The organism is Variovorax sp. E3 (assembly GCF_016082275.1).
Lineage (GTDB): Bacteria > Pseudomonadota > Gammaproteobacteria > Burkholderiales > Burkholderiaceae_C > Variovorax.
On sequence record NZ_MOWM01000053.1, the window covers coordinates 1 to 45,226 of the forward strand.

General features: G+C 67.4%; 36 protein-coding genes and 13 pseudogenes. 21 read left to right on the top strand and 28 right to left on the bottom strand.

The genetic code is table 11. The annotated features are described in order from the left end of the window. Positions 1-203: pseudogene (locus BMG07_RS19230) on the bottom strand (efflux RND transporter periplasmic adaptor subunit); the annotation flags it as partial. 279 nt (positions 204-482) lie between these two features. Here BMG07_RS19230 and BMG07_RS19235 point away from each other — a divergent pair. The 5 genes and pseudogenes from BMG07_RS19235 to BMG07_RS19255 all read left to right on the top strand — a co-directional run bounded on the left by BMG07_RS19235 (position 483) and on the right by BMG07_RS19255 (position 4,252). Further along, positions 483-1,004: a DUF6622 family protein gene (locus BMG07_RS19235; protein ID WP_198085903.1), complete on the top strand. Its 522-nt coding sequence runs from the start codon at positions 483-485 to the stop codon at positions 1,002-1,004. Between the two features lie 41 nt (positions 1,005-1,045). Beyond that, a pseudogene (locus BMG07_RS19240) lies at positions 1,046-2,004 on the top strand (sterol desaturase family protein). Continuing rightward, entirely contained in the window at positions 2,001-2,312 is a 312-nt protein-coding gene (locus tag BMG07_RS19245; protein ID WP_198085904.1) for a 2TM domain-containing protein, read from the top strand. The pseudogene BMG07_RS19240 and the gene BMG07_RS19245 overlap by 4 nt, the downstream one beginning before the upstream one ends. Positions 2,313-2,368: 56 nt before the next feature. Next, positions 2,369-3,381 (top strand): annotated as a pseudogene (locus tag BMG07_RS19250) (sensor histidine kinase). A gap of 20 nt (positions 3,382-3,401) precedes the next feature. After that, positions 3,402-4,252 (top strand): annotated as a pseudogene (locus tag BMG07_RS19255) (LytR/AlgR family response regulator transcription factor). 81 nt (positions 4,253-4,333) lie between these two features. Here the strand turns inward: BMG07_RS19255 and BMG07_RS19260 are convergent. After that, positions 4,334-4,675, bottom strand: coding sequence for a hypothetical protein (locus BMG07_RS19260; protein ID WP_198085905.1), 342 nt, complete (start codon positions 4,673-4,675; stop codon positions 4,334-4,336). Positions 4,676-4,824: 149 nt separating this feature from the next. Here BMG07_RS19260 and BMG07_RS19265 point away from each other — a divergent pair, with 149 nt between their 5' ends. Further along, positions 4,825-6,639 (top strand): glutamine--tRNA ligase/YqeY domain fusion protein, encoded by a 1,815-nt coding sequence (locus BMG07_RS19265; RefSeq protein ID WP_198085906.1) that lies wholly within the window; start codon positions 4,825-4,827, stop codon positions 6,637-6,639. Between the two features lie 79 nt (positions 6,640-6,718). Here BMG07_RS19265 and BMG07_RS19270 read toward each other — a convergent pair whose 3' ends face one another. Further along, positions 6,719-7,021, bottom strand: coding sequence for a hypothetical protein (locus BMG07_RS19270; protein ID WP_198085907.1), 303 nt, complete (start codon positions 7,019-7,021; stop codon positions 6,719-6,721). Positions 7,022-7,116: 95 nt separating this feature from the next. On the opposite strand from BMG07_RS19270, the gene BMG07_RS19275 reads away from it, so the two are divergent. The 4 genes and pseudogenes from BMG07_RS19275 to BMG07_RS19290 form a co-directional block, all read left to right on the top strand. Further along, positions 7,117-7,671, top strand: a complete 555-nt coding sequence (locus BMG07_RS19275; protein WP_198085908.1) for a pseudouridine synthase — start codon at positions 7,117-7,119, stop codon at positions 7,669-7,671. A gap of 43 nt (positions 7,672-7,714) precedes the next feature. Further along, complete coding sequence (locus tag BMG07_RS19280; protein ID WP_198085909.1) at positions 7,715-8,632, top strand: M23 family metallopeptidase; 918 nt, start codon at positions 7,715-7,717, stop codon at positions 8,630-8,632. A gap of 118 nt (positions 8,633-8,750) precedes the next feature. Beyond that, the gene (locus BMG07_RS19285) at positions 8,751-9,491 is read left to right on the top strand and encodes an FRG domain-containing protein (protein ID WP_198085910.1); all 741 of its coding nucleotides are present in this window, start codon (positions 8,751-8,753) and stop codon (positions 9,489-9,491) included. A gap of 91 nt (positions 9,492-9,582) precedes the next feature. After that, a pseudogene (locus BMG07_RS19290) lies at positions 9,583-10,590 on the top strand (DUF262 domain-containing protein); the annotation flags it as partial. Positions 10,591-10,865: 275 nt separating this feature from the next. Here the strand turns inward: BMG07_RS19290 and BMG07_RS19295 are convergent. After that, positions 10,866-11,800: pseudogene (locus BMG07_RS19295) on the bottom strand (succinylglutamate desuccinylase/aspartoacylase family protein). Positions 11,801-11,950: 150 nt separating this feature from the next. On the opposite strand from BMG07_RS19295, the gene BMG07_RS19300 reads away from it, so the two are divergent. Beyond that, entirely contained in the window at positions 11,951-13,108 is a 1,158-nt protein-coding gene (locus BMG07_RS19300; RefSeq protein ID WP_269759172.1) for a Fic family protein, read from the top strand. A 1-nt stretch (position 13,109) separates the two neighbouring features. Here the strand turns inward: BMG07_RS19300 and BMG07_RS19305 are convergent. Both BMG07_RS19305 and BMG07_RS19310 read right to left on the bottom strand, forming a co-directional pair. Next, positions 13,110-14,311: pseudogene (locus BMG07_RS19305) on the bottom strand (ammonium transporter). A 153-nt stretch (positions 14,312-14,464) separates the two neighbouring features. Then, positions 14,465-15,406, bottom strand: a complete 942-nt coding sequence (locus BMG07_RS19310; protein ID WP_198085913.1) for a LytTR family DNA-binding domain-containing protein — start codon at positions 15,404-15,406, stop codon at positions 14,465-14,467. 155 nt (positions 15,407-15,561) lie between these two features. Between BMG07_RS19310 and BMG07_RS19315 the strand changes: the two genes are divergently transcribed. Beyond that, a complete protein-coding gene (locus BMG07_RS19315) occupies positions 15,562-16,785 on the top strand; it encodes an acyltransferase (RefSeq protein ID WP_198085914.1) in 1,224 nt (407 codons plus the stop codon). Here BMG07_RS19315 and BMG07_RS19320 read toward each other — a convergent pair. Next, on the bottom strand, positions 16,715-17,140 hold the full coding sequence (locus BMG07_RS19320) for a PaaI family thioesterase (RefSeq protein WP_198085915.1): 426 nt from the start codon (positions 17,138-17,140) through the stop codon (positions 16,715-16,717). The genes BMG07_RS19315 and BMG07_RS19320 overlap by 71 nt on opposite strands. Before the next feature lie 197 nt (positions 17,141-17,337). On the opposite strand from BMG07_RS19320, the pseudogene BMG07_RS44190 reads away from it, so the two are divergent. Beyond that, positions 17,338-17,682, top strand: a pseudogene (locus BMG07_RS44190) (DUF4140 domain-containing protein); the annotation flags it as partial. Continuing rightward, positions 17,661-18,989, top strand: a complete 1,329-nt coding sequence (locus BMG07_RS42440) for a DUF4139 domain-containing protein (RefSeq protein ID WP_307867016.1) — start codon at positions 17,661-17,663, stop codon at positions 18,987-18,989. The pseudogene BMG07_RS44190 and the gene BMG07_RS42440, both read left to right, overlap by 22 nt. Before the next feature lie 10 nt (positions 18,990-18,999). On the opposite strand, the gene BMG07_RS19330 is transcribed toward BMG07_RS42440, so the two are convergent. The 6 genes and pseudogenes from BMG07_RS19330 to BMG07_RS19355 all read right to left on the bottom strand — a co-directional run bounded on the left by BMG07_RS19330 (position 19,000) and on the right by BMG07_RS19355 (position 25,744). Next, the gene (locus BMG07_RS19330; protein ID WP_198085916.1) at positions 19,000-21,180 is read right to left on the bottom strand and encodes a TonB-dependent siderophore receptor; all 2,181 of its coding nucleotides are present in this window, start codon (positions 21,178-21,180) and stop codon (positions 19,000-19,002) included. Positions 21,181-21,228: 48 nt separating this feature from the next. After that, complete coding sequence (locus BMG07_RS19335; protein ID WP_198085917.1) at positions 21,229-22,722, bottom strand: ABC transporter permease subunit; 1,494 nt, start codon at positions 22,720-22,722, stop codon at positions 21,229-21,231. Positions 22,723-22,731: 9 nt separating this feature from the next. Beyond that, positions 22,732-24,131: pseudogene (locus tag BMG07_RS19340) on the bottom strand (ABC transporter permease subunit). Positions 24,132-24,192: 61 nt separating this feature from the next. Continuing rightward, complete coding sequence (locus BMG07_RS19345; protein ID WP_198085918.1) at positions 24,193-24,900, bottom strand: ABC transporter ATP-binding protein; 708 nt, start codon at positions 24,898-24,900, stop codon at positions 24,193-24,195. Between the two features lie 159 nt (positions 24,901-25,059). Next, the gene (gene ykgO, locus BMG07_RS19350) at positions 25,060-25,209 is read right to left on the bottom strand and encodes a type B 50S ribosomal protein L36 (protein ID WP_013542562.1); all 150 of its coding nucleotides are present in this window, start codon (positions 25,207-25,209) and stop codon (positions 25,060-25,062) included. An 88-nt stretch (positions 25,210-25,297) separates the two neighbouring features. Next, positions 25,298-25,744: a Fur family transcriptional regulator gene (locus BMG07_RS19355; protein ID WP_198085919.1), complete on the bottom strand. Its 447-nt coding sequence runs from the start codon at positions 25,742-25,744 to the stop codon at positions 25,298-25,300. 101 nt (positions 25,745-25,845) lie between these two features. Between BMG07_RS19355 and BMG07_RS19360 the strand changes: the two genes are divergently transcribed. Beyond that, positions 25,846-26,682 (top strand): hypothetical protein, encoded by an 837-nt coding sequence (locus BMG07_RS19360; protein ID WP_198085920.1) that lies wholly within the window; start codon positions 25,846-25,848, stop codon positions 26,680-26,682. A 36-nt stretch (positions 26,683-26,718) separates the two neighbouring features. On the opposite strand, the gene ylqF is transcribed toward BMG07_RS19360, so the two are convergent. Next, complete coding sequence (gene ylqF, locus BMG07_RS19365; protein WP_198085921.1) at positions 26,719-27,693, bottom strand: ribosome biogenesis GTPase YlqF; 975 nt, start codon at positions 27,691-27,693, stop codon at positions 26,719-26,721. Positions 27,694-27,898: 205 nt separating this feature from the next. Between ylqF and BMG07_RS19370 the strand changes: the two genes are divergently transcribed. The 3 genes and pseudogenes from BMG07_RS19370 to BMG07_RS19380 all read left to right on the top strand — a co-directional run bounded on the left by BMG07_RS19370 (position 27,899) and on the right by BMG07_RS19380 (position 29,559). Beyond that, complete coding sequence (locus BMG07_RS19370; protein WP_198085922.1) at positions 27,899-28,504, top strand: outer membrane protein assembly factor BamE; 606 nt, start codon at positions 27,899-27,901, stop codon at positions 28,502-28,504. A gap of 147 nt (positions 28,505-28,651) precedes the next feature. Further along, positions 28,652-29,080 carry a CBS domain-containing protein gene (locus BMG07_RS19375; protein ID WP_198085923.1) on the top strand — a complete coding sequence of 143 codons (429 nt, stop codon included), beginning with the start codon at positions 28,652-28,654 and terminating at the stop codon, positions 29,078-29,080. Between the two features lie 117 nt (positions 29,081-29,197). Beyond that, positions 29,198-29,559 (top strand): annotated as a pseudogene (locus BMG07_RS19380) (HPF/RaiA family ribosome-associated protein). Positions 29,560-29,597: 38 nt separating this feature from the next. On the opposite strand, the gene BMG07_RS19385 reads toward BMG07_RS19380, so the two are convergent. From BMG07_RS19385 to BMG07_RS19405, 5 genes and pseudogenes are all read right to left on the bottom strand, one after another. After that, positions 29,598-30,524: an SDR family NAD(P)-dependent oxidoreductase gene (locus BMG07_RS19385; protein WP_198085924.1), complete on the bottom strand. Its 927-nt coding sequence runs from the start codon at positions 30,522-30,524 to the stop codon at positions 29,598-29,600. Positions 30,525-30,662: 138 nt separating this feature from the next. After that, complete coding sequence (locus BMG07_RS19390; RefSeq protein ID WP_198085925.1) at positions 30,663-31,043, bottom strand: response regulator transcription factor; 381 nt, start codon at positions 31,041-31,043, stop codon at positions 30,663-30,665. A 186-nt stretch (positions 31,044-31,229) separates the two neighbouring features. After that, positions 31,230-32,792 (bottom strand): glutamate--cysteine ligase, encoded by a 1,563-nt coding sequence (gene gshA / locus BMG07_RS19395; RefSeq protein ID WP_198085926.1) that lies wholly within the window; start codon positions 32,790-32,792, stop codon positions 31,230-31,232. A 165-nt stretch (positions 32,793-32,957) separates the two neighbouring features. After that, positions 32,958-33,275 (bottom strand): putative quinol monooxygenase, encoded by a 318-nt coding sequence (locus BMG07_RS19400; RefSeq protein ID WP_198085927.1) that lies wholly within the window; start codon positions 33,273-33,275, stop codon positions 32,958-32,960. 13 nt (positions 33,276-33,288) lie between these two features. After that, positions 33,289-33,950, bottom strand: a pseudogene (locus BMG07_RS19405) (alpha/beta hydrolase). 145 nt (positions 33,951-34,095) lie between these two features. Between BMG07_RS19405 and BMG07_RS19410 the strand changes: the two are divergent. After that, the gene (locus tag BMG07_RS19410; protein ID WP_198085928.1) at positions 34,096-34,404 is read left to right on the top strand and encodes a hypothetical protein; all 309 of its coding nucleotides are present in this window, start codon (positions 34,096-34,098) and stop codon (positions 34,402-34,404) included. Between the two features lie 14 nt (positions 34,405-34,418). Here the strand turns inward: BMG07_RS19410 and BMG07_RS19415 are convergent, their stop codons facing one another. The 4 genes from BMG07_RS19415 to BMG07_RS19435 all read right to left on the bottom strand — a co-directional run bounded on the left by BMG07_RS19415 (position 34,419) and on the right by BMG07_RS19435 (position 39,887). Beyond that, positions 34,419-35,414, bottom strand: a complete 996-nt coding sequence (locus BMG07_RS19415) for a tripartite tricarboxylate transporter substrate binding protein (RefSeq protein WP_269759174.1) — start codon at positions 35,412-35,414, stop codon at positions 34,419-34,421. Positions 35,415-35,496: 82 nt separating this feature from the next. Beyond that, on the bottom strand, positions 35,497-36,672 hold the full coding sequence (locus BMG07_RS19420) for an FAD-dependent oxidoreductase (RefSeq protein WP_198085929.1): 1,176 nt from the start codon (positions 36,670-36,672) through the stop codon (positions 35,497-35,499). Then, positions 36,669-38,831 (bottom strand): aromatic amino acid transaminase, encoded by a 2,163-nt coding sequence (locus tag BMG07_RS44195; RefSeq protein WP_307867017.1) that lies wholly within the window; start codon positions 38,829-38,831, stop codon positions 36,669-36,671. The genes BMG07_RS19420 and BMG07_RS44195 overlap by 4 nt, the downstream gene beginning before the upstream one ends. Before the next feature lie 87 nt (positions 38,832-38,918). Further along, positions 38,919-39,887 (bottom strand): AraC family transcriptional regulator, encoded by a 969-nt coding sequence (locus BMG07_RS19435; protein WP_198085931.1) that lies wholly within the window; start codon positions 39,885-39,887, stop codon positions 38,919-38,921. A 149-nt stretch (positions 39,888-40,036) separates the two neighbouring features. Here BMG07_RS19435 and BMG07_RS19440 point away from each other — a divergent pair, with 149 nt between their 5' ends. Then, positions 40,037-40,516 carry a Fur family transcriptional regulator gene (locus BMG07_RS19440; RefSeq protein WP_198085932.1) on the top strand — a complete coding sequence of 160 codons (480 nt, stop codon included), beginning with the start codon at positions 40,037-40,039 and terminating at the stop codon, positions 40,514-40,516. A 10-nt stretch (positions 40,517-40,526) separates the two neighbouring features. Here BMG07_RS19440 and zigA read toward each other — a convergent pair. Both zigA and BMG07_RS19450 read right to left on the bottom strand, forming a co-directional pair. Next, positions 40,527-41,719: pseudogene (zigA, locus tag BMG07_RS19445) on the bottom strand (zinc metallochaperone GTPase ZigA). 78 nt (positions 41,720-41,797) lie between these two features. Further along, positions 41,798-42,352 carry a fatty acid desaturase CarF family protein gene (locus BMG07_RS19450; protein WP_198085933.1) on the bottom strand — a complete coding sequence of 185 codons (555 nt, stop codon included), beginning with the start codon at positions 42,350-42,352 and terminating at the stop codon, positions 41,798-41,800. Positions 42,353-42,560: 208 nt separating this feature from the next. Here BMG07_RS19450 and BMG07_RS19455 point away from each other — a divergent pair, with 208 nt between their 5' ends. Next, on the top strand, positions 42,561-43,001 hold the full coding sequence (locus tag BMG07_RS19455) for a hypothetical protein (protein ID WP_198085934.1): 441 nt from the start codon (positions 42,561-42,563) through the stop codon (positions 42,999-43,001). Between the two features lie 19 nt (positions 43,002-43,020). Here the strand turns inward: BMG07_RS19455 and BMG07_RS19460 are convergent, their stop codons facing one another. The 3 genes and pseudogenes from BMG07_RS19460 to BMG07_RS19470 form a co-directional block, all read right to left on the bottom strand. Continuing rightward, the gene (locus tag BMG07_RS19460; RefSeq protein ID WP_198085935.1) at positions 43,021-43,725 is read right to left on the bottom strand and encodes a DUF899 family protein; all 705 of its coding nucleotides are present in this window, start codon (positions 43,723-43,725) and stop codon (positions 43,021-43,023) included. A gap of 164 nt (positions 43,726-43,889) precedes the next feature. After that, positions 43,890-44,777 (bottom strand): annotated as a pseudogene (locus tag BMG07_RS19465) (SDR family oxidoreductase); the annotation flags it as partial. Positions 44,778-44,833: 56 nt separating this feature from the next. Continuing rightward, positions 44,834-45,226: helix-turn-helix transcriptional regulator (locus BMG07_RS19470; protein ID WP_198085936.1), on the bottom strand; the 393-nt coding region annotated here is incomplete at its 5' end.

The following is a 45,226-nucleotide window of genomic DNA, read 5'->3' on the forward strand; positions in this document are numbered from 1 at the left end:
CCACCCGGCCGGCCGGCGCCCGGACCCGCCCCGGGACCGGGCACGGGCGTCTTCGCGCGCTGGATCAGGTACCACGCGCCGCCGCCCAGCGCCGCGAGCAGCAGCAAGGTCAGCAAGGCCCCCAGCCAGCGACGCCTGCGCACCGGTGGATGTGTGGGAGACACGTTGGCGGGCAGAGGCTCGGGCGATTTTTCTTGTTCCATGGGCAGTGCGTGCGAAGGGTGCGAAGTTCGACCTAGAGTACAGCGCCGAATGGTAGTCGCCCTGTTTGCTGCGCCGTAAAGCGACGGTAAAGCTGCCACCGCCGATGGCCGAAAGCCGCGCGGTTCGCGCCCGCCTGCTGCAACTGGCGCCGCCGCGCTGCGTTTCGTCGCACGCCGGTGGCAGGCGCGGTGCCGCCCCGGCACAGTCCGCTCCATCGAATCCCTTCCGAATTTCTTCCGCCTCTTCAGGCTTTCTTCATCTTCGAACGGAGTACCACCATGCTGATGCAAATCGTCCTTCACACGCCCAAGTGGGTGTTCGCCGTTTTCTTCCTGCTGCTCTGGCTCGGCGCCAGGCAGCTGCTCACCAACAGCGTGAGCTTGACCCGCGTCACGCTGATGCCCGTGGCCATGGGCGGCCTGTCGTTCTACGGCGTGGTCTCGGTGTTCGGCGACTCGCTGGGCGCGCTGCTGGGCTGGGCCGCCGCCGCGGTCGTGCTGATGGCGCTGGTGCTGCAGCGCCCGGTGCCCGCCACCACCCGCTACGACGCCGCCGAGCGCCGCTTCCACGTGGCCGGCAGCCCGGTGCCGCTGATGCTCATGATGGGCATCTTCCTGACCAAGTACGTAGTGGGCGCCGCCCTGGCCATGCACCCCGAGCTGCGCCAGGGCGCGGTCTTCGGCCTCGCGGTGCCGGCGCTGTACGGCGCCTTCACCGGTGTCTTCGCGGCCCGCGCGACGCGCCTGTGGAAGCTGGCCATCCGTACTGACGCCATGACGGCGAACGTGCGCGCCGCCTAAGATCGTTGCCCGGCCCCGGCTTTCATCGAGGAACCACCGTCATGAACGTGCTCTTGCTGATTCTCAAGATCTCCGTCACGGTGGTGCTGGTCGCCTCGATCGCCGAGGCCTGGTGCTCTCGCTGCGCAACGGCTGGCGCAGCTACGACTGGAAGGCCTCGGGCATTTCGGTGATCGACTTCCTGGTGCGCGAATACCCGCTGCGCTGGCTGCTGCCGCTGGCCTTCTGGACCGGCGCCATGGACTGGTTCTACGCGCACCGCCTGTTCACCCTGCCGATGGACCACTGGAGCGGCTGGGCCGCCTGCTTCATCGGCCAGGAGTTCTGCTACTACTGGTACCACCGCGCCGCGCACCGGGTGCGCTGGTTCTGGTGCACCCACGCCATTCATCATTCGCCGAACCAGCTGAACCTGTCGGCAGCCTACCGCTTCGGCTGGACCGGCCGCCTCACCGGCACCTTGGCCTTCTTCATGCTGGCGCCGCTGCTGGGCATGCCGCCCCGGGTGGTCCTGCTGATGCTCACGCTGAACCTGCTGTACCAGTTCTGGATCCACGCGACCTGGATTCCCCGCCTCGGGCCGCTCGAATGGGTGCTGAACACGCCCTCGGCCCACCGCGTGCACCATGCCTCGAACCTCGAGTACCTCGACGGCAACTACGGCGGCGTGCTGACCGTGTTCGACCGGCTGTTCGGCACCTACATTCCCGAGCGCGCCGACCTGCCCTGCCGCTACGGGCTGGTCAACCCGGTCACGTCGAACAACCTCTTCGAAATCGAGTTCATGCACTGGCGCGCGCTGTTTCGCGACCTGGCCTCGGCACGGTCGGTGCGCGCGTTCGTCGGCTATCTGGTGAAGCCGCCGGGCTGGAAGCCGGACGGCCCCGGCGACACCACCGAAGAGCTGCGCCAGCGCGCGGCCTCGCAGGCAATGCCTGCGGCCCCCGTGCCCGCGCCCGCACCCGATTTCCTTCCTGTCCAATACAAGGAGCTGTCATGAACCCCTCCACCTCGTCGAACTCCCCTTCGAACCCGCGTTACGCCGATGTCGAACGCCTCGCCCGCCGCCGCGCCGGCGCCAAGATGGGTTGGTACATCCACGCCTTCGTCTACGTCGTGGTCAACCTCGGGCTGGTCACGCTCTCAGCCGCCCGGGGCCACACCTGGGCCATGTACCCGCTCATGGGCTGGGGCCTGGGCCTGCTGATCCACGGCGCGGTGATCTGGTTCGTGGCGCCCGGCGGCGGTTTCTACGACCGGCTGGTGGAACGCGAACGCCGCGCGCTGGGCGCCAGGGACCGCGGGTGAACCTGGCCGGGCAGCCCCCCGCCCTCTCCCGGTTCAGGTCCGAGAACCTGCGGGACATGCTGCGGCATGGCCTGATCACCGCCGTCTTCTGCTGCCTGATTGCCCTCGCGCTGACCATCACCGAGGGCGGCGGCTGGGCCCCCCACCTCGTGTACTCGCTGTCGATCGGCACCGTGAGCTGGCTGGTCATCGACGGCGGCCGGCTGCTGTTCACCGGGCAGCGCGAAGTGCACTGGCCCAAGGGGCCGTGGGGCTATCTGCTGGTGGCGGTGGGCGTGGTCATCGGCTTCTTCACCGGCAACCTCATCGGCGACGCCTGGAGCGGCGCGCCCGCATTCGATTTTCTGGATTTCCGGGGACACAAGCTGGCCACCGCCGTGACCATCACCGTGGTGGCGACGGTCGGCATGTGCTTCTTCTTCTACAGCCTGGGCAGGAGCAAGTACCTGCAAAGCCAGGTCGACCTGGCGCAGCGCAACGCCACCGAGGCCCGGCTCAAGCTGCTCGAAACGCAGCTGGAGCCGCACATGCTGTTCAACACGCTGGCCAACCTGCGCGTGCTGATCACCATCGACCCGCCGCGCGCGGTGGCCATGCTCGACCGGCTCAACAGCTATCTGCGCATGACGCTCAGCGGCTCGCGCGCGCTGTCGCATCCGCTGTCGGCCGAGTTCGAACGGCTGGCCGACTACCTCGAACTGATGTCGGTGCGCATGGGCGATCGGCTGCGCTACACGCTCGAGCTGCCCGAAGCGCTGCGCGACACGCCCGTGCCGCCGCTGCTGCTGCAGCCGCTGATAGAAAACAGCATCCGCCACGGGCTCGAGCCAAGGTGGAAGGCGGCGAAATTGCAGTGCGCGCCCGCCGGGACGCCGGCCGGCTGGTCATCGAGGTGAGCGACACCGGCGTCGGCCTCGATGCCGCCCCGCCTTCGGAGGGCAGCGGCTTCGGGCTCGAGCAGGTGCGTGAACGGCTGGCCACGGTGTACGGCGCGCAGGGCGACCTGCTGCTCGCGCCCGCGCCCGCCGGCGGCACCCGCGCCACGCTGAGCCTTCCGCTGTCCGCCTGAATCAACGCCCCCGCAACCAGATGACGACCCCGACCGCCCTCATTGCCGAGACGAGCCGCTGCTCGCGCAAGCCCTCAAGGCCGAACTGGCCTCCGCCTGGCCCGAACTGCAGGTCGTCGCCACGGCCGGCGACGGCCGCGGCGCCGTGCGCGAGGCGCTGCGCCTGCTGCCGCAGGTGCTGTTCTTCGACATCCGCATGCCCGGCCTGGACGGCCTGGGCGCCGCCGCCGAGCTGGCCGACTGCTGGCCCGCCGACGAGGCGCCGATGCCGCAGCTGGTGTTCGTCACGGCCTACGACGAGTACGCCGCGCGCGCCTTCGAGGCCCAGGCCATCGACTACGTGCTCAAGCCCGTGCAACCCGAGCGGCTGCGCAAGACCGTGGCCCGGCTGCAGCAAGCGCTGGCCGCCCGGCAGCCTTCGTCCACGCCCGCCGTGGCCGACGAGGCGCTCGAACGGACCCTGAGCCAGTGGCGCCAGGTGCTGACCGCTGCCGGCGCGGGTGCTGGTGCAGGCAACGGCGGGCCCGGCGCGGCCCCCGCCCCGCTGCGCATGATCGCCGCGAGCGACGCCGGCGGCAGCACCGTGCGCATGGTGCCCATCGACGAAGTGCTGTATTTCGAGGCGGCCGACAAATACCTGCGCGTGCTGACCGCCACGCACGAATACCTGATCCGCACGCCGCTGAAGCAGTTGCTGCCCCAGCTCGACGCCGACACCTTCTGGCAGGTGCACCGGGCGGTGGTGGTGCGCAGCAGCGCCATCGAGTCGGTGCACCGCGACGAGGCCGGCAAGATGCATCTCATGCTGCGCGGGCGGGCCGAGAAGATTCCGGTCAGCCGGCTCTACGCCCACCTGTTTCGCGCCATGTGAAATCAGAAGGCGCACGCCCAAAGAAAAAGCCGGCCCTTGCGGAGCCGGCTTTTTTCATTCAGTCACGATTACCGTGGCGTTTTAACGCCAGTGGCCATGACCGCGGTAGTAGCCACGACCGTAGTAGCGGGGGCCGTAATAGGCCGGCGGGCCGTAGTAGACCGGGGCCGGACGGTAGTACACGGGCGGCGGGTTGTAGTAGACCGGGGCCGGCGGTGCGTAGTACACGGGTGCCGGCGGCGCGTAGACCGGCGCCGGGTAGTACGCGGGAGCGCCCACGCCCACCGCCACGCCGGGAACCCCGACGCCAATCGACCAGCTCACGTCGCTGCGGGCGCTGGCCGAGGTGGCTGCGAACAATGCACCGGCTGCCACGACACCTGCGGCGGCCCATTTGAAGAAGGTGGAACGTGTGACGTTCATGATGTTGGACTCCTTGTTGCGGTGGGCTGCGTTCGGGTCTGAACCGCCCATGTGTGTATTGAACGCGGCAATTGCAAAGGGGGTGCACCCGGCAATGTGAAGAGCGTTGCCAAAAGTAACACCCAGGGGGTGCCCTCTAGAATGCCGCAATGACCTCCCCGACCGACAAAAACGGCGCCAAAACGACCGCTGCACCGAGCAATTTCCTGCGCCACGTGATCGAGAACGACCTCGAACAGGGCGCCTACGCAGGCCGCAAGTGGGGCGGATCGCCCGGCAGCGCCGCCCATCATGCCCAGGGCATGGCCGACCCGGCCAAGGTGCGCATGCGCTTCCCGCCCGAACCCAACGGCTACCTGCACATCGGCCACGCCAAGAGCATCTGGCTGAACTTCGAGTTGGCCAAGGAATACGGCGGCGTGTGCCACCTGCGCTTCGACGACACCAACCCCGAAAAAGAAGACCAGGAATACGTCGACTCCATCCGCGACGCGGTGAAGTGGCTCGGCTACGAAACCTACTTGGCCGACCGCCCCAGCGCCCCGGGCACGCTGCAGCCGCACGAGTACTTCGCCAGCAACTACTTCGACTTCATGTACGAGGCGGCCGAATACCTCATCGGCGCCGGCCTGGCCTACGTGGACGAGCAGACCGCCGAAGAAGTGCGCGCGAACCGCGGCGACTTCAACACGCCCGGCACCGACAGCCCCTTCCGCACCCGCACGCCCGAAGAAAACCTGGCGCGCTTCCGTGCCATGCGCGACGGCCAGGTGGCCGACGGCGCCGCCATCCTGCGCGCCAAGATCGATATGGCCAGCACCAACATCAACATGCGCGACCCCGCGCTGTACCGCGTGCGCCGTGCCCACCACCACAACACCGGCGACAAGTGGTGCATCTACCCGATGTACACCTACGCGCACCCCATCGAGGACGCGCTGGAGCAGATCACCCACAGCATCTGCACGCTCGAGTTCGAAGACCAGCGCCCGTTCTACGACTGGCTGCTCGACCGCCTCGCCGAAGGCGGCCTCATCGCCAGCCCGCACCCGCGCCAGTACGAGTTCGCGCGCCTGAACGTCACGCACGTCATGACCAGCAAGCGCAAGCTGCGCCAGCTGGTCGAAGAAAAATACGTCGACGGTTGGGACGACCCCCGCATGCCCACCATTGCCGGCCTGCGCCGCCGCGGCTACACGCCCGAAGCGCTGCGCCTGTTCTGCGAACGCAGCGGCACCACCAAGTCGGGCGGTTGGATCGACTACGCCAGCCTCGAGGCCGCGCTGCGCGACACGCTCGACCCCGTGGCCCCGCGCGCCATGGCGGTGCTCGACCCGGTCAAGCTCGTCATCACCAACTGGGGCGAACTGATGGGCGGCGACAGCGTGCTCGACGAATGCTCGGCCCCCGTGCACCCGCACCACCCCGAAATGGGCAAGCGCGAGTTCAAGCTCGGCCGCGAAGTCTGGATCGAGCGCACCGACTACGAAGAGGTGCAGCCCAAGGGCTTCTTCCGCCTGTTCCCCGGCAACAAGGTGCGGCTGAAGTACGGCCACGTCATCGAGTGCACGGGCGCCACCAAGGACGCCGACGGCAAGCTCGTCGAAGTGCAGGCCACGCTGGTGGCCGACACCAAGAGCGGCACGCCGGGCGCGGATGCCATCAAGGTGAAGGGCAACATCACCTGGGTGGCCGCCGCCGACGCGGTGCAGGCCGAGGTACGGTTGTACGAGCGCCTCTTCGCCGAAGCCAACCCGGGCAGCGGCGAGCTGCTGGACGAGCTGAACAAGACGAGCCTGGAAGTGTGCTCGGCGTTCGTCGAGCCTTCGCTGGCGAAGGCCGAGGCCGGAGTCGGCATCCAGTTCGAGCGGCATGGCTACTTCGTGCGCGACACGAAGGGCGCCGCCGATGGCAAGCCGGTGTTCAACCGCGCGGCGGGGATGCGGGACAGCTGGGGCAAGTAGGCCCTACCGGCGCTCCCCTCGCCTCCCAGCCAAGAGCCGGGGCCTCGATGGCCCCGGCTTTTTCTTTTTCAGCCCTTCATCAAGGCCGTTTGTAGACCACGCCCAGCACCGCGCTGTTCTCGTCGGTGGTGCACACGGCAGGGCGCCCCTGCGGCCCGACCTTCAGGTCGATGGTGTAGACCCCGTCGCGCGGCGTGTAGCCGCTGTCCACCACGATGCTCGCCGCCGGAACCCTGAGCTCGCGCGCGGCGACGTTCACGCAGTTCTTGACGCTCGCCTCGGGCGCGCCGCCGACGCGAAGGGATGTGCTGTTGCAAGCGGCCAATGAAAGGCCCGCCGCCGCCACGCACGCGAGAGGGATGAAGGAGCTTCGCATCGTCATTCCGGGTTCTCCTGAGTGATCTGGGGCAATGAACCGATTGGAGTCGGCAAGTCCGCCGAATGTTGCAGGACAGACCCGGGCTATCCTGTCGGCTCATGAGTCTTCCAAGCACTTCTTCGTCCCGCCTGATCCGCTTCAACAAGCCCTACGGCGTCCTCAGCCAGTTCACGCCCGAGGGCCGGTGGCGCGGCCTGAAAGATTTCATCGACATCCCCGGCGTTTATGTCGCCGGCCGGCTCGACGCCGACAGCGAAGGCCTGCTGCTGCTCACCGACGACGGCAAACTACAGGCGCGCATCGCCGATCCGCGCTTCAAGATGGAAAAGATCTACTGGGTGCAGGTCGAGGGCACGCCCACCGAGGCGGCGCTCGCGGCGCTGCGCGATGGCGTGCAGCTCAACGACGGCCCCACACGTCCGGCAAGGGCGCGGCTGCTCGACCCGCCACCCGCGGTGTGGGAGCGCCAGCCGCCCATTCGCGAGCGCAAGAGCATTCCCACCGCGTGGCTGGAGCTGGCGATCCGCGAAGGCCGCAACCGCCAGGTGCGGCGCATGACGGCCGCCGTGGGGCTGCCGACGCTGCGGTTGATTCGCGCGGCCATCGGGCCGCACACGCTCGACGGGCTGGCGCCGGGGAGCTGGCTGGGCTGACGCCGCCGCTCTATCCACACACACATCACACGAACACATGTCCATGCAAACTTTCAATTCGCTCCCTGAATTTCCGCGCGACGCTTCGTTGAATCGCCGCACCGCCCTGCTCGGCGCCGTCGGTTTGTTGGCGACGCTGCCCGCGGCGCAACTCGCCAACGCCGCGTCGCCCAAGAAGCAGAAAGAGAAAGCCGCCCACGCCGACGTCTGGCCCCATGCGTCCCAGGTGCCAGGCGGCGTGGCGCGCTTGTCGCTGGGCCCGGCGGCGACGCGGCCCGCGGCCTTCGCGGGCGACGTGCCCCTGCTCGTGCTGGGCGACACCATCGAGTGGACGGCGCTGGTCGGCATTCCGCTCGCCGCCGAGCCGGGCGAAGCCAGCATCACCGTGCGCCCCGAAGGCCGCGCAGAAAAGCAGATCGCCTACACGATCGCCCCGAAGCAATACCGCGAACAGCGTCTCACGGTGGCGCCGCGCACCGTCGACCTCGCGCCCGAAGACCAGGCCCGCTACGAGCGCGAACGCGCGCACCTGACCACCGTGATGGCCACGCTGACCGACATGCGGCCCGACGCCGCGCTGCAGATGCGCGTGCCCGTGCCGGGCCGCCGCTCCAGCTCGTTCGGGCTGCGCCGCGTGTTCAACGGGCAGTCGCGCAATCCGCACAGCGGCATGGACATCGCGGCCGGCACCGGCACGCCGGTGCTCGCGCCGCTGCCGGGGAAGGTGATCGACACGGGCGACTATTTCTTCAACGGCGGCACGGTGTGGATGGACCACGGCGGCGGGCTGCTGACGATGTATTGCCACCTGAGCCGGGTCGACGTGAAGGTGGGCGATGTGCTGAAGACCGGGGAGAAGCTGGCGGCGGTCGGCGCAACCGGGCGGGTGACGGGGCCGCATCTGCATTGGTCGGTGATGCTGAATCGGGCGATGGTGGATCCGGCGTTGTTCGTCAGCTAACCGATAAACCAAGCAATCTCAGTAATGTTTGCAATTTTGTAACGGATGTGCAAAATCATTTGCCACGAACCGCGCCAATCGCGTTTATTCGACATGAAAAAACAGACCAGAGATTGAAATGAAATTCCAAGACCGTGAAATTGACACAATCTCCAAGCTACTCGAATTTCTAACTATCGATCAGCAGGAAACGAATAATAGACCCATCTGGTTCAGGGGGCAAACCAATTTCGCCTGGGATTTGCAGCCCAAAATACTAAGAGCAGCCAATAGACCAGAATGGGACATCATTGGAAGATTTCAACAAAATGCCACATTGTTGGTAGAAAAGTCACCGAGCCACGAATATGACTGGCTTTTTCTGATCCAGCACTATGGTGGCCCTACACGACTTCTCGACTGGAGCGAATCTCCGCTTGTCGCATTATGGTTTGCAGTCAACGACGACTTGCACGAAGATCAACCTGGAGCGCTATGGTCTTTGCTACCAACAGTACTAAATGAATACGCCAATTTCAGGGCCGAATTTGATGGATCTATTCCATCCTTTACAGATTCAACATTAAACTCTTACAGCCCAACATCACTCTTTCAAGAAAAACGGTCTCACCAAATACCAATGGCCGCGATTGCCTCAAGAAATAGCCGAAGAATACAATCCCAACAGGGCGTTTTCACAATTAGCCACCGCGCAGAAGGAAGCGTCAACAACCTCCCTCCCAACTACCAGTCGGATCATATATGGAGATACATAATCCCCTCACCAGCAAAAACAACCATTAAAAATCAACTTAAGATTTTAGGGTTTTCACGTTTTCAGCTTTTCCCCGAGCTCCCCAATGCGCTAGAGGGCGTTTAAATGACAGTCATTCGAACACACCCCATGTCGAGCAGTGCAATTCTGCGTCTTAATTTCCTTAAAGACAGGATACTAAAAAGACCCTGTTTACCAGCGAAATGGCGAAGTCTGGAATTTGGAAAAAAAGCAACTCTTGATGGATTCAATCCTCAATGACTACGACATTCCAAAGCTCTATTTTCATGATATATCGGAAATCCATGCGACCGCAGGCAGCGTCAAACATGAATATGCAATTATAGATGGACGTCAACGCCTTGAAGCAATTTGGGGGTTTATGAATGACGAATGGAGCCTGGCTTCCGATTTCTCATACTTGGCCGATGAGAACGTCAAAGCTGGAGGCTTACGCTATAGCGACTTAGCCCGTAGCTACCCCGAACTGAAGGTTTTCTTCGACTCTTTCAATCTTCCAATCGTTGTAATCAAGACAGACGACATCGAATTGATCGAGGACATGTTCAGCCGACTTAATGAGGCTGTCCCCCTCAATGCGGCGGAAAAAAGAAATGCTCTTGGCGGGCCTATGGCAACTGCAATCAGAGAAATTTCAAAGGCCAAATTCTTCACCAGTGCCATTCGACTCACCAATCGTCGATATCAGCACCAAGAAATATCAGCAAGACTTCTATTCATTGAATACTCGTTTCTTAAATTTGGAAGAATTCAAGATACGAAAAAGCCATACATCGATCAAATGGTAAAAAATTACCGGAAAGACGAAGAAATTCCAATTGAGAAAATTGTCAACTCCGTTGAATCCACATTAACCAATCTCAATACCATCTTCTCCACCCAAGACGAATTGCTTCGCACGCAATCAAGCATTCCAATTTATTACCTTTGCGCACAAAGCGCCCAAGAGAATGCCGTCAACGCAGGGAAATTCACCCGAGAAAAAATAGTCGAATTCAATCTTAAGTTACAGGAAAATCGCAAAAACGCGGAGCAAGATCTTGGGTTAGCCGATTATCGACTTCTTGAGTATGAGAGAATGTCACAACAGGGCACGAATGACGCATCATCGATACGAGAGCGAGCTTCGATACTATGCGAATTCATCGAAATCGATCCGGGCTCAAAAATTAAGATGGCATAAATAAGACGCTCATTCGCGCACAAAAGATAGCCAATGAAATATAAAATTCTCAACACTTCATTAAAAAATGACTATCGCCGACCTTTAATTCGCAGCATACAAATTTCAACTTAACAGTACCAAGACAACGAGGAAGAGCGTACTTTCAATCCAAACCATCGAGTTTGAAAGTTAACTTCACTATCGACGCAGCCGAACCCTAGGTCAAATGCGTGAAGATTTGAAGTATCCCAAGTCGATTGCGACGAAAGGTATCTCACGGCCATTTATTGAGCTCACAGCGGCTTGGTCAGATACACCGCCTCGCGCCCGACGATCGTGCGCTGCGCCGGCATGAAGATCGTGCAGTCGTCGCACAGCGCGCGGATTTCTTCCGCGCCGTTGGTCGCGATCAGCTCGCCCTTGGCAAAGGTCTCGAAGCCGATCAACGGCCGCACGAACGCGAAGTCTTCCGACTTGATGACGTACGTCTGCAGCAGCTGAAAGCGCCGTTGCGGTTCGGCCGGCGGCGTGGCCGGGTCCTTGTCGACGAGGCCGAAGTACGCAAGAAAGTCGTACGTGACAGCCGTCGCCAGCTCCGACGCGGAGCGCAGGAAGTGCTGGCCGCACTCGACCACCATCGCCACGCCCTTGCCGTCCGGCCCGCCATGGCTGCCGTACTGGATCAGCGGCGTGCCCGAGCCCAGGCCGTCGGGCATCACCAGGTGCACCGACGGACGGCCGATGGCCAGCGCGACCTTGGCGTTGCGCTCGAACGCCGGGTACACCCAGAACGGCACCACGGGCTGGCTGGTCGAATGGATGTCGAGGATGTGGTCGGCCGCCTCCACCACCGGACGCAGGATGCGCGCGCGGCGCAGCTCGGGGCTGTCCTCGGTGCCGTCGAGCCACTCGGGCGACCAGATGCGGTTGAGGTTGTGAACGATCTGGCGGCTGTCGAAAGGCGACTCTTCCTTGAACGACTCGTACGCGTCGATGTTGGCAAAAGCCACGGTGAGCGTGCCGATCTTCGGGCGCACGTTGTTGTCGAGCAGGTGCGTGGCGGCCGTCATGCCGCAGATCTCGTTGCCGTGCGTGAGCGCGTTGATGAGCACGTGCGGCCCGGGCTTGCCCGACTCGAAGCGGTGCACGTATCGATGCCGACGTTGCCCTTGCGGTAGGCGGTGAGGTCGCGGGGGAGGACTTCGAGGGCGGGGGGCGATTGGGTCATGAGTGTGGAGGAAATGAATCAGTCGTGGTCCGGCTGGGAAGTTTGCTACAGGTAACAGATTCGTGCCTTTCTTCCCGAAATCGGAGCACCTGAGCCGCAATTTCACAATTACGCATCAATTATTGAGCCGATTTATTTAAAATGCGGCTCATGGCTACTTTCGCCCCGCTCTACATCTGGCAGCAATCCGGCTGGCCTGCCTTGCGGTATGACGCTTCGGCGGCAAGCGCCGCGCTATCGCAGGCGCGAGAACACAAGGGCGAGGTCAGCGGTCTCGCCCGTGCCATCGGGCTGGATGGGCTGGCCGAGGTTGAGCAGGCGCTGTGGATGCAGGAGGCCGTGGCCACGGCGGCCATCGAAGGCGAGCGGCTCGATCTTGCGGCGGTGCGCTCCTCCGTGTTGCGCCGCTTGGGCGCAAGCCATGCGGGCTCCACCGATCGGCATGTGGACGGATTGGTCGAGGTGATTCACGACGCCACGACCCGCTTCGACGAGCCGCTGGACGCAGCCAGGCTGTGCCGCTGGCAGTCGGCGCTCTTTCCAGGCGGCACGTCGGGCATCCAGCGTATCGTGGTCGGACGCTACCGGGACCATGCCGACGCCATGCAGATCGTGAGCGGCCTGCCGGGCAGAGAGATCGTGCACTACACCGCTCCGCCGTCGGCCTCGGTCGCGCGCGAAATGGATGCCTTCCTGGCGTGGTTCGCGCAAACGCGGCACTCCGCGATGGACGGCATCGCGCGAGCCGCCATCGCTCACCTCTGGTTCGAAACCATTCACCCATTCGAGGATGGCAACGGTCGCGTCGGCCGCGCGGTGGCCGACATGGCGCTTGCACAGGACACCGGTGCGCCGACGCGGCTTTTCAGCCTGTCTCGCCAGTTGCTGGCGGACCGCAAGGGCTACTACGACGCGCTGGCGGCGGGTCAGTCGGGCGGCTTGGACGTGACGGCATTCGTGCAATGGTTCGCCGGTGCTTTCGGGCAGGCATGCATCGCCTCGAGCAACACCATTCACTCGGCGTTGGAGCGCTCGCGCTTCTGGGCGCGTCATGCGCAACACGACATCAACGAGCGGCAGCGGCAATTGCTGCAAAGATTGCTTGAAGCCGGGGACGGTGGGTTTCTCGGCGGGCTCAATGTCGACAAGTATCTGAAGATGGTGCGCGTCTCGAAAGCAACGGCCACGCGCGACCTGTCAGACCTGGTGCGCAATGGCATCCTGTACACGGTGGGCCAGGGCAAGGCGGTGCGGTATTACGTCGACATGCCTGGGTGGACACACGGGGTAGAGAAGCCAGCCAACTGAATCACCAGTTCACTTCCCGCTCCGGCGTCGCCGAAATATGGTGGATCGACAAGTCCGCCCCGTCGTATTCCTCTTCCTGCGTCAGCCGCAACCCGACCGCCTTCTTCAGCGCGCCGTACACGGCCCACCCCGCCAGCCCGGCCCAGACCACGCCCATCAGCGTGCCGATGAGTTGCGCCCACACGTTCACCCCGCCGATGCCGCCCAGCGCCTGGGTGCCGAAGATGCCCGCCGCGATGCCGCCCCAGGTGCCGCACAGCCCGTGCAGGGGCCACACGCCGAGCACATCGTCGATCTTCCATTTGTTCTGCACCAGCGTGAACATCTTGACGAAGATGGCGCCCGCCACGCCGCCCACCACGAGCGCGCCCAGCGGATGCATCAGGTCGGAGCCGGCGCACACGGCCACCAGCCCGGCGAGCGGGCCGTTGTAGACAAAGCCGGGGTCGTTCTTGCCCATGGCCAGCGCCACCAGCGTGCCGCGACCATCGCCATCAGCGAGTTGACGGCCACGAGGCCCGAGATCTTGTCGATGCTCTGCGCGCTCATCACGTTGAAGCCGAACCAGCCCACGCACAGAACCCACGCGCCCAGCGCCAGGAACGGAATGTTCGACGGCGGGTGCGCGCTCAGCGAGCCGTCGCCCCGGTAGCGGTTACGCCGTGCGCCCAGCAGCAGCACGGCCGGCAGCGCGAGCCAGCCGCCCACGGCATGCACCACCACCGAGCCCGCGAAGTCATGGAACTCGTGGCCCGTGAGCGAGGCGATCCAGCCCTGGATGCCGAAGTGCTTGTTCCAGGCGATGCCCTCGTACAGCGGATAGACGAAGCCCACGATCACCGCCGTGGCGATGAGCTGCGGCCAGAACTTGGCGCGCTCGGCAATGCCGCCCGAGATGATGGCCGGAATGGCCGCCGCGAAAGTCAGCAGGAAGAAGAACTTCACCAGCTCGTAGCCGCTTCTTGCCGACAGTTCGGTGGCGCTCACGAAGAAATGCGTGCCGTAGGCCACACCGTAGCCCACCAGGAAGTACACGATGGTCGACACCGAGAAGTCGACCAGGATCTTCACCAGCGCATTGACCTGGTTCTTCTTGCGGACGGTGCCGAGCTCGAGAAAAGCAAAACCGGCGTGCATGGCCAACACCATGATGGCGCCGAGAAGGATGAACAGCGCATCTGCGCCCTGTTTGAGTGCGTCCATGGAAGCTTCTTGCAGTTTTTTGGTTTGATTTGGTGCGACGCACCCGAATTGCTCGGAGCGACGGCGCAAGAAAGCAAAAATGGTGCCTGCAGGCTCTCTGATGGTGCGATCTGACCCAGTAACGGGCTTTCCCAAGCCCGTTCACGCACCGGTTCAGCCCGTGCCGGCACGCAGCGCGTCGCGGTAGCGCCGGCTGCAGGGCACGGTGGTGCCGTCGTGCATGTGCAGTCGGGCGTCGCCGCCGTCCAGCGGCTCGATCTCCTTGATGCGCGCCAGATTCACCGCATGGCTGCGATGCACGCGCACGAAGCGGGCGGGGTCGAGCTGGGTCAGGAAGTCGGTGAGCGTGGCGCGCAGCAGGTAGTCGTGGCCGTTGACGTGCAGGCCGACGTAGTTGCCCTCGGCCTGCAGCCAGTCGATGTCGGTGGCGGCGATGAGGAATTCGCGGCGCAGCTTGCGCACGAGGAAGCGTTCGGGGCGGGCGGGTGGCGCCGGGGGCGTCGGCGTCGGCTCCGGCGCCGAGGGTTCGACAACCTCCGGTTCCGCCAAAGCCTCGACAGGCGCAGCCACGCCCTCCTCCGGCGCGTCGAGCACCCGCGCCTCCCCCTGCAGCCGCAGCACGAACAGCCGGTACGCCCAGATGCCGAAGACGATGCTGGCGTACACCCGCACGTCCTTCAGGTATTCATAGCCCCACTGCCCGGCCCAGCCGGCGAAGTCGTAGTGCGCGCCGGCCATCGCGTAGACCAGCGCCCGCAAGCCGAACATGCCCACCACGTGGACCACGCTGAACACCACGCTCGCCGCCAGGTGCCAGGCCAGGAAGCGGACCCAATGGGTGCGCACCAGCGGCGCCAGCCAGCGCTCGACGACGACCAGCGCCGGTACCAACAGCAGCAGCACCAGGTTGCTCGACCCTTCCCAGGTCGCGATCTCCCAACGGGCATGCGGCACCGCGCGCGTGCGCATGTCGACGATGGCGACCAGCGTGCCGAACACGGCCTGCAGCGTCAGCAGCACGATCCAGAAGGCCACCTCCACATGGCGGCGGACCGGCTCGTAGCGCTCGTACAGGTTCTTGCGGGGATCTCCCATGCCCGGAATTCTCGCGAAAACGGGCCCGTGGGGCGGCGAATTTCGTCCCACGGGGCCACCGCTCGTCACAAAGCGGGGTCGGCTCGTCTCACGGGTGCGCCGCGCCGGGCCCGCGCGGCCGAGCATCGCCGCTTCTTTGCTTCCAGGAGCTTGCGATGCCCGCAACCGCCCTTTCGCCCGACCACCAACGCCGCCACGACATCGACGCCCTGCGCGCGCTGGCTTTCCTGTTCGTCATCCTCTATCACGTGGGCATGTATTACGTGGCCGGCTGGCACTGGCACCTGAAGAGCCCGCACGAGGCCGAATGGCTGCGCTGGCCGATGGTGGCCCTCAACCTCTGGCGCATGGACCTGGTGTTTTTGATCTCCGGCGTGTCGCTCGGCTTCCTGAGCCGGGGCCAGGGCACCGGGGCGCCGCTGCGCGGGCGGGGGCTTCGGCTGATGCTGCCGCTGGCCTTCGGCATGGCGGTGATCGTGCCGTACCAGGCCTATGCGCAGGGCGTGGCCAACGGGATGGTGACGCCGGGCTTCGGCGCGTTCCTGCTGCGCTACCTGTCGATGAGCGCACCGTGGCCGAAAGAGGCCTTCGACGGCGCGGAGTTCGGCATCACCTGGAACCACCTGTGGTACCTGCCCTACCTGTTCACGTACACAGCGCTGGTCGCGCTGACCTTGCCGCTGTGGCGTTGCGCCGCCGGCCAATGGGTGCGGCGCGCCTTCAACGGGCTGCGCGGCTGGAAGCTCTTGGTGCTGCCGGTGGTGCCGCTGCTGCTGTGGACGATGCTGCTGGCCGCGCGCTTTCCGGCCACGCACAACCTGGTGCGCGACTTTCACCTGCACAGCCTTTACTTCACGATGTTCCTCTATGGCTACTGGATGGGCGTGGACACAGGCATCTGGACAGAGCTGGAGCGGCTGCGCCGCGTGTCGCTCGCGCTGGCGGTCGCGGTGATCGCCGTTTTCTTCGCGCTGCGCGTCGGCGCCAAGGGCCCGCCGCCGGGGCTGCTCACGGACACATTGCGTGTGCTCTACCTGTGGCTGACCGTCGCGGCCATCCTGGGTTTTGCGCACCGCCACCTGAACCGCCCGTGGCGCTGGCTGCGCTGGGCCAACGAGTCGGTCTACCCCTGGTACATGCTGCACCAGACGCTGATCGTTGCCGGCGCGGTGCTGCTGGCCCCGCTCGCGCTCGGCCCGGTGATCGAGCCCGCGCTGCTGGCGGCGCTGACCATCGCCGGCTGCTGGGCGCTGACCGACGGGCTGATCCGCCGCGTCAACCTGCTGCGCCCGCTGTTCGGGCTGAAGCTCAGGCGGCCGGCTTTGCCGCGGCCTCTTCCACCGGAACCAGGATGGCGTTCCCCGTCGCCACGAGCTTGAGCGCGTCGCCCTCGCCCCGCGCGTAAAGCTCGGCGGCCGCGAACACCTGCTTGCGCCCGGCCTTCACGACCCGCCCACGCGCCACGAACGCGCGGCCCACGGCGGGCGAAATGCAGTTCACCGAAAAGTGCGAGGCCAGCACGCGCCCCGCCACGCTGGCGGCCGCGAAGCCGCTCACGGTGTCGAGCAGCGCGCCGATCATTCCCGCGTGCAGGAAGCCGGCGTACTGGCCCATGTCTTCCTCGCGGAAGTCCATGCGCAGCTCGGCTTCGCCGTTGGCTGCGCTTGTCACTTCGAAGCCGGCCCAGCGGTTGAAGGCGGCGGTCCTGTTGATGGCCTGGATGGTGTCGAGCATGGCGTTGTGTCCTTGGTAGAGATGCAGGCCACTCTACGAAGCACACCCCGCATCCTTCGTCGCCCGCGTGACCGAAAGCGCGCCGGCGGTTGCCTTGGCGACAGTAGCCCAGAAATTTTTCGCGATGCCTTAACCCCGTTCGCGGGGCCCGTTCGTAAGAGCTGGGGTCACTCATCCACTTTCTTCGAAGGCACCCCATGAAAGCATCGACCTCCGCCCTCCTTCGCGCCACCTCGGGCGCCGCCGTGTTGCTGGTTCTGAGCCTCAGCGCGCAGGGCCAGTCCACGGCGCTGCCGGCCACTTCAGCAAGCCCCGGCGGCTCGCGCATCACCCAGGTCAAGGTCTACCCCGGCAGTGCCACGGTCGACCGCGTGGCGCGCATCGCGGCCGGCAGCCGGTCGGTCACCTTCGCCTGCCTGCCGGCCGGGCTGGACGTGCAGAGCCTGCAAGTGTCGGCCGATGCGTCGGTGCGCGTGGGCGAGACCTCGGTGCTCAGCGAGACGCGCGAGCTGTCCGCGCAGTGCGCGACCAGCGCGCTCGACGGCCGCATCCGCGAGCTGGAAGACCAGAAGGCCGCGCTGCAGGCCGAGAGCGATGCGCTGGGCATGGTCAACGGCTACCTCAAGGGCCTGGCCGGCGGCAGTGGCGAGTCGGGCGCCGGTGCGCGCGCGCCGGCCGACGCGCGCAACCTCGTCGCGGTGACCGAGGCCATGCGCCGCACGGGGCAGGACTCGCTGCTCAAGCAGCACCAGATCCAGCGCCGCCAGAGCGACATCGACCGTCAGCTCAACCCCTTGCTGGCCGAGCGCACCCGCGCCCAGGGCAGCGGCGACAAGGTGATGGCCGTCACGGTCACGCTGGCCGCCAGCGCCGACGCGACGTCAAGCTCAGCTACCAGGTCAACGGCCCCGGCTGGACGCCCACCTACCGCGCGCTGCTCGACAGCACCACGCGCAAGGTCCGCATCGAGCGCCAGGCGCTGGTGGCGCAGGCCACGGGCGAAGACTGGCGCGGCGTGAAGCTGGTGCTCTCCACCGGCCAGCCGCGCCGCGAAACCACGGGCCGCCTGCCGTCGGCATGGCGCATCGGCGTCGAGCCGCCGCCACCGCCGCCGCGCGCACGCGCGTATGAAGGCGCGCCCATGCCCGCCGCGCCGATTGCCATGGCCGCCGACGCCAAGCAGATGATGGCCGAGCGCCGCGCGCCGCTGTTCGACGTGAGCGTGTTCGACAGCAGCTTCGCCACCGAATTCTCGATTCCGCAGGCCATCGACGTGCCCTCCAACGGCCAGCGCGTGACCCTGGCGCTGGGCCAGCACGAAGACACGGCCAAGCTGGTCGCGCGCACCAGCCCGCGCGTGGACGCCAGCGCCTTCCTGGTCGCCGAAATGGCGCAGCCCGAAGGCGTGTGGCCCGCCGGCCCGCTGCTGCTGTACCGCGACGGCGCCTTCGTCGGCAACGGCCGCTGGACCGCGCCGAGCGACGAGCGCCTGACGCTGTCCTTCGGGCGCGACGAGCTGGTGCGCGTGCAGGCCGAGCCCGAGCGCGACAACCAGGGCACCGGCGGCTTCGCCGGCTCGCGCGCCGAGCGCAAGGTGCAGCGCGCCTACGTGGTCGAGAACCGCCACCGCACGCCCGTCGCGGTGGAGGTGCTGGAGGCCGCGCCGGTGTCGGTCGACGAGCAGGTGCGCGTGAGCTCGCAGTTCGCGCCCAAGCCCGACGAGCTGTCGTGGAACAAGCAGCCGGGCCTCACGATGTGGCGCTTCGACCTCGACGCCGGCAAGACCGCGCGCGTGACGGCCGACTACACCATCGGCTACCCGAAGGACGCGCGGCTGCAGATGCGCTGAGCCGGTCGCGTCAGAAGTCGAACTTGGCCGACAGCTCGAAGGTCCGGCGCGGCGCCAGCAGCACCTGGCTGGTCGCGCGTCCAGCCCAGGTGGCGTAGAGCTTGTCGGTCAGGTTGCGCACGCGAAAGGTCAGCAGCGCCTTCTGCAGCCGGTAGCTCACGGCCGCGTCGAGCGTGGTGAAGCCGTTGATGCGGATCTGGTTGGCGTTGTCGGTGAACATCGGGCCGGTGTGGTTCAGCGACGCGAAGTATTCGAACTTCGAGCCGTCGGGCCGATAGGTCGCGAAGAGGTTGGCCACGCGCTCGGGCACGTTCGGCGGCGTCTTGCCCACGCGCGACACGTTGCCCGCTTCGACCAGCGTGTCGAAGCGCGCGTCGAGCGCGGCCAGGTTGCCGGCCAGCGTCCATTCGCGCGTCGGGCGCCACACGGTCGACAGCTCGATGCCGCGCGACGACTGGCTGCCGTTGTTCACCGTGTTGTTGGGGTTGTTCGGATCGCGCGAGAGCACGTTGCCCAGCTCGATCTTGTAGGCGGCCGCGGTCCACTCGAGGTTGGCCTCGGGCAGGCTCTGCTTGAAGCCCACCTCGGCCTGCTTGCCGCGCGACATCGGAAACGCCGCATTCGACGCCGACAGCAGGAACAGCGAGTTCACCGGCAGCGTGGCATTGGTGTACTGCGCATACACGCTCGACTGCGGCGTGATGTCGTACACCGCGCCGATGCGGCCCGAGGTCGCGCGGTAGCTCGCGCCGAAGCGCGCGTAGCTGCCCAGGTTCAGGTCGGTGATGCCGCGTTCGACCTCGGTGCGGTCATGCCGCAGCCCGCCCACCAGCGTGAGGTTGCGCAGCGGCTTCAGCGCGTCTTCGACGAACACCGATGTCACCTTCACGTTCGACGTGGTGTTGGTGCGGTTGCCCCCGCCCGTGCTGAGCGCGGGGTTGTCGTTGAACGGCGCCAGGTACGGGTCGAACACCGACACGCGCAGCAGGCTCGCGGTGGCCGCGCTGCTGTCGGAAAAGCGGCGCTGGCTGCCGAAGCGCGTTTCGCTGTATTCGCCGCCGACCACGAAGCGGTTGTCCATGCCGCCCAGCGTGCCCTTGTGCGTGGCGTCGAAGCGGTTCAGCCAGAAGTCCTGGTCGTGCGTGATCAGCGTCTGGTCGCGCGCGATGTTGGCGGGCGCCACGAACACCGCGCTTTCGGAGTTGCGGAACACGCGGTTCGACTTGTTGGCCGAGAACTCGTTGCGCCACGACCAGCCGCCGCCCGCTTGCCCGGTCAGGCGCGCGCGCAGCCAGTAGGTTTCGGACGAGTTCTCGTCGTCGGGCACGTTGTAGTTGTTGCGCGCCAGGCGCTTGTCGATCACGCGGCCGTCGGGCGTGCTGACCACGCCGGTCGGTTGCGTGGCAAAGCTGCGCGGCACCAGCGGCGTGCCCCAGTAGGCCTGGTTGTTGTCGCGCAGGTAATCGAACGACAGGTCGAGCTTCACCGAGCCGCCGAGGTCGACCAGCAGCCCGCTCGTGAAGTGGTCGATGCGTTCGCCGTTGCGGTCGATGGTGCCGACCCTGGTGTCGTTGCGGCTGTAGTCCAGCCGGTAGGCGCTGGCATCGCCCAGCGCGCCGCCAAAGCCGAAGGCCGCGCGCGTGGAGCCGTAGCTGCCGTACGAAAGCAGCGCTTCCTTGTTGGGGTTGTCGCGGTCGGGCCGCTTGGTCACGAAGTTGACGACGCCGCCGATGGCGCCCTCGCCGTCGAGCACCGAGGCCGGGCCCTTGAGCACTTCGATGCGATCGTAGTTCCAGGTGTCCTGCACACGGTTGGTCACGCCGGCGCCGGAGCTGCGCACGCCGTCGTACAGGTACATGAGGCTGGTGAAGCCGCGTGTCGACAGCGTGGTCGGCGACGACGGCGGCCCGCCGCCCGAAAGACCCGCCATGCCGCGCAGGGCCTCGCTGAAAGTGCGCGCGCCGCGCTGCTGGATGGCGTCCTGCGAAAGGATCTCGACCGACGCCGGCGTCTCGCGCACCGAGAGGCCCAGGCGCGACGCGGTGCCGCTCGAATCGTTCAGGTGCAGGCTGTTGGCGTCGCGGCTGCCCTCGATGGTGACGGTGCCGAGCTCGGCGCTGCTTTGTGCGTAGGCGGCGTGGAACGACGTGGCGGCGGCCACCGCCACGGCCGTGCGGATGAACATGGTCATTGGATTGCTTGCTTGGGATTGCTGGAAAAAAGAAAAACGGGTGCGCGGCTACGCGACCGAGAAGCGGCGCAGCCTCCACGCGGCCAGGCCGAACAGCAGCAGGCTCGGCACCAGCAGCTGCAGCACGGCCCACGCGGCCTGGCCGCGCAACAGGCCGGGCGGCTCCTCCTGCCAGGCGAAGGCGGGAATGCGGTCGAAGTCGGCCGGCGTCAGCGCGTCGCGCGCGTCGATGCGCGGAAAGAAGAACTGCTTCCACGCCGCGTGGTACGCCACGGTCTGCGACTCGAAGCGCGCCTGCCGCCGCGTGCCGGTGCCGGCCAGCGCGGTCATGCCCTCGTAGGCCACCGCCGCCGGAGACACGGCACTGAAGCGGCCCAGCAGCGCCTGCTGATGGGCCTGCTGCGCGTCGAAGCGGTCGAGCTCGGGCCGGATGGCCTCGTCGACTTCCTTCTCGATGAGGTAGTTGCCGAGCAGCCGGCCGGCGATTTCGATCTTGCCGTCGCGCGGCACCAGGATGGCGCCACGGCCCACGTGCTGGTAGTCGGTGCTCATCAGGTCGGCGTGGCGTTTCATGGCCTCGGCCGTGACGATGCGCTGGCGCGTGGCCAGCTCGGTGCGCGAAGGCGCTGGGCTGGCCTGCGTGACCGCCAGGTTCAGCAGCACCGGCGCCACCAGCACCAGCATCACCCACGCGATGACCAGCACCATCGCGTTCGTCGCCGACGAAGCGCCGAAGGCATTGACGGCCACCACCAGCGCGAACCAGAAGAGCGCGTAGGCACCGACCAGCAAAGCCCACCACAAGGTGGCGCTGCCGACACCGCCGCCCGTGCCCGCCAGCCCCGCCTGCCGCGCGACCAGCAGCACCGCCACCGGCAGCAGCACGGCCGGCGCGAGCAGCACGGCCGCGCGCACCGACAGCTTGCCCACCAGCAGCGTGCGCAGCCGCAGCGGTTGCGACAGCAGCAGCCGCAAGGTGCCGTTCTCGCGCTCGGCCGACAGCAGGTTGTAGCTGAGCGCGAAGATCAGCAGCGGCAGCAGGTAGACGATGACGAACGCCAGGTCGAAATGCCCGCTCAGCAGGTGCCAGGGGCTTTCGATGTCGCTCGGGTTCATGAACACCACGCGGCTCTGGCCCGTGACCTGGAACTGGCTCGGGAACAGGTCGCTCTGCCCCAGCGCGACCGGGCCCAGCGGCGCGGTCGGCAGCAGCGCGTGCTGGCCGCCGTAGCTGCTGGCCATGCGCGACGGGTCGGCCGGGTTCTCGAACGGCGTGGGCTGCGCGGTGCCGGCGAGGATGCCGGTGAGCAGCAGGCGCTGCGCGGCACGCGTGTCGCGGTCGGCCTGCGCCACTGCGGCCTGCGCGCGGTCGCGGCTCGCGGTCTGCACAAGGCCGTTGCCGAGGGCGTAGGCCACCAGCAGCAGGAACAGCGCGCCCACGGCCCACAGCGTGCGCTCGGCCAGCATCAGGCGGCACTCCTGGCGCATCACGGCCAGCAGGCGGCGGCCTTGGGGCGGGTGAAGGGAATCGTTCTTCGTCATGTCGTCTCTTCAGAGCGCGCGCTGGCGCAGGGTGGCGAAGGCAGCGAACGCGGCGGCCAGCAGCAGGCCGACACACAGCACCGCCAGGCTGCGCGCCTGGTGCCACAGCGCCCAGCCCGCGTGCGGCGGGTGGTAGTCGAACGGCGGCACGGTGGCCCACAGATCGGGCGTAGCCTGGTAGGCGAAGTGGCGGTCGCCCATCGGGTCGCATGCGCCACGAGGTCTTCGCTCATCAGGTCCTGGATGTGGCGGCGGTGCAGTTCGGCCGCGGTCGTGAAGCTGCGGTGGTGCGCGAAGTCGGTGCCCGCCATGCCCATCGAGAAGCTGCGGATCGCGAGGATGGGCATCAGCAGACCGCTCCATTCCTGCACCTGCTGCTGGCGCTCCCAGGTGTCCCACAGGCGGCCGTAGTGGCGGTCGTACACGGGGTAGGAGGCCTGGTCGTCCAGGCGCAGCGCAATGCCCCACTTGCTCAGCGGCACGTCGCGGCCCCAGCGCTCGGTGGTGCCGAAGTTCTTTTGCCACACCTGGTTGGACACGGCCTTGAGCTCGTCGCCCAGCGCCTGGTTGAACACGAGCCGCGTCGGGCTCGGAAACCATGCGCGCGACAGCTCGGACATGACGCGCGGCGCCATCACGGCCTGGCCGATCCACAGCGCGAGCAGCACGGTGATCGCCATGCGCGAGGTGGACGACGCGGCCGACACGCCGAGCACGAGGAACACGAAGATGCCGAGGTACACCGCATAGCCGAGCGCCCATGCACCCAGGCGCAGCAGGGCGTCGAGCCGCTCGCCCTCCCCCGCGCCGACGGCCACCGCCACGGCGGCAATGAGCGCGGCCGGCACCAGCAACACCGCGAGCGATGCGGCCAGCGCCAGGGCCTTGCCGCCGAGCAGGCGCAGCGGCGGCACGCCCAGGCTCAGCGTCTGCCGCAGGATGCCCTGCTCGCGTTCGCCGGCGAAGGCATTGAAGCCCAGCACGATGACCAGCAGCGGCCCGAGCACCTGCAGGATCCAGCCCACCGACAGGTTGCCGAAGCGCTGCAGGCCGGTCGCGTCTTGTGCTGCGTTGAACTTGACTTCGCTCTGGCGGTGCGCCTGCAGCCACACGGTGCTGCCGATGAAGGGGTTGATGCCCGCGTCGATCATGGCCAGCGCGGCTTCGGGCTTGAAGGCGTGCATGCCCTGGTGGGCGGCGTCGTGCGGGTGGCGCCGGTCCTGGTGCAGCCAGTCGCGGTAGTCCATGGCTTGCGCGGCCTGCTGTTCGGCGCGGGCCTCGCGCTGGTGCGACCAGCCGACGGCCAGTGCGGTGAGCAGCAGCACGGCGACCAGTCCACCGGCCCAGTACAGACGCCCGTCGCGCAGGCGTTCGATGAATTCGCGTCGTGCGATCCAGGTGAGCAGCATGCGTCAGTTCTCCATGCGGCGTTGTGTTGCCTGGCGTTCTGGTTCGGGGCGAGTCGTCATCTCAAGTCCTCATGTGTTGCAGGTAGAGCGACTGCAGATCGGTCTGCGCGATCTGCGCCTCGCCGTCGAGGCTTTCGACCAGACGGCCGCGCTTCATGATTCCGACGCGCGTGGCGGTCTGCTGCGCATGGAACAGGTCGTGCGTGGTGGTGAGCACGGCCACGCCGCTGTCGGCCGCGCGGCGCAGCAGACCCGAGAACTCGCTGGCGGCCTGCGGGTCGAGGCCGGAGGTGGGCTCGTCGAGCAACAGCGCCTTGGCCTGCTTGGCCAGCGCCACCGCGATCCACACCTTCTGGCGCATCCCTTTCGAATACGCGGACACACGCTTGTCGGCGGCGGCGTGGTCGAGCCCCACTTCGGTCATCAGCTCGAGCAAACGCTCGCGCGGCAGTTCGTGGCCCAGCGCCAGGCCGGCGAAGAAGCGCAGGTTTTCCAGGCCCGAGAGCGTGCCGTACAGCGTGACCTGCTCGGGGATGTACGCCACGTCCTGCTTGGTCGCGACCGGGTGGCGCGTGACGTCGGTGCCGTTGATTTCGACCGTGCCCGCGCTCGGCGCGATGAAGTTCAGGAACAGGTTGATGGTGGTGGTCTTGCCCGCGCCGTTGGCGCCCAGCAGGCAATAGATGTCGCCGGCGCGGATGTCGAGGTCGAGACGGTCGAGCGCGGTGTGCGCGCCGTACTGTTTGGTGAGGCCGATGGCTCGGAGCATGGAAGAAACCCAGGTTGAAAAAAGGCGCGCGCAGGCTCGCGCCGCGCGGGGCGCCGAAACGTTGGTTCGGTGTTCGTGGGGAGGCCGGCGCTCTGCGTCGCCGGGCGTTGCCGCCGGTCGCGCGGATCAGCGCGCCGGGTCAGCGCTGGCGTTCAACGCTCAGCGCTTGTTCTTGTTCTTCGCGCCGCCCTGCCTGGCCTTGAAGCGAGGGTTGGACTTGCAGATGACATAGGTGCGGCCGCGCCGCGTCACCACCTGGCAATCGCGGTGGCGCTTCTTTGCTTCTTTGAGCGAGGAAAGGACTTGCATGGTCGTACAGGGAGCCGTGAAGATTCGGACCCGCGACTATACGTTATTGAGAATTCATTCTCAATAACATCGAAAAACTGACTGCCGCCTAACTTGCGTGCTTGCCGGCACCGGCCTTTACACAAGGCGCGCACAGGCCGTGCAGCGTGACTTCGTGACTGCGCACCTGGAAGCCCTTGGGCGCAAGGTCGTCCATCGGGCCCGGGCAGGCATGCAGCAGAAAGACCTGCCCGCAGTTCGAGCAGTGGAAGTAGTGATGGTGGTGCTCGTGCGCCGCGCCCTTGCCGTCGTGATGCGAATGGGCATGCGCCTCGGGCTTGCAGGCCACTTCGTAGCGCGCGGGCTCGCCCGGCAGCTCGACCTTGGCGATCTCGCCGTCGGCCAGGAGCAGCGAGACCTGGCGGTACACGGTCGACAGGCTGATCTCGGGCACGATCTCCCTGGCGCGCGACAGGATTTCAGGGGCGGTGAGCACGCGACCGACGTCGCTGAAGGCGGAAAAAACGGCGTTGCGTTGACGCGTGAGACGTTGCATGCGCCGATGATAGTGACCGCCTGCGGAAACCGCCCTCAGTCCGGGGTCAGCCCGGCGTGGCATCCTCGGGAACCCAAACGCTTTTCCATGGGAGAAAAAACGTGAGAAGGATTCATCGGCGAGGCGCGCTGGCCTTGTCGGCCGCATGCGCGGCGTCCGCCCTGTTCGCCGTCTCGGGCTGCGAACAGAAAAGCGCGCCCGCGCCCGCCGCCGCGCCGCCGGGGTCGCCCCTGCCGGCCACCGCCATCGGCAGCGTCGAGATCACGCAGGAAGACATCGACTGGTTCCGCCGCAGCAAGGCCGAATGGATCGATTGCGAATCCGGCGCGCCCGCCATCGTGCCGCCCGACCTGACGCTGGAGCAGCTCGGCGAGGCAATCGACGGCGGGCCCTCGCCGGCCTTCGACCGGTTCACCAACGTGGCCTCGGCCTTCTTCCTGCACGCAAGCTTCGCGCAGGGGCACTACGCCTTCCAGCCGCCGGTCGGGCGGCGCGAAGCCTTCGACGTGACCGACGAACACATCCGCCTGCTGCAGCGCGCGAACTGGCGCACTTTCATGATCGACTGCAAGCGCCCGTACGGCGACTTCACGCATTTCGAGATCGACATGGCCGACATCCTGGGCCTGCCGCTGAAGAAAGACGCCAAGGGCCACGCGCAGATCGGCAAGGACGCCGAGCAGCGCATGGACGCGCTGCATGCCGACATGCTCTATGCGCTGCAGGCGTACATCCGCTTCGCGCGGCTCAACCCGGGGCGCTATGTGGTGCCGGGGCGCAGCTTCGCGCACGCCGTGAGCCGGCCGCTATGCCGGCCGGTGTCGGCCACGCGCGTGGCGCTGTACCAGCGCGCGCTGAAGGCGGCCGGGCCGCATCCGGACTCGCGCCGCACGGTGGCGCTCAACGAGGCGGCGGCGGCCCTGTTCGCGCTCGACTGACGCGGACGCGAAGGCGAAGGCGAAAGGCCCAGGCGATCAGGCGTCTTCTTCGGACGCCGTCTCGGCGTCGGGCTGCACCTTGTTCTTGCCCTTCTTGCCGCGCGCGGCCTTCTTCGCGGCCCGCTCGGCGTCGCGGCGCTGGCCCTCGGCCAGCCACTCGGCGAACTCTTCGGGCGTCTCGAGCGTGATGCGCCCGAGGTTGCCGGCGCGGAATTCGTGCATGACGATTTCCGCGGCCTTCTGCAGGTTGACCTTGCCCTTGCCCAGCAGCGCGCCGCGCTTGCGGCCGATGGTGTCGAGCAGGGCCTCGTCCTTCATGTCGGCCATGGTGGCGGCGTCGAGCTCCACCAGCTTGAAGCGCGCGGCCACGCCCGCGCCATAGTGCATCTTGAGGTAGCCGAGCAGCTCCAGCGCCACCTCTTCCTCGTCGAAGGCGTTGCGCCCCACGGCACCGCTGGCGGCCAGGTTGTAGCCGCTCTTGGGCACGATGATGCGCGGCCACAGCATGCCGGGCGTGTCCCACAGGTAGAAGTCGTCGGCCAGCGTGATGCGCTGCTCGAGCTTGGTGATGCCGGCCTCGTCGCCGGTCTTGGCCTTGCGCCCGCCCGTGAGCGTGTTGATGAGGGTCGACTTGCCCACGTTGGGAATGCCGCAGATCAGCACGCGCATCGGCTTGGCCATGCCGCCGCGGTTGGGCGAGAGTTCGTGGCAGGCCTTCACGAGCTGCTGCGCGGGCGTGGTCTGGCTCGCGTCGAGCCCGATGGCGCGGGTGGCCGGCAACGCGTTGTAGTGCGCGAGCCAGCGCGCGGTGCGCTCGGGGTCGGCCAGATCCTGCTTGTTGAGCACCTTCAGGCTGGGCCGGCCGGCCGTGAGCTCGGCCAGCATCGGGTTGGCGCTGGAGCCGGGCAGGCGCGCGTCGAGCAGCTCGATGACCACGTCGATGTCCTTCACCCGCTCGGTGATGGCCTTCTGGGTCGAATACATGTGACCGGGGAACCACTGGATCGCCATCGGTGGGCTCTTTCTTTTTCGCGCTGACTGGAATTCGGGGGATACGGGGAATACGGGGCCGGCGCTCGGGCCGGGTGCGCATTGTGGACCGGGAACCTGAACGGGACCTGCTTGCTACATTTTCGATAGCTACGGGCGGCCATTCTGCCTAGAATTTCTCTGGCCGCGCCCCGCGGCCATTCCAACAAGACTTCGAGGGAAATCCATGCTCAAGCGCCTTGCCGCTGCCCTGCTGGCAGCCACCGCCATGTCCGCGACCGTCGTCCATGCCCAGCGGCCCTCCCCGCCGCCCGGCCCCATGATCAACGGCTACCTGTGCTGCAACATGCGCACCTACGGCGACTCGATCAGCGACATCAACTACGACGAGCAGGGCACCAGCATCGTGGCGGTGGGCACGCCGGCGCGCATCACGGCCTACGACTTCCGCTGGTTCAGCCTCGACCTCGGCGGCAAGCCGCAGCGCATCAAGAACGACTACAGCCGCAACATCACGTTGCCGGAGTTTGCACAGCGCTACGTCGTCACCGCAGACCCGAAGCAGAAGATGGCCGCCTTCGCGCCCGCCGTGCGCGACGCCATCCTGGCCGCCAAGGTGATGCCCGGCATGACGCGCGAGCAGGTGCTGATGGCCATCGGCTATCCGGTGGGCAGCGAGAACCCGCGCCTGGATGCACCGGTGTGGCGCTACTGGCGCGACAGCTGGTCGGAGTTCCAGGTGAACTTCGACGACAAGGGCCTGGTGAAGACGGTGGTGGGTGACGCCGTGGCACTGAGCCGCGTGCTCGCGCCCGCGGCTGCACAGCCTTAAGTTCTCGCGCATTGCGCGCGTGTTGCACACACACGCAATCCCCTAGAGGGTTTTGCATCGCGCGGGCGTTTTCCGCCCCTATCATTTGAGCGAGGGCGGCGCATGAGCGTCGGTCGAGTCGAACAACTTTTTTATGGAGTTACCGCGATGAAACCCGTCTCCGAACTGCTCAAGCGCCACGATTCCGCGGCCTGGCGCACCTCCCCGCATGCCACCGTGTTCGACGCGCTGGCCACGCTGGCCCGCTTCGAGGTGGGCGCGCTGATGGTGATGGACGGCGAGAAGCTCGTGGGCTTTCTCTCGGAGCGCGACTACACCCGCAAGGTCGCGCTGCAGGGCAAGAATTCGAAGGAAGTGCGCGTCAGCGAAATCATGACGCCCGACGTGATGACCGTCACGCCGCAGACCCGCACGCGCGCCTGCATGACGCTCATGAGCCAGCGCAAGTTCCGCCACCTGCCGGTGGTCGACGGCGACAAGGTGGTCGGCATGATCTCCATCCAGGACTTGATGGACGACATCATCTCGGACCACGAGGCCACCATCGAGCAGTTGACCACGTACATCCAGAGCTGAGCAATTTGCCGCATTGCGGACCCTGCCCGGCGCGTGGGTAGGGAATAGACCTACGCACGCCCGGGCGCATCCGGGCGCACAGTGGGCTTTCGTTCATCCATCCAGCAGGGACATTGCATGCAGATTCAGGTCAATACGAGCAACGGCATCACCAACAAGGACGCGCTGGAGCGTTGGGCCGACACCGAGATCAAGCAGCACCTGAGCCGTTTCGCCGAAGACGTGACGCGCGTCGAGGTGCATCTGAGCGACGAGAACCACGACAAGACCGGCGGCGCCGACAAGTGCTGCGTGATGGAAGCGCGCCTGGCGCACCACCAGCCGCTGGCGGTGACGCAGCACGCGGCCAGCTCGACGAGGCTTTTCGCGGCGCGGCCGACAAGCTCAAGCGCTTGCTGGACAACACGCTGGGCCGCCTGAACAACCACCGCGACCGCGACTCGATCCGCAAGGACGCGGCGAACTTCATCGCGGAATAAAGCAACGCAGGCGGGCCATGACGGCCCGCCTTTTCACGTCAGCCCCGCTTCGCGTTGGCCATGCCCTTGGCCACTTCATTCGAACCCTGCGCCGCGCCGCTTTGCGGCACGACTTCGCCCTCGCGCTCCGTCACGTCCGACAGGCGCGCGGCCAACTGCTCGGGCGTGTCGGCCTCGATGCCGAGCCACGCGCCTTGCGTGAGCGTGATGTGCGCGGCCTCGAAGGTGCCGGCGCCGGCGCACAGGATGGTACGGTTGGGCGCGTCCTGCGCGGCCAGCACCAGCATCGCGGGAACCACCGCCTCGGGGCGGAAGGCCTCGAGCATTTCCTTGGGGAACAGGTCTTCGGTCATGCGCGTGGCGGCCGTGGGCGCCAGGCAGTTCACGCGGATGTCGTTCTTGGCGCCTTCGATGCTCAGCGTCTGCATCAGCCCCACCAGCGCCAGCTTGGCCGCGCCGTAGTTGCTCTGGCCGAAGTTGCCGTACAGGCCCGACGACGAGGTGGTCATCACGATGCGGCCGTACTTCTGCTCGTTCATGAGCGCCCAGACGGCCTTGGTGCAGTTCACCGCGCCCATCAGGTGCACGTCGACCACCAGCTTGAAGTCGGCCAGCTCCATCTTCGCGAAGCTCTTGTCGCGCAGGATGCCGGCGTTGTTGATGAGGATGTCGACGCGGCCCCAGGCGTCCACCGCCTGCTGGACCATGGCCTGCACTGCCTCGAAGTCGGTCACAGAGGCGCCGTTGGCAATGGCCTCGCCGCCGGCCGCCTTGATTTCGTCGACCACCGCCTGCGCGGCGCCCACCGAGCCGCCGGAGCCGTCGCGCGCGCCGCCCAGGTCGTTCACCACCACCTTGGCGCCGCGCGCCGCCAGGGCCAGCGCATGCTGGCGGCCCAGGCCGCCGCCCGCGCCGGTGACGATGGCCACGCGGCCCTTGAAGTCGATGCTGTTGCTGCTGCTCATGTCTCTCTGTCGCTTTCCTAGGGAGTTGCCGTTGTTCGGTGCCGCCAGGGCGGCAGCGTGGCGTTTTACCCCAGAAAGGCAAACGGGCGCAGTCCCCCGCGCGGAGGACCAGTCGCCCGCGCGTCAGCAATCCACGGGTCAGTCGAGGGAAGAGCGCACCGTCTCGCAATAGGCGACCAGCTGGTCCAGCTCGGCCGATTTGTCGAAGAAGGCGTCGGCGCCCAGTTGCTCCGAGCGCTGCCGCATGTCGGCGGTGGCGTAGTTGCTGAGCACCACCACCTTCTGGTGCGGCGCGCGGTTGCGGCAGGCGTGGATCACGCCGAGCCCGTTGCCGCGCTTGAGGAACAGGTCGACGATGGTCAGGTCCCAGCCGTCGCGGTGCTGGCCCAGCCACGTCACGGCCTCGTCCTCGGTGCTGGCGGAGGCCACGACTTCGGCATCGGCCACGTCCTGCAGAAAACCGACGAGGTTCTCGCGGATCACCGGACTGTCTTCGACGAGGTAGGCCTTGAAGGTCATGGCGATACCGCCGGCCCGGCGGCAAGCCGGGAGAAACTGGACGACAGGCTTGGGCGGTGCATGAAGCACATCGTCGCAGCGCCGGCGAAGCGCGCGGTGGGCGATGCGGGTCAATGCCTGTAGGCCATCGGCGCCCGCGCCTGTCGTCATGCCAGGCGCGGCGCGCCTCGCACGGAGTCCAAAGGCCTAAGCCGCCAGCGCCGCCACGCGGCCGCGCGCCATGCCCAGCCGGGCCGGCGACACGTACTGCTCGCGGTAGATCTCGAAGGGCATGGTGTCGGCCGCCTCGATGCGCTTCTGCTCCTGGATGGACTCGGCCGTCATCTGCTCGAACGCGGCCTGTTGCTCGGGCGAGAACGGCAGCGCCAGCAGCGCGGCGCGGGTCTGCTCCGACTGGGCGCGCACGAAGCCGACGAACGAATTGCCGTGCTGCTGCTCGATGGCGGCCAGCACGCGCGCCGAAGGCAGGCTGTCGGGGTTGCCCAGCGCGGCCAGCGCGGCGCGCACCGCGTCGACGTGCGGCGTGCCGTTGCCCTGCGCGGCGTCGAGCGCCTCGGCGATCGGCAGGCACTGCTCGGCCAGCTCCACGCCCCAGTCGGCCAGCGCCACTTCGCTGCCGCCGCGCGACAGGCGCAGGCCCGGCTCGCGGCCGCGCGCGGCCGTGAGGTGCTGGTTGTGCGCGAGGTCGGCGATTTCCTGCGGCGTGTCGTCCGGGCTATCGCTCAGCAGGCAGTGCAGCAGGAACACGTCGATGAAGCGCATGGTCTGCGCGTTGATGCCGACAGTCTCGAAGGGGTCGAGGTCCATCAGGCGCACTTCGACGTATTCGACGCCGCGCTCGCGCAGCGCGTGCAGCGGGCGTTCGCCGGGGTTGATCACGCGCTTGGGGCGGATGGTGCCGTAGAACTCGTTCTCGATCTGCAGCAGGCTGGTGCCCAGCTGGTTGTAGTCGCCGCCCAGGTTGCGGATGCCGATGGCCTCATACGCCGGCCACGGGCGCGTGAGCGCGTCCTGCAGCGAGGCACCGTAGCCGTCCAGGCTGTTGTAGCTCACGGCCAGCGAGGCCTGCGCGTCGCTCTGGTAGCCCAGGCGGCCCATGCGCAGCGAGGTGCCGTGCGGCATGAACATGCTGCCGTCGCCCAGCGGCTGCAGCTCGTGCGGGCGGCCCGCGACAAAGCTCGAACACAGCGCCGGCGAGGCGCCGAACAGGTACAGCAGCAGGAAGGCGTGGCGGCGGAAGTTGCGGATCAACGCGAAGTACTGCTCGCTCGTCACGTCGGGCAGCGACCAGTTGTAGTGAATGCCCGAGATGGTCTGCATGCGGCGGCCGTAGCGATGGCTCAGGCCCATGCGGTACACGCTCTTGGCGCGGCCCACGTTCGACGAGCCGTAGCGGCCGATCGGAATGGTCTCGTCGGTCGGCAGGCCGCAGGGCATGCTCGACACCCACAGGCGCTCGTCGCCCAGCCCGTCGAGCACGCGGTAGGTGAACTGGTGCACCCGCGTGAGCTCTTCCAGCGCCGACGCCACGCCCGCGTGCACGCCCGTGATGAGTTCGAGCTGCGATTCGCTGAAGTCGGTCGTGATGTGCGGATGCGTGAGCGCGGAGCCCAGGGCGAGCGGGTGCGGCGTGAGCGCGAGCTTGCCGTCCGGCAGCGCGCGCAGGCTTTCCTTCTCGATGCCACGGCGCATGCCTTTCAGTCGTGCGGCTGAAAGTGCACCCAACCTCTCCTGCAATCTGTTGCTCATATTGTTATGACCCATCAATCTTCTGAGGGGCTGGAAGGTAGCACGGGCGCGCGCACGTTGCTTGCGCAGGGAATCCCGGGTCCGGCTACCCTGTCACGCGCTACATTTTTGATAGCTTCGCGCATAGACGCCACGGGGGTTGAGCACTTGGGCGGTGCGCCGGAATCAGGCCTTGGCGCGGCCCGCCGACAGGTCGATCTCGTCGGACTGGTAGACGTGGATCTCCGGCGTGCCGTCGGCCATGGCCGCCAGCGCCTTGCCGAAGGCGCGCGAAGCATCGACCCGGAAGTGCGCCTGCAGCACGGCCATGTCGCTCCAGCGCTCGACGAAGGTCAGGCGCAGGGGCTCCAGCACGTCGGTCGTGACCTCGTGCGAAATGCAGCCGGGCTCGGCGCGCGAGCGCAGCACGTGCTCCGTGCTGATGGCCAGCATCGCCTGCAGGGTGTCGGGCTTTGCCAGCGCGTGTCCGATGACCAGGATCATGGGGTTGTCTCCTTCAGCCGAGCACCCGCAGCAAAAAGCGGTTGAGGTCGGCGATTTCTTCCATGCACACCGAGTGCGCCATCGTGTACTCGTGCCATTCGACGGTGTAGCCCAGTTCGGCCAGCGCGTCACGCGAACGCAGGGCGCTGGCCATGGGCACCACCGGGTCTTGCCGGCCGTGCGCCAGGAACACCGGCGTCTCGTGGTTGGCCGCATGGCGCTCGGCCGCGGTGGTGGCGGCAATCGGCAGGTAGCCCGAGAGGCCGACGATGCCCGCCAGCCGCTCGGTGTGGCGCAGGCCCGTCATGAGGGCCATGGCGCAGCCTTGCGAGAAGCCCGCCACCACGATGCGGTCGGCGGCGATGCCCCGGGCCTTCTCGCTGGCGATGAGCGCCTCGATGGCGGCCTGCGAGCGGCGCAGGCCGGCTTCGTCCTCGCGCGTGGCCAGGTCGGCGGCGGCAATGTCGTACCAGGCGGGCATCTGGTAGCCGCCGTTGATGGTCACGGGCATGACCGGCGCATTGGGAAACACGAAGCGCACCGGGCCCACGCCCGACAGGTCGAGCTCGTTGGCAATGGGCACGAAGTCGTTGCCGTCGGCGCCAGGCCGTGCATCACGATCACCGTGGCGGTGGGGTTGGGGGCGGTTTCGATCTCGATCGGGGGACGGGACATGGTCGGGCAAAGGTATTCAGGAACGCGGATGGCCAGACCTTAGCGCATTCGGGGCCTGCCAGAGGCACGGAAACGGCCGGTTGGCTGACTTGCACATGGTTGCGCCCCGCCCAACATGGGCTGCAAAGACAGCAAGGAACCCCGCGTGAGCCATTCCCCTCCCCTGGTAGAGACCAAGCTGGCCGGCGTGGTGCTGGTCTGCGGCGACTGTGAAGAGCGCAGCGACGGCCCCACGAAACTCAGGGCCAGGCAGGTCCGCAAGGAACTCAAACACGGCCTGGCGCACCTGCCGGTGCGGTTGCGCGTGGTGCAGTGCACCTGCCTGGGCCTGTGCCCGAAGAAGGCGATGGCGCTGGCGGCCGTGGCGCAGGGCCACGCCCCGCTGGCCGCCGAGGTGTGCCGCGAAGACGACGTGGAGGCCTTCGCCAAGGCGCTGGCCCGGTCCGTCAAATGAAGCGGCTCTGAGGACTATTCGGCCTTGATGCCGACCGCCTTCACGATCTGCGCATAGCGCTCGTACTCGGCCGACACCTGCGTCTGGAACTGGCGCTGCGAATGGCCCGTGGCTTCGATGCCCTGCGCCGCAAGTTCGCTGCGCGCGGCCGGCGACTGCACGATGCGCCCGGCCTCGGCCGCGATGGCGTCGATCACCGGCTGCGGCGTGCGCGCCGGCGCGAACAGCCCGAACCACGTGCCCGAGCGGTAGCCCGCGTAGGTTTCGGCCACGGTCGGCACCTCGGGCAGCAGCGCGTGGCGCTTCTCGCCGCTGGTGCCCAGCGCCACCAGCCGGCCGCTGCGGATCTGCGGCAGCGCCGGGCCCACGGCGATGAACATCACGTCGACCTGCCCCGCGATCACGTCCTGCATGCCCAGCGGGCCGCCCCGGTACGGGATGTGGGTGACGTAGATGCCCGTCTTCTGCTTGAGCAGCTCCATGCTGAGCTGCTGCGGACTGCCGTTGCCGGCCGATGCGTAGTTGATGCGGCCCGGGTGCGCCTTGGCCGCCCGCACGAAGTCGGCCACCGTGCGAAAGCCCGTCTTCGGGTTGGCCACCAGCACGAAGTCGATCTGCCCGAGCGACACCACGGGCACCAGGTCGCGCCGCGCGTCGTACGGCAGCCCGGCCTGGATGTTGGGCAGGATGGTGATCGGCCCGTCGGCGCCCACCAGCAGCGAATAGCCGTCGGGCTGCGCCTTGGCCAGGCCGTCGGCCGCCAGGATGCCCGCCGCGCCGGCGCGGTTGTCGATGACCACCGGCTGCTTCCATTGTTCCGACAGCCGCTGCCCGAGAAAGCGCGCCAGCACGTCGGGCGAACTGCCGGGCGTGTTCGCGACCGTGATGTGCACCGGCTTCGACGGGTAGGCCGCGCCGGGCTGCTGCGCCTGCGCAACCAGGGGCAGCGAAACGCCGGCCCACAGCGCGCCCAGGGCGAGGATCGGGGTCAGCAGGGAACGGGCGCGCATGGTGAACTTTCGATTGCAGGAAACAAAGCGCGCGATTCTGGCGCGCCTTGGTCCGCAAGCGAACGACCCATTTGTCAGATGCTTAGGTGCATTCGGGCATATGGAGCGCCTGCAGCTGCCCATAGAACGCGTCGACCTGCTGCTGCGCGCCGCTGCGCATGGCCGCATTGCGCCGCGCGCAGCTCTCGGCGTCTTCCAGCGCGCCGGCCTCGCCCACCTTGCGCGAGGCGTCCTGCACGAAGCGGCACATCGGATAGCGGCGCTCGCCGAAGGCCCGCAGCGTGGCGTCGGCGATGCCGTGCCGCGCGAGCATGTCGGCCAGCACCACCGCGTCTTCCACCGCCATCGCCCCGCCCTGCCCCATGAAGGGCGTGGACGCATGGGCCGCGTCGCCGATCAGCAGCACGCGCCCGGCATGCCAGGGCAGCGGCGCCTGCACCTCCTCGACGGCCGTGTAGAGCACTTCGGAGTCCGCGCCGATCTGGTCGAGGAACTGCCGCGCCGGCCCGCCGAACTCGGCAAAGCGCTCGCGCATCTGCCTGGGCCAACTGTCCTTCGGGTACCAGCGGTCCGCCGGCTCGCCGACCGTGCCGAAGATGTAGAGCCGGTCGTCGCTGATCGGCATGATGCCCAGCCGCTTGCCGATGCCCATCATCATGACCTTGGCGTCGAACGCGCGCGGGCGCTCGTGCACGCTGCGCCACACGCCGAAGCCCGTGTAGCGCGGGGCGACCGGCCCGGTGACCGCCTCGCGCACCTGCGAGCGGATGCCGTCGGCCCCGACCACGAGGTCGAAGCGCCGCGTGCCGCCGTCCGAGAGCGTGACCTCGGCATGGTCGCCGCCCGCGGGCGCGTCGATCTTCGCCACCGTGGTCGCCAGCAGGATCTCCACGCCCAGCGCGTCGAGCCGCGCCGCGAGCACGCGGTGCATTTCCGCGCGCTTGATGCCGACGATGGGCGCCGCGCCGCCGCTCGAGCGCGGATAGAACACGTCGACGATCGGCGCCCCGAGATGGTCGAGGTACACGTTGCGCCCGTCCTCTATGGCAAAGCCCGCCTCCAGGATGCGCGGCAGCACGCCGACCCGGCGCAGCGCCTCCAGCCCGTTGCTGTAGATGAAGATGCCCGAGCTCTGGAAGCGCCATTCGGCCTGCTTCTCGATCAGCGTGACGCGAAAGCCCTTGTCGGCCAGCGCGATGGCGGCCGAGCAGCCCGCGATGCCCGCGCCCACGATCAATACCGCTGCGCCCTGCTTCATTGCATTGCCCCGCTCGCGCACACGTCGGCCAGCGCCTCGCACACATGCGCGATGTTCGACGCGTTGAGGCCCGCCACGCAGATGCGTCCCGACGACACCACGTACACGCCGAAGCGCGTGCGCAGCGCGTCGATCTGCGCCTCCGACAGGCCCGAGTAGCTGAACATGCCGTTCTGCTCGACGAGGAAGCCGAAGTCCTTTGCGGGCAGCGCCTTGGCGAGCCGGCCGTGCAAGTCGGCGCGCATGTCGCGCATGCGGCCGCGCATGGCGTCCAGCTCGGCGCGCCATTGCGCGTTCCACGCCGGGTTGGCAAGCACCGCCTCCACCAGCGCCGCGCCCTGCGCCGGCGGGCACGAATAGCTGCGCCGGATCGCCAACTTCAGTTGCCCCAGCAGCCGCGCCTTGTCGGCCGAAGGCGCATGCACGCCGAGCGCGCCCACGCGCTCGCCATACAGCGAGAAGATCTTCGAGAACGAGCTGGCCACCAGGCAGGCGATGCCGCGCCGCACGCATTCGCGCACGGCCCAGGCGTCTTCGTCCACGCCGTGCGCGAAGCCCTGGTAGGCCATGTCGAAGAACGGCAGCAGGCCGCGCCGCGCGATCACGTCGAGCAGTGCATGCCACTCGGCCTGCGAAGGGTCGACGCCGGTCGGGTTGTGGCAGCACGGATGCAGCAGCACCACGCTGCCGGCCTGCAGCTTGCTCAACGCGGCAACGGCACCGTCGAGGTCGAAGCGGCCCGTGGCCTTTGCGTAGTAGGGGTAGCTTTCGACGCGAAAGCCCGCGCCGCTGAAGATGGCCGCGTGGTTGGCCCAGGTCGGGTCGGGCATCCAGATCGCGGCCTCGGGCAGCACGCCTTTCAAAAAGTCGGCGCCGACCTTGAGCGCGCCCGTGCCCGCCACGGTCTGCACCACCACGATGTCTTCGGCGGCCTCGCCGAACACCAGTTCGCGCACGGCATTGCGGTAGCCCTCGCCGCCCTCGGTCGGCAAATAGACGCTGGGGCCGCGCGCGCCCACGCCGTCGGCCCGCGCGGCGCGCACCGACTCGAGCACCGGCACCCGTCCCGCTTCGTCGCAGTAGATGCCGATGCCCAGGTTGACCTTGTGGGGCCGCGCATCGGCCTTGTAGACCTCGAACAGGCCGAGGATCGGGTCGTCGGCATAAGGGGGCAGTTGATCGAACAAGAAGAAAACTCCAGCAGATGAAAGGCGAAAGGCGGGCTCAGAGCTGCGTCCGCACGGACCACAGCTCGGGAAAGAAACGGTGGTCGACCACGCTGCGCAGCCAGCCCACGCCGGCCGAGCCGCCCGTGCCCGGCTTGAAGCCAGGATGCGTTCGACCGACACGAAATGCCGCCAGCGGTACTGCGAGAACACATCGGCGATGTCCATCAGCGCCTCGCCCAGGCGGTAGAGCGCGTTCTCGGGCGTCGGGTCGCCGTACACCCACAGCCACGCGGCCTCCACGCCGGGGTGGGGCACGTAGGTCGCCGACCAGTCGCGCGCCAGCGCCTCGGGCGGCACGGCGATGTCGCGGCGGTGCAGCAGCGCCAGCACGTCGTCGTACAGGCTCGGCGAATTCAGCGCGCGCTCCATCTGCGGCCACACGTCGGGGTTGTTGGCGTGGGCGCGCGCCAGCGGCACCGACTTGTTGCCCAGGATGAACTCCACGTGCCGATACATGTACGACTGCTGCCCCGAGGCAATGCCCAGCGTGTTGCGGAACTGGTTGAACTCGTGCGGCGTGATGGTCGAGAGCACGTCCCAGGTCTTGCCCAGGAACTCGAGCAGCGCGCGCACGCGCGGCACCAGCTGAAGCGCGCCGGCCACGTCGTCGGCGCGGATGCGAACCTGCATGTTGGCCAGCTCGTAGTGCAGGGCCTTGAAGGTCAGTTCCTTGCAGTGCGTGATGCACATGAAGACCATCTCGTCGTGGCCTTCGCTGCGCATGTGCTGCAGGCTCAGCAGCAGGTCGTTGCGCTGGTGCTCCAGGTAGGGGTTGCTGCCGCCCTCGAAGCGCACGATCGGCTCGCCGTCGGTGCTCTGCACCGTGGCGGCGCGCTGCTGGTTGTCGCCGCCGGCAATGGGTTTCACCAGCGACAGCTCGAGCGCGGGGTCGCGGACTTCGGGAATGACTCTTTTGCGTGGGATGGCCATGCGCCGATTGTTCGGCGCACGCGGACGCGCCTCAACCTCCGGCACGCCGGATTTGGTCACCGTTCGTCCGCGAAAGCGGGGCCGGGCTCAGCCCGCGCCGTGCCGCCGGGCGTAGGCGCTGGGGGTCATGCCCGTCCAGCGCTGGAAGGCGCGCGAAAACGCCTTCTCCGACGCATAGCCGACCGCCTCGGCCACCTGGTGCAGGCTCAGCTGCCGGTTCTTGAGCTTCTCGGCCGCCAGCGTCATGCGGTAGGAGCCCAGGTAGTGCATGGGCGTGACGCCCACCAGCGTGCGAAAGCGCTCGCTGAAGACGGTGCGCGACAAATAGCTGGCCTGCGCCAGCGTGGCAACCGACCACGGGTGCGCGGGCCGCTCGTGCATCAGCGACATGGCGCGCGCAATGCTCTCGTCGTCCAGCCCGCGAAGGCGGCCGGTCTGGTTGCTGGCCTGGGCCTGCGGCTGGGCGTACAGGTGCTCGCACAGGACGTGCACCAGCAGCAGGTCGGCCATGCGCGCCGCCGACAGCTGCCAGCCCGGACGCTGGGTGACGGTCTCGTTCACCAGCGACTCCATCGCCTGCGCCAGCGAGGCCGTGGTCGGAATCTGCGCCTGCCGCAGCACGATGAGCGGCGGCAGGCTGCCGATGATCGAGCCCAGCCCCTGCGCGGGCATCCACAGGTGCAGCGAGAACAGCTCGGTGACGGGCCCGCCGCCGCCGTGCGAGAACACGATCGGGTGGTCGCCGTGCCGGCCGACCGAGTGCGCCTCGATCAGCGAGCGGAAAGGCACGGGCTCCAGCCCCGGCGCCGACGACACGGTGTGTGCGCCGCCGTGCGGCAGCATCGCGATGTCGTGCGGCGCCACCTGCACGGGCTCAGCGCCGTCCACCCCGATCCAGTACGGGGCGCCGGTGCACATGCGGATCAGCGGGCCGTCCACGCCGGTCGAATGCAGCGCCCAGGGCGCGGACAGCGAGAAGCGCGCCGTCACGGCCCTTTCGGACCGGTACGTCGACAGCACATGGCTGAGTGCGTCCGCGTCGCGCGCTGGGTCCATGCTCTTCTGTCTCTCTCTCTGTTCGTTCCGCTGGTGGCCTGAGGGGTGTCTGACTGGCGGCGATTATCTGGCATGGCTACCGGGCCAACAGGGCGATTCGGCGCCGCACTGGCCGGGGCGCCCCCGGATGCAACACAATGGCGTTTCGCATGAAGACCACCACCTCGCACCCGAAGCCCCCTCTTGCAGCCGCCGCCCCGTTCGACAGCGAACGGCTGCTGCGCGAAAGCGGCCTGCGCGTGACGCGCGCCGCCCAGACCGTGCTCGAGCTGCTGGAGCACAGCTCCCAGCCGCTGACCCACGAGGAAGTGGCCGCGGCCTACACCGCCGCCGCCGGCGAGGCGCCCGACCGCGTCACGGTCTACCGCGTGCTCGACCGGCTGGTCGAGGCTGGCCTGTGCGACCGCCGCGTGGGCGCCGACCGTGTCAACCGCTTCTCGCGCCACGTCGAGGCCGAGTCGGGCAACACCTTCGAGTGCGACCAGTGCCACAAGGTGCTGGCCCTGCCGTCCGACCCCGAGCTGCCGAAGGTGATGGGCCGGCTGGGCAAGGCGCTGCGCAAGCAGGGCATCGACACCCGCCACACCGCCCTCACCCTGCACGGCACCTGCGGGGAGTGCGCCCGCTAGGTTTTGGCGATCACGCGTTCCACGAAGGGAACGGGTCGGGAAAGTTCTGCCACCACGAGGCGCCGAAGCGCATTTCGTTCTCGGTCAGCAGGCAGGCATCGAGCCGCGCGCGCAACGCGTCTTCGTCCATGCCGATGCCGATCAGCACCAGCTCCTGCCGCGCGTCGCCCGTGGCCGGGTCCCAGTTCTTGCGGATGAGTTCCAGCGCATCGGGGTCGGTCGGCCAGTGCTCGCGCGGCACCGCCGCCCACCAGAACCCCGCCGCGCCATAGCGGCAGGCGCCGCCGGCCTGCGACCACGAGCCCGCGCGCGTGGCACGGCTCGCAAGCCAGAAGAAGCCCTTGGAGCGCACCACGCCCTCCCACTCGCTTTGCACCAGTTTCCAGAAGCGCATCGGGTGGAACGGCAGGCGCGAGCGGTAGACGAAACTGCGAATGCCGTATTCCTCGCTCTCGGGCTGGTGCTCGCCGCGCAGCTCGGCCAGCCAGCCGGGCGCCTGCTCGGCCTCCTCGAAATCGAACAGGCCGGTGTCGAGCACGCGGTCCAGCGCCACGCGGCCGAACTCCGACACCTCGATGCGGGCGCGCGGGTTCAGGCTGTGCAGGATGGCCATCAGCCGCTCGCGCTCCCCGGCGGTGACGAGGTCGGTCTTGTTGACCACCAGCACGTCGCAGAACTCGATCTGCTCGATCAGCAGGTCGACCACCGTGCGCGTGTCCTCGTCGCCGAGCGACTGGCCGCGCTTGCCCAGGCTGTCGGCCGAGCCGTAGTCGCGCAGGAAGTTGAAGGCGTCGACCACCGTCACCATGGTGTCCAGCCGCGCCACGTCTGCCAGGCTCTTGCCGTCTTCGCCCGCGAAGGTGAAGGTCTCGGCCACGGGCAGCGGCTCGGAGATGCCGGTGGACTCGATCACCAGCTGGTCGAAGCGCCCCTCCTTCGCGAGCCGGCCCACCTCGATCAGCAGGTCTTCGCGCAGCGTGCAGCAGATGCAGCCGTTGCTCATTTCGACCAGCCGCTCGTCGTGCGCGAGAGCTGGGCGCCGCCCTCGCGCACCAGCGCGGCGTCGATGTTGACCTCGCTCATGTCGTTGACGATGACCGCCACGCGGCGGCCGTCGCGGTTATTGAGGATGTGGTTCAGCAGCGTGGTCTTGCCGGCGCCCAGGAAGCCGGAGAGCACGGTGACGGGGAGGCGATCGGCCATGGGGGCAGGCTCCATATATGCAACAGGATTGCATTATATGGAGCAACGCAACTTTGTTGCGTTTACTCGGGTACTCGTTCAGGCCGGCTGGGCGATGGCCTTGACCGAAATGTCCGGCTTGCGCTTGAACCGCAGCGTCTTCTCGATCACGTACTCCAGGCCCTGCCAGAAGTTGATCTCTTCCAGCAAAGGGTTGAGGAAGTTGGTGATCGAGCAATAGTGCGAGTTCTTCTGCCCCGTGTGGTGCCGGGCGTGATGGCGCTGCGTCTGCAGCAGCTTGAGCTTCTGCAGCAGCGTGACCACCCGGCCGTTCTCGTGCGGCGCGCGGTGCGCCCACTTGTGCACCTGGTTCGCGTTGGCGCTGACCAGCGCGAACACCCACACCTTCCACGTCAGCGCCTTGAGCCACCACGCGCCCATGAGCACCAGCACGGAGGTCAGCACCAGGTCCCACGAGCTGGCCCACCAGCTGCGCACCACGAAGGCCCGGGGTCGCACGTGGTGCTCGATGTTGGCTTCACCGATCCACCGGCCGACGACGGGCGTTTCCTTGCGGACGTAGGCGTCTTCCGCCCAATGCACGAGGCCGCTGAAGAAGTCGGCCAACAACACCACACCGACGAACTGGAACACGAGATCTCTCATACGACCGACGCGAACGCGTCTTTGACTTTCCGGAGTTGAACACGCAGGCCCTCGAACGTTTCGTGCAAGGGCGGGCGCATTGTTTCCGGGCGCAGGGGTTTCACCGCGCAAGGCTTGCGCAGTATCTTCCCGCGATGCCGCGCGGGGAGCGCGGCGCTACTTCGCGGCGGCGCTCAGTCGCCTACCATCCACGGCCATGACCGACCTCCATGCCTTCGTCGCCCCGCCGCCCTCCTCCAAGCCCGAAGCCCAAGCCCAGGCCCAGGCCCAGGCCGAAGCGATCGACGCCGCGTCGGCCTGCCTCGACCGCTTCACCGCGGCGTTCAATGCATCGGACGCGGCGGGCATGGACGCCGAGCTGCACTTTCCGCACCTCATGCTGTCGGGCGCGCAGCGGCTCGACTGGGCTTCACCCGGCCAGCATCCGGCCGACTTCTTCGACCAGCTGAAGGCCGCCGGATGGGCCCGCACGCAGTACGAGAAGAAAGAGCCCGTGCTCGCGGGCAGCGACAAGGTGCACTTCGTCGTGACCTACACGCGGCGCGACGCGGCGGGCGCGGTGCTGAGCACGCACGTCAACCTGTGGATCGTGGTGCGTGCCGGTGGGCGCTGGGGGATCGCGTTGCGGTCCTACTGAAGGGCCGCGCCGGCGGCGCCTAGTAGCTCAGCTTGGGGTACCAGTCCTTGCCCCGCCCCTCCGGCGTCATGTCGAGCAGGTTCCAGATCGGCATCGGGTCGGGTGCGCCGCGCGGGTCCTGCCCCGGGTCCGCGCTGCCGGGGCCCATTTCGGCGGCCCAGAAATGGCGGATCGTTTCGCCGTCGCTCCGGAACACGTTGAACGCCGGCACGTCGCCGCTGTCGGGTGTCTCGCCGGCATAGTCGCGGTTGAAGTCATTGCCGCCCGACGAGTACAGCGGCAGGTGGCGCCAGCCGCGCTCCCGCGCGAAGGCCTGCATGCGGTCGATGGGCGAGGTGGCGATCACCGCGAACGCCACGCGCTGCAGGATGTCGGGCATCTCGCCGTCGTAGGCACCCAGCAGCGACGTGCACATGGGGCATGGCCGCTCGCGCTGCGGGCCGAACATCCAGTTGTAGGTGATCAGCGTGTTGTGCCTGCCGAAGAGCGCCGAGAACTTCACCGGCCCGCTGGCGCCCTCGAACACATAGTCTTCGGGCACGACGCCGCCCGGCGGCAGCGCGCGGCGCATTTCGGCGACATGCTCGATGCGGCGGCGCAGGTCGATTTCTTCGGCCAGCAGCTCCATGCGCGCCTTGCGGTAGGCGGCGCTTTCGCCGGGAAAGCGAATGGGGCTGGACCTGGCCAGCTGGCTGGCGGACGAGAGTTCGGCTGGGACGGACATGGCGAGTCACCTCCTGGCGGTTGTTGCGGTTGGCGTTGATGGCGGTTGGCGTTGATTTCCACCGCATCTTGATCCCGCAGGCGGCCCCGCGCCAGTCCGTGCTTTTCCCCTGTCGCGCCCCCCTTTGTCCTACGTCGCCCAGGTGCGAGCGCGCTACATCTCGAGGCCTCGACCTGCCGCCCGTCGATGTCGGTGAACCCGTAGGCCCGCGCCAGGTCGGCCACGCGCAGCACCTCGCCCGTTTTCTCCATCACGGCAGCGTCGCCCGCCAGCGCGGCCACCGCCCGGCCCAGGTAGCGCGGCGACTCGGTGCGCGCGAGTTCGGGCCGCTCGCGCCAGTGCGCCTCGTCGGTCTTGTGCCCGGCCAGCACGAACTCGGTGCGCATCCAGCCCGGCGAGACGGCGACCGAAGCCACGCCGTGGGGCTTGAGGTCTTGCGCCATGCCGAAGGCCAGCCGCGTCATCGACGCCTTCGCCAGGTCGTAGAACAGGTTGCCGCGCAGGTAGCGGTCGCGGTCCCAGAAGGTGGTGGTCACGATCAGCCCCTTCTTCTGCTTCACCAGCAGCGGCGCGGCGCAGCGGCTGGCCACGAGGTGGTTGCGCACGCCACGCTCGAACATGGTGTCCCAGTTGGCGAGCGGGTGTTCCCAGAACGGCGCGTCGAACACGCCGTTGAAACTCTCGTGGCCGCCCCAGGCGTTGTTGACGAGCAGGTCGAGCCGGCCCTGGTCGCGGGCCACGCGCGCGAACAGCGCGGCCACCTCGTCTTCGCGGGTGTGGTCGCACGCCACCGCGATGCCGCGCCCGCCCTGGCGCGTGACCTCGTCGGCGGTGTCGTCGATGCTGCCGGGCACGGTCTGCATGTCCGACAAGGCCAACAACTGGCCGTACGAATCGGCTGGCCGCTCGCGCGTGCTGCGGCCGGTCACGTACACGGTCGCGCCCGCCGCGCCCAGCTCGAGCGCTATGCCGCGCCCCGCGCCCCGGCTCGCGCCCGTGACCACGGCCACGCAGTCCTTCAACGGACGGGTTGTGCTTTCTTCGTTCTGCATCTTCATCGGCTCCTTTTGCTCTGCCTTGCTTGAGAGCGCACGAAGATAGTCCGCGCTCAGCCCGCCGTCTTGGAAGAACCCGAAGCCGCGCGCCCCAAGAATTCGGTGGGCGTGACGCCGCACAGCGCGCGAAACTCGTTGACGAGGTGCGACTGGTCGTAGAACCCGCCGTCGAGCGCCACGTCGGCCCAGGCCGGCGACGGCTGCAGCCGCAGCGCGCGCAGGCAGCCATGCAGCCGCGCAAGCCGGCTCCAGGTGCGCGGCGACAGGCCGACGTGCGCATGAAAAAGCTGTTGCAGGCGGCGCTCGCCGACACCGACAGCCGCCGCCACTTCGCGCAACGGCCGGCGCCCGCCCGACGCGGCGATCAGCCGTGCCGCGTGCATCGCCAAGGCATTGCCGTTGCCCGCGGCGGGGCTGTCGCGCAGCCGGTGCAGCAGGGCCGTGTG

Coding starts and splice junctions, on each gene's coding strand:
- BMG07_RS19235 (WP_198085903.1), top strand. CDS start 483: ATGCTGATGCAAATCGTCCTTCACACGCCCAAGTGGGTGTTCGCCGTT.
- BMG07_RS19245 (WP_198085904.1), top strand. CDS start 2,001: ATGAACCCCTCCACCTCGTCGAACTCCCCTTCGAACCCGCGTTACGCC.
- BMG07_RS19260 (WP_198085905.1), bottom strand. CDS start 4,675: ATGAACGTCACACGTTCCACCTTCTTCAAATGGGCCGCCGCAGGTGTC.
- BMG07_RS19265 (WP_198085906.1), top strand. CDS start 4,825: ATGACCTCCCCGACCGACAAAAACGGCGCCAAAACGACCGCTGCACCG.
- BMG07_RS19270 (WP_198085907.1), bottom strand. CDS start 7,021: ATGACGATGCGAAGCTCCTTCATCCCTCTCGCGTGCGTGGCGGCGGCG.
- BMG07_RS19275 (WP_198085908.1), top strand. CDS start 7,117: ATGAGTCTTCCAAGCACTTCTTCGTCCCGCCTGATCCGCTTCAACAAG.
- BMG07_RS19280 (WP_198085909.1), top strand. CDS start 7,715: ATGCAAACTTTCAATTCGCTCCCTGAATTTCCGCGCGACGCTTCGTTG.
- BMG07_RS19285 (WP_198085910.1), top strand. CDS start 8,751: ATGAAATTCCAAGACCGTGAAATTGACACAATCTCCAAGCTACTCGAA.
- BMG07_RS19300 (WP_269759172.1), top strand. CDS start 11,951: ATGGCTACTTTCGCCCCGCTCTACATCTGGCAGCAATCCGGCTGGCCT.
- BMG07_RS19310 (WP_198085913.1), bottom strand. CDS start 15,406: ATGGGAGATCCCCGCAAGAACCTGTACGAGCGCTACGAGCCGGTCCGC.
- BMG07_RS19315 (WP_198085914.1), top strand. CDS start 15,562: ATGCCCGCAACCGCCCTTTCGCCCGACCACCAACGCCGCCACGACATC.
- BMG07_RS19320 (WP_198085915.1), bottom strand. CDS start 17,140: ATGCTCGACACCATCCAGGCCATCAACAGGACCGCCGCCTTCAACCGC.
- BMG07_RS19330 (WP_198085916.1), bottom strand. CDS start 21,180: ATGACCATGTTCATCCGCACGGCCGTGGCGGTGGCCGCCGCCACGTCG.
- BMG07_RS19335 (WP_198085917.1), bottom strand. CDS start 22,722: ATGACGAAGAACGATTCCCTTCACCCGCCCCAAGGCCGCCGCCTGCTG.
- BMG07_RS19345 (WP_198085918.1), bottom strand. CDS start 24,900: ATGCTCCGAGCCATCGGCCTCACCAAACAGTACGGCGCGCACACCGCG.
- ykgO (WP_013542562.1), bottom strand. CDS start 25,209: ATGCAAGTCCTTTCCTCGCTCAAAGAAGCAAAGAAGCGCCACCGCGAT.
- BMG07_RS19355 (WP_198085919.1), bottom strand. CDS start 25,744: ATGCAACGTCTCACGCGTCAACGCAACGCCGTTTTTTCCGCCTTCAGC.
- ylqF (WP_198085921.1), bottom strand. CDS start 27,693: ATGGCGATCCAGTGGTTCCCCGGTCACATGTATTCGACCCAGAAGGCC.
- BMG07_RS19370 (WP_198085922.1), top strand. CDS start 27,899: ATGCTCAAGCGCCTTGCCGCTGCCCTGCTGGCAGCCACCGCCATGTCC.
- BMG07_RS19375 (WP_198085923.1), top strand. CDS start 28,652: ATGAAACCCGTCTCCGAACTGCTCAAGCGCCACGATTCCGCGGCCTGG.
- BMG07_RS19385 (WP_198085924.1), bottom strand. CDS start 30,524: ATGAGCAGCAGCAACAGCATCGACTTCAAGGGCCGCGTGGCCATCGTC.
- BMG07_RS19390 (WP_198085925.1), bottom strand. CDS start 31,043: ATGACCTTCAAGGCCTACCTCGTCGAAGACAGTCCGGTGATCCGCGAG.
- gshA (WP_198085926.1), bottom strand. CDS start 32,792: ATGAGCAACAGATTGCAGGAGAGGTTGGGTGCACTTTCAGCCGCACGA.
- BMG07_RS19400 (WP_198085927.1), bottom strand. CDS start 33,275: ATGATCCTGGTCATCGGACACGCGCTGGCAAAGCCCGACACCCTGCAG.
- BMG07_RS19415 (WP_269759174.1), bottom strand. CDS start 35,414: ATGCGCGCCCGTTCCCTGCTGACCCCGATCCTCGCCCTGGGCGCGCTG.
- BMG07_RS19420 (WP_198085929.1), bottom strand. CDS start 36,672: ATGAAGCAGGGCGCAGCGGTATTGATCGTGGGCGCGGGCATCGCGGGC.
- BMG07_RS44195 (WP_307867017.1), bottom strand. CDS start 38,831: ATGGCCATCCCACGCAAAAGAGTCATTCCCGAAGTCCGCGACCCCGCG.
- BMG07_RS19435 (WP_198085931.1), bottom strand. CDS start 39,887: ATGGACCCAGCGCGCGACGCGGACGCACTCAGCCATGTGCTGTCGACG.
- BMG07_RS19440 (WP_198085932.1), top strand. CDS start 40,037: ATGAAGACCACCACCTCGCACCCGAAGCCCCCTCTTGCAGCCGCCGCC.
- BMG07_RS19455 (WP_198085934.1), top strand. CDS start 42,561: ATGACCGACCTCCATGCCTTCGTCGCCCCGCCGCCCTCCTCCAAGCCC.
- BMG07_RS19460 (WP_198085935.1), bottom strand. CDS start 43,725: ATGTCCGTCCCAGCCGAACTCTCGTCCGCCAGCCAGCTGGCCAGGTCC.